We start from the raw sequence: 45,920 nt of genomic DNA, 5'->3' as shown, positions 1-45,920 counted from the left end.
GAGCCTGGAACTAGCACGCATTCCAGGGTAGGAACTTTAACTCTTGCTCGCTCACGGAGCCAGTTAAGGCTATAGCTGGTCAGCTACCTGAAAGGGGGGCACGAAGCCCCCGTGCTTCAGCCGGGGGTGCTGACAGTGACACTTCTTTAGCTGGACTCTGATCTAATTCTAGCAATTTATAAAATAATTGTTACGCCTCAACCAGCCTCAATCCGCCTCCAATCAACCAATATAGGAATTTATCAACACCCGAAACCTCAGACAGGAAAACCACTAACACCCCCAGACCAGTCGTGATTACCGAAATTACCCACAATTAAATCGGTTAGCCCGTGAAAGATATAATTAAGCAAAATACAAAACCACTCAATCCCTCTAGGGGAATTGAGATTTAATTGGGATTCTCCAGAACTATGCTAGATGCCACCATTATCATTTTATTTATCATAGCAGGAGCCGGAACCGGCTTTTACGGGATAGAACTGCTTCCCAGCAGTGTCCTAGAACAGGTAACTAATATTGAGGGATTACGGTCTGTCACCGCCGCTTTTACTGGCCTAATTGGTATGGTAATCGGTTTAGTAGTGCAAACCACTTATCACCGGGTCGAGGAACAAATCCGCCAAATGCCTCTTGAGGTATTACTCACCCGTTCTATTGGTATGGTAATCGGTTTACTGATTGCTAACCTCATGCTCGCTCCCCTCTTTTTGTTACCCATTCCTAAAGAGGTTGGCTTTATCAAACCCCTGGGGGCTGTGTTATGTAGTGTTCTATTTGGCTACACTGGGGTTAACCTGGCTGATACCCATGGACGGGCTTTTCTACAGCTAATCAACCCCAATAGTTTGGAAACTACACTACTGGCTGAGGGAACTCTCAAATCTGCTCATACCAAAGTTCTTGATACCAGTTGCATCATTGATGGTCGCATTGAACCTCTACTAGAAACTGGATTTCTGGAAGGTAAAATTCTCGTGCCTCAGTTTATTCTGCAAGAATTGCAATTGGTAGCTGATGCTGCTAATGATCAAAAACGGGCGCGGGGACGACGGGGACTTGATATCCTTAACCGTATCCGGGAAGAATACCCAGAACGAATTCAAATTCACTCGGCGGACTATGAGGATATTGCCACTGTAGACGCGAAATTAGTGCGGTTTGCTCAAGAAATTAATGGGTTTCTGCTGACTAATGATTACAATTTGTCTAAAGTGGCAACCGTCCAACAGGTTCCAGTGCTGAATATTAATGATCTCACCCAGGCGGTGCGTCCGTCCTATTTACCTGGGGATATTCTGGAATTGAAAATCCGCAAGGAGGGTAAAGAACCTTCCCAAGGAATTGGGTATCTTGAGGATGGCACGATGGTTGTGGTAGAATCGGGTAGCGAATACCTCGGCGACCAACTGCGGGTAGTTGTCACCAGTTCTCTGCAAACTTCGGCCGGCCGCATGATTTTCGCCCGTCCAGAACATTCTGTGATGGCTTAGTCTAACAGTAGGGTACTAAGACTTAGTACCCTATCTGTCAAATAACCCGATAATTTTTAAGCTCAGGCACTGGTTTTATAATTAAAGGCATTAGCTCTAATTTGCTCAATACCTGATTCTGTATTCAGACTATCTCCTGAGTTTTGGGAGTTATCTAATTTTAAATCTAATTTTAAAATAGCTTCCCCTAATGCTTTGGCTAATAAAGGGGGAACGGCATTGCCAATTTGTCGCCACTGTTGGGTAACGGTTCCGTAAAAGATGAAATTGGGGGGGAAAGACTGAATGGCTGCGGCTTCCCTGGGGGTCAGATAACGGTTTTCTGTGGGGTGATAGTAAGTGGTGCGACTGGTGTTGATGGTGGGAGAATAACTATCTCGCGCTAGGCGTTTAAGTTTGGTTTCCCTAAATCGGGATTCTCGCAGCTTTTCCCAATCTATATCATACCATAATTCGGGGGGTAAATAAGCCTGTTGGTCTGGTTGATAACGAACGCCTTTACCTTCGGGAATATGCTGGATTCTTTGACGTTCTAAATGATTGGGAATTTGGGCGGTGCTGAGGTCGTGGTTGTACGTTTTTCCCTGGTATTCTAACCAATTTTCCCAAGCAAATCCTACGGTTTTAGCAGCAGGAAGAAAGTCTAAATCCGGTTCATTATCTTGAAATTGTGGGGATGGATATAAATTGGGTACGCCGAAACGATTACCTAAAAAAATGGTGCGCCTGCGTTTTTCGGGGACTCCGTAATGATGAGCAGATAGGACCCGGACATCAACAGTATATCCGATATTCTGTAGACAAGTTAAAATTGATGTGAGGGTGTTTTCGTTTTTTCGGGATAATAAACCCGTGACGTTTTCAATGATGATATAGTCGGGTTTAAGTTGTTCAACAAACCGTAGAAATTCTAAAAATAAAAAATTGCGTTTATCCAGATTATTGTTACTCCCAATGGTGGAAAAACCTTGACAGGGGGGACCTCCACAAATTAAGTTAATATGGCGATCGCCAATTAATTCCCTAATTTGCTCGGTAGAAATCTCCCGCAGGTCGCCACAAATTGTTTCCGCTTGAGGGTGATTATTTTGAAAGGTTTGGATCGCAGATTTATCGAAATCGACACCTAACAAACATTCAAAACCTGCCATTTCCAAGCCACAGGACATCCCTCCGGCTCCGGAAAATAGGTCGATAAAGGTTGTTTTAGCGGTTGAGGTGGTCATGGGTCTTAGCCAGGTGTTTGGTCAACATCGGTGTTAGATGATTATACCATCAGTGGGGAGAAATGTTTATAACCAATTACCGACTAAAATATAGGGACTCCAATAAAAGGGATGGCGGAACAAGGAAGTGTTTAAGAGTTTTAATTGCGCTTCCCTGAGTGCTTCGGACTTGTTTAATTGCTTTTGGTTTAAAAATCTGTAGAATTGACTCATTAACTCACTGCTGGCTTGGTCATTCACTGACCAGAGAGTGCCAACTGTACTACGCGCTCCGGCTTTAACTGCCATTCCGGCTAGTCCTAAAGTGGCACGATTATCACCAGAGGCGGTTTGACAGGCGCTGAGAATTAGTAATTCTATGGGAGTACGACCTGTGAGGGTTTTTTCAGTCAATAAACTATCCAATTCCAGAATATTAATACGACTATCCCAAGCTAAAATAAATGTCTCATCTAGCTGAGAACTAAATTGACCGTGGGTAGCAAAGTGAACGATGGGGTAGTTAGTGAATTCTAGTTTTTGGCGGATTAATTGATTGGTGAAATCTTCATTAAGTAGGACTGTGCTGGCTGTTTCTGATTGAATAGTGGCGATTTCTTCAGCTACATAATTCAGGGGACTAAATCCATCTCTTTCTTCGGTTAATCCCCCGGCTAGAACTTTTAAATCTAGCTGTTTGATGGATTTATCGGATAGTAGTTGTAAGCCGGGAGTAATGGCAATACTATAGGTCTCTATGAGATATTTTTCGCCATCATAAAGGGTTGCCATGGGGATATTACGGAAGGAACCATCAGGGACAAAAACAAGGGTTTTAATTTGTTCAGGATTAATTTGATCGGCGATGGGTCTAATTACCCAATTATAGAGTTTTTGTCCTGGTTCATAAAAATCGCGGCGGCTGCGAATAACTAATGCTTCAGAGAGTTGTTTAATGGTGGCTTCTACTTCGGTTTGGCTGACATTAATTTGATGATGAACTAGGGGTTGATTGGGTTTACTGACAATCACATGAAGATTATCTTTTAAGATGATGGGATAGATAACGGCGGCGCTGGGGTCTATTTCATCTATTTTTCTACTGACAATATCTACACAATCAGCCCTAAAAAAGTTATCTAATTCGGCAACTTTTAAAGACTCGATGACATTAATGGCTTGGGATAAGTTATTCTGACTGACAACCTGACCCGGCGGTGTGGTTTCTAAGAGTAAGGATACTAATTCCCGATATACGGGTTCAATACTGTTTTGAAAAGAAAACTGAAACTCTCGACCGATAGAGACGATATCTTGACTTAGGGAACCAATGAGGTTGACAGCTTCTAAGTAGGAAGATATGGCTTTTTCTGGTTTTCCTTGTGCCTTTTGAATGCGACCTAATTGCCATAACCATAAGTAGGAAATATCTGGAGCTTGAATTTTTTGACTCAAGATTAAGGCATCCTGGGTGATATTTTGGGCAATTTGCCATTGTTGGGTTTGTTCATAAACACTGGCTATATAACCTAACCCAAAGGCTTGTGCGCGTTGGTCTCCTAGGTCGATCGCCTCTTGAGTGGCTTGGGTATACAGTTCCAGAATATCCTGCCAAGATGATTGGGGATTTTGTGCTTGTTGAAAGGCTGACCAATGCTTTCCTAGGTTCAGACGATAATAGATAGTTGTCTGGTTTGATGGTAACTGATTTAGGTGATATTTGGTGCGGGGTAATAGTTGACTAAAGGCTGGCTATTGTTGATTTTCAGCAAATAAACTTAATTTAGCGAGTTCTATAACCGCCTGCTGTTGAGGAGAAGGAGATATATTTAGGGCTTGTTGATAATAGTCTAAGGCTGTGGTATAATTTTTACGGTTTTTGGCGACATTTCCCAAACCAATGAGGGCGGTAACTTGTTCGGAGTTTAGGTTTAAATTGGTGGCTATAGTTAAACCCTCTTGTAGGATTGATTGGGCTTCATTAAAACGGCTGAGGGTACTAAGTAGGTTGCCGAGTCGAATGAGGACGATCGCTTTTTCGGGGGAGGTTTCTTGCTGCTGGAGATTGTTGTTAATATCGGCTAACAGTAAAGAAGCGCGGCGATATAATCCCAGTTGCTGTAGGGCTGTGGCTTGATTAATTCTGGCTTTAAACACTCCCATTTCCTGCCGATCGCGATGATATAACTCTTCGGCGGTTTCCCAAGCACTAAAGGCGGCTTCTGGGTTTCCTGTCGCCAGATATAATTGACCTTGGGTATTCATGGCTTGGGCGAAAACAGATAAGCCAGAGAGTCCGGCATTCTCTAATAACGCGATACTGCGCGCGATCGCTTCGGTGGCTAGTTGCCATTTTCCCAGGTGTTGATAAGCCAGAGATAGGTTACTAAGAACCCGCGCTTGGGCTATGAAATATCCTTCGTTTCCGTAGGTTTGCGCGACGGACTCCCAAATAGCGATCGCCTCCTGAAAATCCCCCTGTCGATAGCGATCGCGTCCCCGTTGTTCCTCCTGTAACCCCTGGGAGGCTTGGCTAATTATGGGAGTCTGTTTAGTGGGTACAATTTCGGTTAAACCCGGTTTCCAGATCGTATCTGCTAACAGCAGGCTAATCAATAAACCCAAGAAAATCAGCAGGGTAAAAGTCAAACGCCTAGGATATTTCATAGAATTGGCACAACACGATTAGGGAATTACAGTAGGACGACATTGAGGGTTCAGCCAGGGAATAGAAGGCGAGGAAGAATGAGGACTACGCGCAATTAAACTAACTCGACCATCAGAATGCACCACTAACCCTTGAGCCTCAACTAGGCTAGAATTGCCTACTGTGGGAAAATCTTGGTAAATTGTAGCACTACCTTGTAGATTTGATGATTCTAAAGTTATATTACCCAAATCTTCTAGGGGAGTTTCTCCGGTGTGTATGGTGGTGGGGTTGGGTGGTAAACCGCCGCGTCCGGTGACAATAAATTGATTATTATCCGACCCCGGTAAACAACTAAGAATGACTAACCGAGACGCATCAATGGGTCCGGTGGGTAGTTCAAACAGTCCTTGACTGGGGTCAGCGTCGGGATTATTAATTGTCACTACCCCATCAACCCCAAAGGCGGAACTAACGGTAATATCACTCAAGGGAGTTAATTCTGGGCGAAACTCAATGCCAAAAATCCCCCTAGCTGTGATGGTAATATTACCCCCAGTTCCGAAAAAAGCATTGGCGGTTATATCGCTATTTTCCACGGGGATAGCAAATAGATACTTGGTGTTTAGATCGATGTTTCCGCCATCACCTTGACCGCTATTTCTACCTGCGGTGGCTGATATGCTACTTTGGCGACGGAGGGTGATGGTATCGGCGATCGCCAAACTGATATTACCCCCATTATTAGATGCTGTTTCCGTGGTAATAGTCCCGCCATTGTCTAGTCGCACATTCGGCGCGCTGAGGTGAATATTTCCCCCTTCTCCTTCACTGCGACTTTCCGCAAATAAGCCGCTACGGAAAAAGCCATCCGGTGAAGTTCCGGTAAATTCTACCCCTTGGGAAGCGATAATATTCAGGCTTCCTCCTAACCCTTGATTTTGACTAGATGCGGAAATGCGAGCGCCGTCTAAAATTTGTAATTGTCCAGTTCTTACTTGGATATTTCCGGCGGGTGCGGTTCCTTGACCAAACCGGTCTGGGGTTCCCGTAGAAGTCAATAAGCCGCTGGGATTTTCCCTAGTGGGGGAAGTTCCGACTAACTGGATAGACTCAGCCAAAAGGTCAATATTTCCGCCTAGTCCGTCACCGAGAGTAGTGGCAACTATTTGAGCGCCATTATTAACTTGTAGTTGTCGGGTTTGAATGCTAATATTCCCCGCTTGACCGCTACCTTGTGTAGCACTGAAAATAGTCGCCCCATCACCGGAAATAGTTAATTGATTAGTATTGATAGTGATATCACCAGCTTGACCTGTAGAATCCAGTTCGCCGGTCGTAGATGACCGGCAAAGAGTTCGAGCCCCCGCACCGGAAACCACGGGGTTGAAGCCGGTGTTGCTTGGGTTAGAGGCGATCGCGGCTGATGTCGGTAGAGGGAGTGGGGGCGATCGCCTAAAATTTAACTAGCCTATCTCTACATCGGAGAAGTCAAAATGGTACAGACCCCTCAAACATCGGAAACCGATACCCTATTGCTGGCATACCCCAAAACCCTGAAACTTCACGTCACCCAAGAACAATTTGCCGCCCTAGCCGCCAGTAATCGAGAATTACAACTGGAGAGAACCGCCACAGGAGAGTTAATTGTGAATCCACCAACGGGTTGGGAAACCGGAGAACGTAATTTTAGTATCATTGGGCAATTGTATTGTTGGTACGAAAATTATCAACAAGGGAAAGCATTCGACTGTAACACGGGGTTTATTTTACCCAATGGGGCAAATCGTTCTCCCGATGCCTGTTGGGTGAGTCAAGACCGTTGGGATGCACTAAGCCAGGAACAAAAGAAAACTTTTCCAGAGATTTGTCCGGATTTTGTCGTAGAGTTACGTTCTGATTCGGATACTCTAAAATCGCTGCCAGAAAAAATGCAAGAGTATCTAGAAAATGGCGCAAAATTGGGGTGGTTAATCGACCCGCAACGTCGAATAGTAGAAGTTTATCGAGCCGATTCGGACGTAGAAATGCTATCCAATCCAACTGAGTTATCCGGAGAGAACCTGTTACCTGGTTTTGTATTAGATTTGCGTCGAGTTTGGGGTAAGTCGTAGTAGGAGGGAGGGCATTGCCTACCCGTTTGACAATTCCAGTTGTCCTAGAAAAGTGTCAGGATGGGCGATCGCCACTTGGGTATTGTCCAACAAACGACCGGAACCCGCTAGTTTTTGTCCGAGCGCCATTTCCACAAAGCGATTTCGGCTCAAGGCTTCCTGAGCAACCGTGCCGGATATGGGACTCTGGGATTTTCGGCGGGTGGTGACTAATTTGGAATGCTGCGATCAACATCCTCAAGGAAGCCTTGTGTACGCTAGGGCAAGCGCGAAGGGTCGTAGACCCGTTCGTGAAACGTTGCGTAGCAAACGTGCGACTGAGATTCGACCATTACTCTGGCTTTTGCAATCCTGTCAAAGCCAGTTGGGTCTATGAATCAAGAATCCCCTCCCCTTTAGGCAGGGAGGGGAGTGTCAACTAAGTTCTCTACTGATACATTTACGCGACATTTTTTCGGTTCCGGATAATGCAACGATAGCACCATTACCTGTTTTCGTTTCATGATTGATACAGCGTCCTATTTAACAGGTCTTCCAAGGCTGTGACCGGCAAAGGTTTGGAGAAAAAATACCCTTGTCCGTATTCGCAATTTAGGTTTTTCAAAGTCTGGACATTACCTTCGGTTTCTATACCTTCCGCGACGATATCCATATTTAAGTTATGCCCTAACATAATAATAGTTTTGACAATCTCTGTATTTTGCTGGCTGTCATCCATCCGACGCACAAAGGATTGATCAACTTTGAGGGTATCTATGGGAAAGCGATGCAAATAACTGAGGGATGAATAACCAGTGCCGAAATCATCCATACTCAGTTTAATACCTAGGGCTTTTAATCTTTCTAATAGTGCGATCGCCTCATCGACATGACCGAAATTGGACTTACTGGGCAACCAGAAAAGGACAAGCAATTGACACGCCTAACAGGGTAGCCAAATTACTCAATACGCAAAAAGGCAAGTGTAACTGGTGCGGGCAATACTTTACCCCATCAGATTTAGTTGAGGTAGACCACATTATACCTCGAAGCCAAGGCGGAAAGGATGAATACAAGAATCTCCCTAATCGGTGCGTTAAATCCCGCCATTTCCGAACAAACTTATACTGCCTTACCAACAGGAGTTAGCTGGCTGCAATGTTTACTGAAACAACAGGCAATTTATCAAACTGACATCAGTTTAAACTTAGCTCATCACTTAGCCTTTAGTCAGTATATCCGCTATCTCCCCCAGTGGTTTGAGCAGTTTCCCAGAGAACAGATTCTCGTCCTTCCCAGCGAAGACTTATTTCAAAATTCCCCCGCCACTATGCAACAGATTTACAACTTTTTAGGTCTGGAACATCACCCCTTACCGGAATATCGCAATCTTAATCCTCGAAAATACAACGCCATTAGCCGACAGTTACATCAACAGCTTACAAAATATTTTCGACCGTATAACCAACAGCTTGAAGATTATCTCAGACAAAAATTTAACTGGTAGAGTGGGCATTTCCCACCGCATTGCCCACCCTACGGTTTATCTGCTCTAGTTTCTACTATTCGCCGATCAGAACAAAAGGCTCTTTCTGGGGAATTTTGATCGTAATTTCCAGAGTTCCCCCTAATGCACTGACCACCTCGTGAAGTGTATGTAAGTCCAGACATTCCCGACTTTCCAGTTTTGCTTTTCCGAGATCCGATTCAGTAAAATATTGCTCCAACTCGTCTTCAGACAATCCTAACTTCTCTTGCAGATACTTGAAAGTCAATTCTTCAAGATAAATTTGATCCGCTCTAGCTTTAATCCGTTCCTGTCGTTCTGGAGAAAGTTTGGCTAACTCTGATGATAAGGTTGTATAGTCTTTCATTGTTCTTCCTGCTTCAGTTGTTCAAGATAGTGTTCATAACGTCGCTCTGCTATAGGAATATTTTCCTTGTACCATCGCTTGTTACCCGTTTTGTTGCCACCAACCAGTAAAATAGCTTGTCGTTCGGTATCGAACGCAAATCAAATCCGCCAAGGTTCTCCTTTATATTGAATGCGAAGCTCTTTCATATTCTTAATTGAAGAGCCTTTAAGAGTATCAACTCTCGGTCTGCCCAAAGACGGGCCGAATTCCATCAACAGAATTAAAACCGAAAAGACTTCATCTTGAAGTTCTTGTTCCTGTTGATCAAACCAGAGCTTAAAATCGGGATCGAATATAACATTCCATTTCATAAACTATAACAAAGTCGTTGCCTTGAAAGCATCTAACCGATCCAAAATCTCGAACCCCCGCGCCACATCACCCGGCATTGCCAAGGCTTGAAAGCGTGTCTGATCATCAAACTCAGCTAGTGCAAGCGCCGAGAGTTCTTCCATTAATTTATTCACAATGATGCCACGAGATTGAGCCAGTGCTTTCAGGCGAGAATGTTTTTCATCGGGTAAACGAATCGTTAAAGTTGCCATATTGTACTGACTCCCTAATCAATGCTTCAGGGGAAATAATAGAAAGCTGGGGAAAGATGAGTTCGCGCTGCTGAAACTCTTTAACATTCTGGGTGACAATTGCCTCGCCATTGCCGGCGATCGCTAACTCAATCAAATGATAGCATATATGCCATCATTCGAGGGGGTGGTATGGCGATCGCCAATTAATGGATATATTGGGTTGGGATGTGAAGATCACCAATTTGGATACCATATTTGGCAATCAAAACCAGACTCCAAAAGCTAGAGGGGGTGCAGATATTTGCGTTTACCTTCTGCGGCTAACCAAAATGCTGCTAATAACCGCTTCCGCTGGTGGATGAATTTCAATGGAGAAGGTGATTTAACTGCCAATAACCTGATGGGTTACCAGGTGAGTATACCGGAACCTAATAGCGCGATCGGCTTCTTAGTTTTGGGGATCTTGGGTTTTGGTCTGTTCCGCAAGCGTCATTCTTAAATTATGGTTAAGTTCATGATTGATACAGGGTCTTATTTAACAGGTCTTCCAAGGCTGTGACCGGCAAAGGTTTGGAGAAAAAATACCCTTGTCCGTATTCGCAATTTAGGTTTTTCAAAGTCTGGACATTACCTTCGGTTTCTATACCTTCCGCGACGATATCCATATTTAAGTTATGCCCTAACATAATAATAGTTTTGACAATCTCTGTATTTTGCTGGCTGTCATCCATCCGACGCACAAAGGATTGATCAACTTTGAGGGTATCTATGGGAAAGCGATGCAAATAACTGAGGGATGAATAACCAGTGCCGAAATCATCCATACTCAGTTTAATACCTAGGGCTTTTAATCTTTCTAATAGTGCGATCGCCTCATCGACATCATCCATAATTGCACTCTCGGTAATTTCTAATTTAATACAACTGCAGTCAACCCCAGTCTGAGTCAAAATCTGATCGACACATTCAATCAAGTTAACTTGGGAAAATTGACGGGTTGACAGATTTATGCTTAACATAAAAGGGGGATTTTGGCAATATTTTTGATTCCAGATTGCCAACTGACGACAGCCTTCTAATAAAATCCACTCCCCCAAGGGAATAATTAAACCACTCTCTTCAGAAACTGGGATAAATTCCCCAGGAGACACAAACCCCCGCTGGGGAGATATCCAACGCACTAAGGCTTCAAAACCAGCGATCTGATTAGTTTTTAAATTCATAATCGGCTGATAATACAGTTGAAATTCTTGATTTTTAATGGCTTCTCTCAGGTCGGCTTCTAGTTGTAACTGCTGCAAAGCATGAGATTTCATGGTGGAGATATACACCTGATAACGACTGTTTCCCAAAGCCTTGGCGCGATACATGGCTGTATGGGCATCTCTTAATAAATCATTGGCAATTAAATCTTGATTTTGGTTACTATACGCAATGCCAATACTGATGGTGGTATATACCTGTTGACCGTTGAGATAAAAGGGCGCGGCGAGAGCTTTTTGCAGTTTATTTGCCATGGCGATCGCCTGGTCAATATTCTGGATATTCGGCATCATTACCGCAAATTCATCCCCGCCAACTCGCGCCAAAATTGTCTGAGAATATAAACACTTTTTCATGCGTTGGGTAGTGGAAATTAGCAGTTGATCACCGATGGCATGACCAAAACCTTCATTGATGAGACGAAAGCGGTCTAAATCTAAAAACAACAGGGCGATTTGGGTATATTTAGACTGATTACTAAGGCGCTGAATTTTTTGATTGAGTAGGATCCGGGTAGGTAAATCGGTAAGAATATCATAGGATAAACCATAAATAACTTTATAAGCCAAGACAATTGCACCAGTAAATAATAAGCCTAAAGCTGGGGGAATTAGGGGAATCCATCCCTTTTGACAAAATACTATAAAACAGATAGTCCATAGAGCGATCGTGCTGATACTAATTAGTAATCCCAAAGACAAGGGGCGATGAAATTTGACTACCAAAATCCCCCCAAAAAATGACCAAAGCCACAACCATAAAACCTCCCCCCACATGGGCAAGAACCAAAATAAAGATTCTCCTTCTAAAATCACTTTCAGAATTTGGCTAATCATGTAACCATGAATCATTACTCCTGGCATTAAATGATGAGTAGTTTTAGCCGCACTAAAAGGGGTGGGATGCAGGTCTCTTGAACTGGTGGCTGTTGTGCCTATTAACACCACTTTATCCTTGACCAAATTCCCGTCAATTTCTCCCTGTAATAGCTCGGTAATGGTGATAGTTTTAGCTATTTCTTTGGTGTGATAATCCATCAATATTTGTCTACCCCCAACTTCCGATGCGGGTAGTTGATAGCCACCAGAATTAGATCTGATAGCCGGAAAAATAGTTTCGTCTATTTGCAGTAAGCCGGGTTGTGCATCAAGGATAATTGGGTGATTTTTGAGAGATTCTAAGTATTTTTGGCTAACTTTTACGCCAAAAGAATAAAATTCTTCCCCATCATAGCGAACATACATTAAGTTGCGGCGAATAGTATTATCTAAATCAGCAACTAAATCGTTAAAACCTACTTGATTAATTGATATATAAGGCGGTGGCTCAACTCTTCCAATTTGTTGAATCGCAATAATATTATCTGCTTGGAATTGTTCAAAAATTTGTAAATTTCCAGGGGGTTGCGGAACATCTCTATAAATATCAAAACCAATGACTCTAGGTTGGTATTCTTGCAGTTTGGCTAAGGCTTGGGCTAAAATTTCATCGGAAAACGGCCATTTTTGGTTGGCTTGAATATCTGCTTCTGTAATCTCTACAATTAATAGGCGAGGGTCAGGAATATTATCACTATTTAAGCGCATGATTCTATCAAAGGATTCTAATTCTAGGGGTTGTAAAATTCCCCAATACCTAATCCCCGATATTAACCCTATGGTTAATAAACTGGCTAATAGAATAGTAATTAGCTGTTTTAGTGATGGCAAATGCGCTTTTATCGGTCTATACTGATTTAAGCATTTGAAGATACGACGACAAAAGCCATTGAGTTTAGGCTGCCAATGGTGGAAATACATGGTAATCATGATGACTTACTTGTTTTTATTTATCCTCAAAATAGTTGATCATCCTGACGATTGAGTTAACTATGGCGCTTAATATATTTAACTGACCATGGTTAAGGATCAGTAATTTGACTGATGGCTGTCTGTTAATGACCTTGCTATAATCATAATGTTCGGAATCAGGAAATAATCGGGATATAACTATGAAACTTAAACTTTTTGCGGGTCCGATAGGGGTTATCCTCGGTACGGTGTCTCTGTTAGCGGTTTCTATGACACCACCTTTAATAGAATCTGTGCTAGGTGATGATGATCAGCCCCCAGGTCGCTTGGTGGGAGGAGGGACTAGGAGTGGCAACCCTAATTGTAGATTTGATCAAACTCCCTTGATGGCGATCGCTCCCTCTCGATCAATAGGATTAACCGCTCAAGCCTCTCCTAGGTTATATTTTTACTTACCTGCCATGGAAACGGTCCAAACGGCAGAGTTTGTGCTGATTGATAACACCAATGACACAGTGATTTATGAAGAGACCCTGAAAATCGGAGGTAAAGCTGGAATTATGGGTGTGACTATACCATCACACAGCACTCAAAACATTAAAACCAACAATAATTACAAGTGGTACTTTTCCATCGTTTGTAATCCTGATGACCGTTCGGAGGATATCATAGTCGAAGGTGGCATCCGGTGGGCAGAAATAGACCCAGCATTGGCTAGTCAAATTAACCAAACCAGTCCACTGGAGAAGGTGGATCTATATTTGAAGGCTGGGCTGTGGTTTGATGCTATGTCAACTTTGGCTGAGTTGCGGTCTCATGGTAATCCTGATCCGGCAGTCTCAGAGGCTTGGAGTAAACTATTGGAATCGGCGGATCTGGGCGTTTTGGTTCAAGAACCTGTAATTACCGAATAATTTACTCCATATTTTCAGCAGCGATCGCTATTGACTCTGATTCTGATTCTGATTCTGACGCTGGCGGAATATCTCATAAAGTGCCATACCAGTGGCTACTGAGACATTCAGACTAGGGATTGTTCCTTGTAGGGGAATAGAAAGTAGTACATCGCAGTTTTCGGCGATCGCATGACTCAATCCTTCCCCTTCACTACCAACCACCAGAACGATCGCTCCGGTTAAATTGGCATTATACAGGGGTTGAAATTCCCCGGCTACTGTCCCATAAATCCAAAATCCGGCTGATTTGAGTTCAGTTAGACTACGGTTAAGATTGATCACCCGCGCTACCGGGAAAGTCTCTAAGGCTCCGGCCGCTACTTTCATCACTGTAGCATTAATACCAACAGCCCGGCGCTGGGGTAGAATCAAGCCTTGCGCTCCGATCGCTTCAGCGGTGCGAACGATCGCGCCTAAGTTGTGGGGGTCAGTGATACCATCAACCGCGACTAGGACAGGCTGGCTATTGGCAGATTTAGCCTGGGTAATGAGGGTGGTTAAATCCCAATATTTATACGGTGTAACCTGTGCGACAATTCCCTGATGGTTAGCGCCTCTGGTAATTTGGTCTAGGCGCTGATAGCTGGCTCCGTCTACAATAGCACCTTTAGCTTTCGCCTCTTGTAAGAGAGGTTGAAACCGGGTATCCGATCGCAATTGGGAAATTACCCAAACTCGGTTAAGCGATCGGCCGTTTTCTAAGGCTGCTAAGACTGTGTGGCGGCCATAAATTAGATCTTCCTCTGGCGGTTCTGTCTCTGCTGAAGCCACAGGGCGATCGCGACGACGGGGATGGATAGCTGGTTTATCTTCCCGAGGAGAATGCGGTGGCTTAGAAGAAGGCTTAACCTTTCCTCGGTTCGAGCCAGATTTGCGATGGGGAGATGAAGGAGGTCTCATTAAAAAACCCTCGAAGATTAGGCAATTTTTAATCAACAAATAGTAGGACCGACAGAGAAACCCCCTATCGGTCTACTGGAAATAGGTAGACTCCTAGCAGTCACTCAACTTTTTTTTACCGCCGCCACAGCATCCTCAACGGTTTGCTGTAGAGATAGAAACTTTTCTAAACGAACCAGTTTCACGGTTTGGGTGACGCGAGGATTAGAAACAATTTGTAAAGTTCCTCCGTTAGTCTGAGCCTTCTTGACGAGTTGTACCAAAGCGCCCAAACCGGAACTGTCTACGAAGTCTATCTGGGAAAGATCCAACACAATGTGTTTTGGTCCATTATCGATACACTTGGACATAATTTTCCGAAACGTACCTTCTGAGAAGGCATCGAGTAATCCGGTCAGACGAAATATTTGATAGTTATCTTTAACGTCGCGAGTCCCTCTGAGGCTAACGGTCAGGTGTAGTTGCTCAGGAATAGCCCCCTCCTAACTGGATAGCACATATACTGCTTTATTAGTATATTCCATTTTTGCCATAATTGTCTATGGTATCTGATTCGGTTGGATCAAATTTGAGATTAGCAAGAGACAGGGGGACGAGCGATCGGCTTGTCCCCCCAATAACCTGGCTGGCTAGGTAATTACTTGCCTTTTTCCATTTCCTTAACGAACTGCTCAAACAGATAATCAGCGTCGTGGGGACCGGGACTGGCTTCTGGGTGATACTGCACTGAAAATAGCGGTAGGGTTTTGTGCTTGAGACCAGCAACAGTGCGATCGTTCAGGTTCAGATGGGTTATTTCTACATCCTCCGCTAGGCTATCAGGATCGAGAGCAAAGCCGTGATTTTGGCTGGTAATTTCCACCTGACGCTTTTCTAAACCAGCAGGTTGGTTTAATCCCCGATGTCCGAATTTTAGCTTAAAGGTTTTCGCACCTAGGGATAAACCGAGGATTTGATGTCCCATACAGATCCCAAATACTGGTTTGTTACTTTTCAGTAACTCCTGGGTTGTGGAAATACCTTCGGAAACGGCCGCCGGGTCTCCTGGACCGTTAGAAAGAAAAATGCCATCGGGATTATATTTGAGGATCTCGGCGGCGGGAGTGCTGGCGGGAACTACGATCACCCGACAACCATAACTGGCTAGGCGACGTAGAATATTACGCTTTACTCCAAAGTCAATGGCAACTACTGTATAACGGGGTGGGGGTGTTGGGCTGTCTTTTGATTCCAAGCTGGGGCTAAATTCCCAAACTGTATCGGTGGACTCAGACCACTCGTAGCTCTCTGGTGTAGTTACTTCTTTAACTAGGTTCAACCCATCCATATTGGGAGCCTGTTCGACTAAGGATAATAATTCTGCGGGGTCGAGAATTTCCGTGGATATGCCACCATTCATGGCCCCGACAGTTCGCAGTTTGCGGGTTAAGGCACGGGTATCTATGCCATAAATGCCGGGAATATTATGTTCTTTGAGATAGTCGGGTAAGGATTGGGTAGAACGCCAGTTACTGGGACGGGTGCAAATATTACGGGCGATCGCGCCTCGGACTTGGGGTCTTTGGGATTCTTCGTCTTCTGGGTTAACTCCTGTGTTCCCTAATTCAGGATAGGTAAAGGTGACAATCTGACCACAATAACTTGGATCAGTCAAAACTTCCTGATAACCTGTCATTCCGGTGTTAAACACCACTTCACCTAAAACTGTACCTGGAGCGCCAAAGGACCAACCTCGATAGCTGGTACCATCAATCAGAACCAGTAAAGCTGGTTTAGCAGAGATAAGGGACATAAAAGCCAATTTGCATCTAAACTTAATACCTCCCTATTCTGCCAGATATCTGACAAACCGCTGATCGTTGAGTTTTGATTGCATGACAATTCAGCGGTGGAGGGCTATCAATTAACTGGTTTCCCAAAGATGCGGGTAGCGTTGAGAATGGCTAATAATGCTACTCCCACATCGGCGAATACTGCTGACCAGATGCTGGCTAGTCCGAAAATTCCTAAGATGATAAAAAAGCCTTTAATTCCCATGGCTAAACCGATGTTTTGCCAGACAATGCGGCGGGTTTTTCGTCCGATGGCGATCGCACGACTGACATAAGAGGGAGAATCGGTCATAATTACTACATCGGCAGTTTCAATGGCTGCGTCTGAACCCATACCTCCCATGGCTATACCTACGTCAGCCCTAGCAATGGCTGGCGCATCATTGATTCCATCTCCGACAAAGGCAACTTTACGATGATCTGGACTTAGTAGTTTTTCCAGTTGCTTGACTTTATCTTCGGGCATTAATTCGGCATAATATTCATCAATATTTAAGGTTTTGGCTAGGCGATCGGCTACGGTTTGATTATCTCCGGTTAGCATGACTATTTTCTGCACTCCTTGTTTTTTGAGGGCTTCAATAGCAGCCACAGAATCGGGTCTAACTTTATCGGCAATTAGGATATATCCGGCATAGCGATAGTCTACGGCTAGATGAATTACTGTGCCGCCTACATCACAGAGAGGATGGTCGATTTTTTCTAAGTGTAACAGGCGATCGCCTCCCGCAATTACTGTCCGATTTTGCAGTTTGCCTTTCACTCCACAGCCGGGGATTTCTTGATAATCTTCGATTAAGGTTTCGGTAGGTGAATCTCCATAGTATTCACGAATTGCTTGGGCGAGAGGATGGTTAGATAGGGATTCTATTTGGGCGGCAATCTCGATTAATTCTGCTTCGTTAAAGTGATGATGAGGGACGATTTTTGTCACCTCAAATACGCCAGCCGTCAGGGTTCCGGTTTTGTCAAATATCACGGTTTTAACGGCAGCTAAATCGTCTAAAAATGTCGAGCCTTTCACTAAGATTCCCTGCTGGGCTGCTCCTCCGACTCCCCCAAAGTAGCCTAGAGGAATGCTAATTACTAAACCGCAGGGACAGGAAATTACTAGGAGAATTAATGCCCGCGAAAACCATTCTTGAAAACTGCCCAAATTGACTAGGGGAGGAATTAAGGCGATCGCTATGGCTAAACTTACCACAATTGGGGTATAATAACGGGCGAAGGTGGTGATAAATTTTTCGGTTTTGGCTTTCCGACTTTGGGCGCTTTCTACTAATTCTAAAATTTTGCTAATCGAAGATTCGTTAAATGGTTTGGTTACTTTAATGGTTAGTAGTCCGGTTTGATTGATGGTTCCCGCTAGGACTATTTCTCCGGGTTTAACGGCACGAGGTAAGGATTCTCCGGTGAGGGGTGAAGTGTCAATTTGGGAGGTTCCAGATATGATTTCTCCGTCTAAAGGGATTTTTTCTCCGGCTTTGACGACAATACTACTGCCGACATTTACTAACTGCGGAGACATGGTTTTTATTTCGCCATTTATTAGCAGGTTTGCATTGTCTGGACGTACTGCTAATAATGATTTAATTGAACGCCGAGAACGCTGCACAGAAAACTCTTGGAAACCTTCCCCAATTCGATAAAATAGCATGACAGCCACGGCTTCGGGAACTTCATTAATAGCAATGGCGCACAGGGTGGCTAAACTCATTAAAAAGGTTTCATCAAATATCTGACCTCGCCAGATATTCTTTCCGGCGCTGACTAAGATTTCCCAGCCTGTGAGTAAATATACAGGAATTAATACTATATATTCCCCCCAACCCCAAACCGCGAGTTTGAGCCAATTGTTGAAGATTAAGGCTAGGATATAAATGGCGGTGATTATTGCCAGGGGTATCACTTCGGATACCAGATTATCAGAATGGCGATCGTCTCCATTGCATGAACAGCAGGAACTCTGTTGATTATCAGTCATTGTGTGGGAGCCAAATCTTTCTATACTATCATTTTTTGGGGTGATTTTTAGGGACTTATCTTAAATCATTATTAATATTATACCAGCCATGAAAGTCGATGCTCAACTCTAACTAGAGATTAGATTAAGAAAAATTAAATTTTTGAGAGTCGCTTCCGAAAGACGGCTAGGATTAAAGTAATTGTAGCATCATGGCCAGCGGGAGTTGGGATCAATGGTTTATTGGTTGATCAAATCTGAGGAAAAAACTTATAGTATTGACCAAATGCAGTCGGATACAACTTGTATTTGGGATGGTGTTCGTAACTACATGGCTAGGAATTTCTTGCGGAAAATGCAAGTTAATGATTTGTGTTTTTTTTATCATTCTAATACCAAAATTCCGGGGATTGTCGGCTTGGTGCGAGTCATTGAATCTGATATAGTTGATCCTACTCAATTTGATGAAAATAGCCCCTATTATGACCCGAAAGCTACGGCTAACCATCCTCGTTGGTATACGGTCAGAGTAGAGTTTATTGATAAATTTCCCCAGATGATTTCTCTTGGCGACCTCAAACAGCAATTTGATCCTGATGACTTGTTACTGGTGCGGCGGGGTAATCGTTTGTCTGTCATGCCGATTCGAGTGGATATTGGCGATCGCATTCTACAATTGAAAATTAGCCGATCTGTATCTTAGATAGGATATAATTAAGCTGTTTATTTTAGGTAAAATTAACCCATGACCGTCAACACACCCCCCTGATGGCTGCAATCCGAAACATCTAATATTGTAGCTGAAATTGCTCTGATAATTCGTCAGTCACTCCAGCTTGACGAGTTATGAGAATGTGGCTCGGATGAATTGTGCTCAAAATTGAACTCTCATGCTGTTAGATTATTGTCAGGGATGATTAGAAATTAGTGGCCAGCATGAACAAGCGATTTGACTGCGATCGGGTGATGATCCTCAAGTAGAAATTATAGATACCATTGATTTAGGATTTCCTGTGGGTTTGGAACCAGATATTAGTCAATTTGTCCATAAAATTACGGTTAGACTAAATCCCCAAGATGTGCTAATATTATTTACAGATGGGATTACTGAGGGGGAAAATAGCTATGGCCAACATTATGGCATTGACCGCTTGTGTGAAGTGGCACTATGTCATCATGAACAGACATCTGAAGACAGAAAAAATGCCATTGTTTCTGATGTTTTTGAGCATATTGGTCGTCAGCGAATATTTAATAATATTACCTTGATTATTTTAAAGCAAAAATAATCCCCTTAATCACCCCAATATTAACAGCAAACTATGAGTATTTTAGTTTTTGGCAGCATCAATATGGATCTAGTGGTGCAAACTCCTCGACTCCCTCAACCTGGGGAAACTTTAACCGGATATAATTTTTTATCGGTAGCAGGTGGAAAGGGTGCAAATCAAGCCGTAGCAGCATCGCGGTTAGGGGCAAAAACTGAGATGGTAGGAAGAGTTGGCGGGGATGCTTTTGCTCAAGAACTTCTGGAGGGATTAAAAGCTAATCGCGTCGGTTGTGAAGGGGTTTTGCGCGATAATTGTACCCATTCTGGTTTAGCGACTATTGCAGTAGATAATAACGGCGAAAATCAGATTATTGTTATTCCTGGTGCTAATGGTTGTGTTGGTCCAGAAGATGTGCAGAGACTAGAACCTTTATGGGAGGAAGCAACATCTTTATTATTGCAATTAGAAATTCCCCTAAAAGCAGTGGAAGCGGCTATTCATGCGGCTAAAAATGCGGGAGTGAGAGTAATTCTTGATCCTGCCCCAGCCCCTGATGTTTTCCCTCAACAATTATATCCGTTGGTGGATATTATTACCCCCAACGAAACGGAGGCGAGTCAACTGGTGGGCTTTGCGGTCAATAATGTAGAAACTGCCCAAAAAGCTGCGGATACTATGTTGGATTTTGGGGTAAAAACTGCTGTAATTAAGTTGGGGTCTAAGGGAGTATTTTGGGCGACTAAATCTGAATCTTTTTGGGTTCCGGCTTTTGCGGTTAATGCGGTGGATACTGTGGCGGCGGGAGATGCTTTTAATGGGGGAATGGCGGCGGCTTTAGACGAAGGGCGATCGCTAAAGGAGGCGATTCTCTGGGGGGCGGCAACGGGGGCTTTATCGACTACCCAGGTAGGGGCGCAGTCTTCTCTACCCGATCGCCAAGCCTTAGATGATGTATTGATGCCGCCCATGTCAACTTTCACGATTAATTGATTCCCAATTAGAGAGGCGATCGCGAACAATTCCCCGCCATATTTGAATTAAAGGTTCAGCTTCTATGGAGCCTTGATCACGTCTTTCTGGGAAGAGTTGATAGAATTGAGTATCGGCTAAATTAAACAGTTCAGCCGTGCTAAGATTAAGGCGGTTGGCTGTACTAATCCAACTATTTAGATCGGCTTGGGTATAGGTTCCTAAACCTTGTCGAGATTCATAACTGAGGGTTTCTAACTCATTTAAGACTTCATGGGCGATTTGATCCCAACGTTTTCGCCAAACGAAATCAACAGGATCATTAGTTAATAGTCGCCCTTGTTGTTGGGGGTAGCGAAAATAAAACTCTTCATTGACTAAAGTCATAAAAAAGTTATAATTAACACCTAAATGGCGACGGCGATCGCGTAATATTTCTATCCTTTCAAGTTCGGACATTTTACCAAATTCATCTTTGGCTGTTTCCATAACAAAAAAGCGATCGGCCCAAACATTACCCACCCACCAGCCAAAACTACCCATTACCACCATTGACAACAGGACTAAACTCGCCATTTTCAACCTAGGAGAAAACTCGAATTTGGTTATTTGTTGAACAGTAGGAGGACTAAAATTAGCCACAGGGGGCTGGTTTTTTGGGGGCGGTAATATGTCAGGGGTGACTGACTCTGGTGGCGGTTGAGTGGGAATAGGTTGAGGAGATATTGAGATCTGGTTAAGATCCTGTAAAATTTGACGCGCGGAAATATAGCGATCGCTAGGTTGACGTGCTAACATTTTATGAAAAATCCGATATAACTCAGGATTTAAAGTTAGATATGGTTCCCATTTCCAAGTAGAATTATAACTATCAATAAGTTGTTGAGGTTCTTTACCAGTTAGCAACACTAACAAAGTCGCCGCTAAAGAATATAAATCGCTATGGGGATAAACAATACCCATCTGCATTTGTTCATCTGGCGCATAGCCGAACTTTCCTAATCGAGTGGCGGGGCTGGGGTGTAAACTCTGAGAAGACCACTCGGAATTGATGTGCGCTTTCATCAGTTTTACACCTCCAAAATCAATCAAAATTGGCAACCCATCAGAGTCTCTGCAGATGATATTATCGGGGGAAATATCACGGTGAATAACTCCTAATGAGTGGATATAATCCAACACTGGCAGCAATTTTAACAGAATTTCGGTGATTTCAGCTTGGCTAAAAAATTCACCTTTTTGCAGTCGCTCTTTGAGTAATTCTCGGCAAGTGAAACCCTGGACATAATCCTGAACTACAAACATATAAATTTGACCGCATATTTGTTCCTCAAATATTTCTTGAAATCTGGGAATTTGCGGATGTTTAAGTTGGTAGAGAGTTTGCGCCTCCCGTTGAAATAACTCTCGGGATTTTTTTAACTCATAATTACCTTTGAGTTGGGGTGCGAATTCTTTTAACACGCACAACTCATCAAAGCGGTGTTGGTCTTTAGCTAAATAGGTGCGTCCAAAGCCACCATGACCTAATTCACGAATGATCAGATAGTGGTGGCGGAGAATTTGACCTGACAGCAGCGCAGTATTAATCATTTTGGGAAGTTCAAGGGATTAACTCAGCATTCAATTTGACGGTCAGCCTTGACTAATGTTACCAGAAAATTGGGAAATGTTAACAATCATCAGCACCTATTTGACTAGAACAGCCACTTATGGGTAAAATTATCATACTGTCAACGAGTGTAATTAATTATGCGATCGCTTATTGTTAATCCCCACAATTTAAACCATCTACCATCACAAATAACTACTATTACCCCAACTCAACCAGTAGCCCGTTGTTTAAAAGTCCCTTATAAATCTTTAGACAAGCTGGCTATCAAAACTATAAATAATCATGAAATTACCATAGCGCCAGTGTTAACTATGGATCGAACTTGGCGGCGCATTGTGGCTGAGAATATCAACAGTAATGACCCTGATGGTATCGCGAAAATGTTAATACCCTCCCGCCAAAAACTCTTAAAATCTGGAGTAGACTTAAACTTATTAACTCATCATAATTCTCGGAGAATTAGGGATTTAGCCCAAGTGACTAATCGCTATAAACAAAAATTACAAAAGCAGGGCTATATTGACCAGGATCAATTATTTTGGGAAGCCATTAATTATCAAACCCAAGCACCAACTCCAGCACAAACTTTATTAATTTATGGTTATTTTCAACCTCAACTTGATCAGGTAAAATTTATTAACCTAGTAGCAGGGGAAGGTAGCATCTGGGTTTTACCGACAGGAACAGAGGAAATTTTTGCCAAAAATCGAGAGGCGATCGCCTATTTAGAGAGTAAAGGATGGCAGGTCAATTATCAGGAAAATGATGATAACTTTAGCTTAGGAGAAAAACTGCAAAACTGCTTTTTGGGTAAAGGGGAACTTCCCCATAAAGTCCAATGCCATATTTACCCAAATTTAGAGGCAGAAATTAGGGGGGTTCTCTCCCAAGTTAAGCAGTTAATAATAGATGGAGTCTCAGCCAGTAAAATTGTCCTAGTGACCCAGGATGAAAAAACCTATGCGCCTTTATTATTAGATATTGCTTGGGAATATCAGTTACCACTGCGATTATTTTATAAAATTCCCTTGCGGAATATTCGCCTGGGGTATTGGATCGCATTATTGATAGAAGTCATCGAAAATAATTTTCCCTTTGAGTCTACCGCTAAACTTTTGCATCATCCTTTAGCCCGATATTTAACATATAAACAATGGTTAGAAGCGCGACAAAAGCGACCAAATAACCTAGCTGAATGGGAAGAATTAGGGTTAAATTTATCATTATTAAAATTCCCCCAAAGCGATACCCTACCAAATTGGGTAGACCGGATCAAACAAGTTTTAAAATTCTTTGATATCCGCAAAAATAGCAGCCAATGGTCTCGGGAGATAGTCGCCTTTAATCAACTAGAAACAGCTTGGCTGGAATTATCAAAACTTGATGGCGATCGCCTTAATCGACAAGAGTTTTTTCAAGATATTTTAGAGATAATCACCAAGCTAAAAGTCCCCATGCAACCAGGAAAAGGAGGGATAGAAGTTCACACCCCATTATCTCTACAGGGTGCGAGTTATCCCCATGTTTTTTTAATCGGTTTTCAGGAAGGTATCCTACCCGCAGCCATTGAAAATGATCCAGTTTTAGACTTTTACGAATCCCGGCGACTATCTCAATTCAACATTACCCTAGAAACGGCTATAGATATCGCCCAACGGAATGAATTATGTTTTTATGAACTATTAAGAATACCCACAAAATTTTTGACTTTTTCTTGTGCCGAACAGCATCACAAAAAACCGCTGTTACCTAGTCCTTATTCTACCCGTTTAGGAATAGAAACAACTCCCCCACCCCTATTAAATTTAGCCAGTATTGAGGAAGCTAGACGCTATTACTTACAGCAGCCAGACCAGTTATCTAATGATGTTATAGTTAATGATATCATCAAAAATTGGCAAGTTGAACAGCGCCGAGAAAGTGGCGAATCTCCTGATGAATATGATGGGGTTATTGGCATAGGAGTTGATTATCAAAATCGGATTTTTAGTGCATCGCAATTAACGGCATTAGGTCAATGTCCGTTTAAGTGGTTTGCCACCTATTTACTATGCTTAAAAGAACCATCGGAAGCGGAAGCAGAAATCACTGGCAGTCTCCGAGGTCGGTTATATCATCGCTGCTTAGAAATTTTGTTAAAAGACATCAAAACTCAAACGGATTTAAGGCGGTTAGACATACAAGATATTAACCAAGCATTATCTCAGGCAGAAGCCGCGTTACAAGCTGAAGAAAATGTGAATTTTGACAAGTTTATAGGTTGGGAAGCGCGCAGATTAGAAGGTTTAAATATGTTAGAATTAAATTTACAAGCTGAAGATTTTTTGCAGGCTAATGCCGAAATTATTAGTCGTGAAAATTACTTTGATGCTGAATGGTATGGGTTAAAGGTAATTGCTAGGGTCGATCGCATTGATCGCACCCCCACGGGTCTATTAGTGTTAGACTATAAAACTACCAGTAGCTCACCATTGGGAATTAAAGATGATTCTGGAAAAGCCAAAATCAATATTCAAATGCCATTATATCAACAGGCGATCGCCCAAAACTTTAACGAAGTCCCAGAGGTAGATGTCAAGTTGTATTCTCTTAACAAACAGCGTTACTTAAAGGCGAAATTAACCGAACCCGCCATTTTAGAAGCCTTTGCCGAGGAGGTTAAACAACGCCTACAACAGGGTAATTATCCAGTAGCGCCAGACCAGAAACAGCAAGTCTGCCAATATTGTGAATTTGACTCTGTTTGTCGTAAGGGTAACCGTCTAAGTCGCCAAAAATCATCAAAATAATTCCAGATTTTTCGTCAATTTGTAAGGATTAATTAACCATGAGTTTAACCAATGAACAACAAGCCGCTGCTACCAGTCCTCAAAGTATTATCGTCACAGCCGGGGCGGGGACTGGCAAAACTTATATGTTAGTAGAAAGGTATTTATATTATTTAGTAGAAAAGGGACTTTCTCCCTTGGAAATAGTGGCGGTTACATTTACTGAAAAAGCCGCCCAGGAATTGCGATCGCGTATTCGTTCACAGGTAAGGCAACAACTTCCTAACCGTCCCGATATCCTAGCCGAATTAGAAGCCGCCCCCATTAGTACAATTCACGCTTTAGCTAGTCGTATTTGTCGCGAACATCCCCAGGCGGCTAACGTTGCTGCTGACTTCCAAGTTTTAGAAGATTTAGAAGGCAAAATCTGGCTTTATGAAGGGTTAGAAACTGCTTTATCTAAATTGCCTATTCAGGTTTTTGAAACCATACCTTATTCTTTATTATCGCGAATTTTGGCAACCTTATTAGATGACCCCTTGATGGCAGAAAGGTCATTAAATCAACAAATAGACTGGTCAGAGTTAGCCCAACAATTGCGCGATCGCGCCTTAGAAGACCTCGTAAATCATCCCCAATGGCGGGAATTAAAAGACATTTTAACGTCAAATATTGGCAAACCAGAAGACAAACTCGAAGCCATCCGACAAGGGACAGTTAGCGCCATATTATCCCTAGAAAACGGTGATAATATCTCGGAGAATATGCAAGTTTTATATAAAATCGATATCAGATATGGTAGCAAAAAAAACTGGGGGGAAAATATACAAACTGTTAAAGATGCCTTAAAAGCCTTACGAGAAGAATTAGTTAAACCTTCTCTCAACGAAAATTTAATCAATGCAGAAGTTGGGGAAGCCGACCACAAACTAGCCGAAATGTTAGCCGCCTTAAAAGAAGCCTACCGAGAAGTTAAAGACCATTTACAAAAGTTAAAATGGCAAGGGCGAGTTTTGACATTTGCAGATTTAGAAATTGGCGCATTGACCGCATTACAAAATAATCCCACGATTCAACTCTATTATCAACAACGCTGGCGCAGCTTTTTAGTTGATGAATTTCAAGACACCAACCCTATTCAAGGGGAAATTTTAGAACTTTTAACCCAGACAGGAGATTTAACTATAGTGGGGGATAAAAAACAGTCAATTTATGGGTTTAGGCGGGCAGATATTGGGGTTTTTAATAAATTTAGAAAACGCATTATTGATCATCAGGGAGATGAGATAATTCTTAATCAAAGTTTCCGGACTCATCAGAAATTAATCAATCAAATTAATCAGGTATTTTCTCCGTTATTAGGAGATTTAAGACAAGACTTGGAAGCTGTCCGCATTGACCCGCCATCCCCTAGGGAAACATTGCAAGTATTTGTGATACCTAAAACCGCCGAAACTGATATTAATCAAAGACGGATAGCAGAAGGAAACTTGATTGCTAAAACCTTAAAAGAAATGTTAGATAATCAAATCCCAGTATTTGATAAACAAACTCAACAATTAAGACCTATTCAACCAGGCGATATCGCTATTTTAACCCGCACTTGGGAACCCTTAGACAGTTATGGAGAAGCCCTAGCCGCCGCCCAAATACCCTTAGCGCCTTCAGGAGGTGGAAACCTATTAGAAACCCAAGAAGCTAAAGATGCTTGGTCACTGCTAAAATTCTTAGCCGACCCTGGAGATGATATCGCATTAGTAGCCCTGTTAAGAAGTCCCTTTTTTGCCATTAGCGATCGCCTTTTATTCAATGTTAGTAGACAATCTCAATTATCCCACAAATCCACATCAGAAAATATCAGTTGGTGGCAAATTTTAACCACTGCGTCACCCGCCGAATTTGCTAAGGCGATCGATACTTTAAAAACACTGCTCAAACAACGCCAGATTGAGCCACCATCTCGCCTCTTACAAATAGCAGATCAATTAACAGGATATACAGCCATAATCGCCAATTTACCAGCCTCTAATCGTCGCCTAGCCGACTTTAGTGGATTTCGAGAATTAGTGCAAATTTTAGAACAAGGAACCGATGATTTATTCGGAGTAGTTCGCCGTCTCAAGCGCCTAAAAGATAAAGCCGTAACCGTAGAACGTCCCCCCATTAATACCAGCAATGCAGTATCATTAATGACCATTTTTGCCGCCAAAGGATTAGAATGGCCGATGGTAGTTGTAGCCGACCTCAGCCGCCCAAGTCCCAACTCATCAGTACCCGTTTATTTTGACCCAGAATATGGTGTTGCTATCCGCTGTAAAGACGACGACCAAAACATGAAAGATCCAGTTCTTTACAACTGGTTAAAATATCGAAGTCAACAGCGAGAAGAAGCCGAAGCCTTGCGAATACTTTATGTAGCATTAACTCGCAGTCGGGATTATATCTTATTAACCGCCCCCCAGGAAAAAGGTAATTATTTAGATAAATTATACTTAGGGTTACAAGCCGCCAATATTCCCATAACCACCCTAGAAATTAATAGTGATGATATCATCCCGCCAGTCCCCCCAAGTCCCCCACCTCCAGCCATTAACCCTCCCCTACTGACCAACGCGATGACTTCTGGTTTATTTGAACTTCCTGTAACCTCTTTAAGTGAATATAAACGTTGTCCAACCAGGTTTCAATTCATGTATATTCTCGGACATCCAGGCTTATCAGAAGAAGCCAATCAAGGCATGATAATTGGTCAGTTAGTTCACAACGCTTTAGAATATGATATCAGAGACATTGATCAACTCCGCAAATTCGCCAACAATGGCAGTAATGAACAATCACTCAGGGAGGCGATTTACCTCGCCCAAGAGTTTGATAATACTGAAGAATTTAAAAGATTCATAGACCCCAAAAATCAGCGAGAAGTTGAGTTAAAATTAGATATATTAGGGGTTACCTTTAATGGCGTAGCCGATTTAATTGGGGATAATTGGGTGCTAGACTATAAAACCGATAAAGTCATGCGCCCAGAACACCATAATCTACAACTATGGGCTTATGCTAAAGCCTTAAACTGTTCCGAGGCACATATTGCCTATTTACGCCATAAAAAATGCTACTCTTTTTCACCGGAAATATTAGCCAAAACTGCCCACGAGGCAGAAAGCATAGTTCGAGATATAGTAGAGGGATACTATCCCCCCAAACCATCACGAGAAAACTGCCAAACCTGTCGCTATGGTGAAATTTGCGAACATAGGTATGAGTCTATATAAATGATGGATGGTGCGTCAAGGTTGAAAGCGTTTCTATTTATCCTAAATTATCTCAATCTGACGCATCTTACTAGCTTAAAAAACGCCATATTCTTTTCAACTACCCTGCAACAAATTATTACAATCTGTTTCCGTCGATTGTCCTTTAAGCAACTCTTCAAATATTTGATTCAGTGACTTTTCTCTGCTCACCTGATTCAACTTTATCGGGTCATCTGCAAACCTAGTAATCACTTGTTCAGCCAAATTATACTCCTGGGAACTGGGTTGACAAAAACTTCTATCAAATTCCCTAAAACCTAACAAATACGAGAGAGATAAAAACACATTTTGCTTATATTGAATATTCAAACAACTGGGGTTTTGTTGCCGTAAATACTCTAAAATTTTCCCAAAATGATTGCGATAATTTAAGATATGACCCGAATCTTGGAAATTAAAATACCATAGCAAAATTCGACCATAACCCCACATATATCCTTCATTAGTGAATCGCTCCGAATTATCCAATAAATTAAAATATCGTTGTTGTCGGGATTCATTTATAGCAGTTCTCGCCAAATAAAGGAAATATTCATAGTTAATGCTTGTTCTTGTATCCTCTATAATTTGCGATTCTTGGGATTGATTAAAATAAAAATCTGACAAAATACATGGAGAAAATTTATACAGCTTTCCTACCCATATTAAACAAATTTTAAAAATTTTAACACAATTTATTTTTTCCTTAAAATCAGTGGGGTAAATATTAAGAATATTAGTCATTTTGTGCCATCGAGAATCTCCGAGAATTTGTGTTAATTCTGTCAATTCTTCTGGATTAATATATTGAAGAACATCGAGATTATAACTCTTTTTGGGCAAAATACTGGTAATTTGAGATAGTAATTGGGTTAATTCTTCGTATTTTCTGCGTGTCACTGGTCTGTTGTTTTGGAAAATTATGTCCAATTTAGTGATAACTTTTTGTAAATAGTCTTGTAAATTTTGCCAGCGATCGCTATTATATCTAAATAACTCTATTTGCGTTTGCGACTTTTCCGCACGGGTTTGACTCAACTTCAGATAGGGAATATAACCATAGTATCTGACCGTAACAATTCGATTAGTTAACTCCGCTTTGATGTTATACTTATTGTTAATATCTTCAACTTCCAGCAGGGGAGACGACCCCGGTTTGAGGGTGAATTTTATCCTCACCTCTACATCTTCCGTTACTTCATTTTCCACCACAGAAATGCTATAATCTTGGGGAACATCGTTTTTAGAAAAATCTGCGCCATTAACCCGAATTGGCAGAGTCGGATTTAAGTTATCTTGGGGGATTCTAAAAGTATCTTTATTATCAAGTTCCGGGATTTTGCCAATCAACTCGCGAGATTCCCCTTCATAGGAAATAATATCGCCTTCCGTCAGTTGAATCCACCTCTCTTGACCCTCAATAGCAATCTTAAACTCGATTTTATCTAGGTAAATTCCAAACAGAGGAAATCTTGACCCATGATTCTGCTTGTATTGCCAAATGCGGTCAAATTCTCGAAGCTGGCTAGAAACAAAAATCACTCCGGGAAGCAAAGATTGGACTTGAGATTCGATGAATGGATGATATTGAGAAACTAAAACAAATTGATATTGGGGATAAGTTTGGATGAGGTTTTGAATCTGAGTTAAATCGATTCGGTTTAAAATAATTTCTCTGATTGTCTGGCGAGATACCGTCACCTTTTTATAAAAAATGCGATCTTGATGCCAGATTTCACCAACAAAGATGATATTTTGTTGATTGATAATATGTTGCTGAAAAAATGCGACTTTTTGCAAGTAATTCGCCAGATGTTTAATGGTCTGTGATTGATTCGCTAACATCCGAAAATTATTTTGCAAAATTGCTGATGCCAAATCTTTACATATTGACTGATAAGTGTCGAGGGGATTCAAATTAAATTGATGTTTAATCGGAGTTTGATGCTTCAAAATGGGGATATTATTATTCATTTCAATCGTAATCATTTCCCGACTAACCCAGTTATCTAAATTCAAGAACAACAGAGGTCTAGTTATTCGGCTTTTTTGGCAAAGAGAATAATTATTCCAGTAATGATAAGCACTACTATATAAATAGGCTTCTTGGGAGGCTAAAAAATGACTGGTACTAAGAGTTAATAAGTCGATAGTATCGGGAATAATAAACAGTCGTGGAGTCTCCCCAGCGGATAACGGGGTTCCCATCCAAGTCGCTGCTGTTGTTTGAAGGGTCAACCTTGACGGATAATTTTCTGTAAAAATGGGTTGATTCAAATAGTGAGAATTGCCATAATCTTTAATCAAGTTTTTATAGCCTCTCGGTAAATCTCCAGGGGAGGGAGTTAAGCTGTCTATGGATTTGTTAAATTGGTTGGCATATTGACAGCAGTCAACGTAAGATTCCAAATTAAATAATCGCGTTGTCATGATCATTAATTTTCCTGATTGGTTAAAGAATTGAAAATTTGCTTAATCTCTTGTAATTCGGTCGTTTTATACATTAAATCGTGCAAATCAAAGCTACGTCTAGAAAAGTTAAAATTGACACCTCCGATATAGGCAACTTTATCGTGAAGTAGGGTTATTTTAGCATGGCAATAATCGATAATTCTGATGTTAAAATCAGCATCTTGGCTATTCATTTGGCTATCAATAACAACTTGCGTTTGTGATAACTTTAAAAGTTCTCTTAATTCGGGCGTAGGTCGAAAGCTGCGACTGATGATAACGATATTTCCCCGAAACTCGCGGAGTTCGTTGAGTAAATCTTGATAGTATTGGCGGGGATTTAAAAGCTGAGGATTAGAAATAATTTGGGATTGAGAGGGACGGGGAATGGAACGCAAGGTCAACACATTACCAGAAACGATGATATCATCTTGGGTGTGGTTATCCCAAAAGTGACCGAATGTTTGAATCAGTTGGGAATGTAAGGGGGTATTTCTCCAAATCATCCCTGATTCTAAATTTCGCTTTAAACTTCCGGCGGTCAAATTGCAGGAACCCAGATAAGCATATTGTTCAGAAATACAGGTTTTTAAGTGAAATTTTCCGCTTCTAATTTGTAGCTTATGGGTATTGGTTCCCAACAATTTCCGCAGACACCTTACCTTGTTTTGGTCGGACCTTTGGTAACTGATTGGTAATTGTTGTCTGGACTCCACTTGACTGTCAATTCTATCAATTACTTCGTCTCTTAAATCGGTGAGAATCCACACCCCTTGAGAGAGTTGTTCAGATTTTTGACAAATCATTTCAACGACATCTTCCGCCTCAATGATATAGCTAGATATTAGCAAAAATTCTGCGGATTTATTAATAATTTGGGTGATGTAATTATGATATTGTCTTTTAATAACAAACTTTTGGGCGGGTGAAAAACTGGGTTGGGGTTGAAGATGGTTGGGAAAATGACTGATTTTGATTTGTCGATCGCATCTATATTTTTCCACCAAATCGGCGATATCTTCGGGTGGTTTATCTTCCCGTTTTTGCAGGAATTGAATCGCTTGCTGTAGAGAGGAGGAAAGTTCCGCCAATTCAACCGTCAGCGATAATTGAGGCGAAAAAGTGACCCTAGCTGCGCCGGATATGGAGGTCAAAAAATAATCTATTTTGGCGGAATCTTCCAAGTTTTCCCAAGTCTCGATCGCCTCTTTCCAGATCTTCTCAGACAGTTGGGGAGATAAATTTGGATGGCGATCGCTATTTAAAATTAACGTATAAATTCCCTCCTGTTGGGACTCTTGATAAGGAAAAATGGGAATTTGGCGATCGTCCGGTTGTAGCGAAAATTGTGCTTCTTCCCCGTAACTGACAAATTTATACTCGTAAAATTGGGGAGGGGGAAGATTCCTGGAAACCTGGGGATTTAAAAGTTGCAACCCCGACAATTGATATAATTCATTGTCATTAGTCACTTGATGCAACTGTTTTAATAATTCAATTAATACAGAATTAGGCACAAAATCCAAACCAAAAGATTCTCGCAAAAGCCGAGGAGTCCGCCTCTGGGTTTGAGTAGCAACAGCTTCAACCTCCCGCAACAATTCAGCCATAGAGATGCTACTCCCCAACGGCGTGGGAGATTGACGATAAAATATTCCTTTAAATTGACATTCAACTTTCATGATAAAATTACCGTCCTTTCTGTGCTTTTTAATCGAGTAACTGCTAATTTTTGCAACGGCGAATTAGGTCGCCATCGCTCAAAGTCTCCCACCATAATCAAATAATCTTTGGCGCGAGTTAAGGCAATTTTTGTTTGTTCCCACTTCACATTTTGAGGTTCTCCACTACAGCAAAAAACCACAATTTTTCTCTCTTTCCCTCTCCAATTATCAATCGTGTCGATAAAATATTGCGGATATTCCTGAATTAACCGTTCTCGTTCTCCTTCCGACGTGGCAATGATGCCGATATCTTCTCGATTGTCAGGTAAATTTTTTAAGCAGTTTGAGATGTTTTGAATTTCGGTTGTTTGGGGAACATCTTGCCAAACTAAGCGATGATTTAAGGACGGTAAATTATAGTATATAGGTTCCGTGTAAGTTTGAATCCAGTCATTAGAAATTAGCGAATAGACAGGAACCGCAATTTCTGGATGCAAGCGAAACTGTTGAGTTAGTTTATAGGAATAAGCTGGTAGTAAATGGTGAGAGAGAAAGGAAAAGGCATCAACGCGGGTTAAGGTGTTGGCATTGCGTTGACTTATATAAGTATGGGTTTCGTCGCCAAACAAGACTAATTTTTGAGTTAAACCTGCCAATAAAATCAATTCATCCCAGCTTAAATATTGAGATTCTTCCACAATTACCAAGTCAAACTTACTTTCCCATAGGGATTGATTTGCTACATCAAAAAACTCTCTAGCCGTTGCCAAGATGGGAATTTGGGGACTATTTGCCAACTGTTTCGCTAATTGTTCGATTTCCGTTTCTGGGAGACTTCCGAACAGTTGACTGAGGCTGAGTTGTTGTTTGAGTAAGGGAGTCAGCCGTTGCAGTTGAATGGCGACGATATCCCGCCTAGCTGGGGTTAAATCGGGAAATTCCCGTTGGAGAAGCTGGGAAATTTCCGCGTGAGATTTATTTTCAATTCGCGGCAACCAGGTTTCCAGTTTGGCGGGAGTTCGCAGTTTTGCCAATTCCAAATCTGGCAGATAGTAGGCGGGTAAATAGTCCATCTTTGGCTGATATAAGTGATGATTTCGCAGTTGTTCAGCGATGGAGTTTTGATGACTTTCAGATTGATTCAGCCGCAATGGATAGCCGGGTAATTTTTCATAAGCATCGAGAACAGTGGGATAATAACTCAGGATTAAAATTCGCTTTTCGTGGTTTATAGCCGCATCAGCTAAACTGGCAGCAATGCGGGTTTTTCCGGTGGCGGGAGGGCCAGAAATTAAGGCGATCGCACTATTTGAAAGACCCATTTCTAAAGCGATTTCCTGATGACCAGTCAGCGAATATACCGGAGTAATACTGGGAAAATTTAGACCTGATTCTGGTCGCAAATAGACCCCACCAGCACCAACTGTTTCTACAATTAACTTTAGCGGTAATGTCGGTTGATTTCGTAGCTGCGATAACCGTTGCTGTATCGCCTGTATCATTGACCGCGATACCTGTTTAGAATTTAGTAATCTGTCTAAATGCGACCAAAACTGTTGTTCATTCATTATCCGTTAATTGATTAATTAAACCTTTAATAAAGCCAGACATCATATTAACCGTCTGCGTCAAACCGTCCTCCGCGAGAAAATTAGGAGTTTGCATCAGCCAAACTTTTCTGGGGTTCTCAAAATTCCATGAATTGGGTATCTCCGACAAAAATTTATGGGGAGAAATCTGCAAGTAAAAAATCAGTGCGGTTTTAATCTCTGGTTGCTGTTGTTGTTGGCTTTTCAGATAGTTAATACCTTCCAAAATCATCTCATTACTGGGACCATACCAAAACACCCAAATCGGGATTTTAATTGTCCGAGTGGTCAGACTCGCTGACCTCAAATCATGAATTTCTAGGTTTAACAGCCAATCTCCCAAGCTAATATTATCCGGTTTTTCCACCCTAAAATTATAAACTTTGTCTTTTAAGAAAACTTGAATTTTCAGATTTTCTTCATTTTTTTGGCTGAAATAACGTCCTTTTTCGGGAACCGTTTGCCGCCATAATTCGGCGGTGGGATCTACATAAAAATTTGCTAATTTGGTCAATGCCATCAACAAACAGATACCGATAACGTCAGCGAATAACTGATTCCGAAAACCCCAGATTTTTTGCTTTTCCTTTCTTTTGGCAAGATAATCCAGATAGGCGCGATAGAAGCTATTATAAATTGGATGTTGAAGCAAAACATAATTGGGTTTTAGCAGTTGAAATTGTCTCAACTTTCTGAGAATTTCCCGGACGTGGGTTTGATTTTTAAATACCTTAATTGATTTGCTAAAACTGCGGTTATCTGTGGCATATTCTGAACTTAAGCGCGTAGACTCTAAATATAATATTTTACCCACAAAATAAATCAGCAATTTATTTTCCGGTGTGTTATAATCTTGATAGCGTCTAATCGCCATTAACTGTTGACGGGAACCCCCTTTTTCCGCAGCATTTCTGCCAGGACGGCGCGTATAATCTCGCAAGCAATAAGCGTCCATTTCTTGAATGCGTCCGATGGGGGTTAATTCCGCTCTACGTCGCAGTTGTTGCCGCATTTTGGGAGTAATGGTTTGTAGCTTTTGGTTTAATTCATAGCGATTTTGCAACGTGATAATTAAAGGTTTTTGTGCATCTTGAATTTTAGCATCTTGGTTTGGTAAATCTAGGAGGCGAACTCTGGCTTGGTTTCCCAATTTTTCCGACACCAAGTTTTCCCACAAACCCGTCAAAACTGGTAAGCATCTGGAGACGGTATCATCAAAGCGATCGCCTAATTTTTCCTCCCAGATTTTCGATTGGCTTTCGTCCTCACAATTATCGCGATCGCACACCTCATCAGCCACCTTAATTATCACCGAAGTCGGCTCCAAAGTCAACTCGTATAGCAATCTATTATTCTGATGTTCCAGGTCAGAGATTTCCAAATAAGGAAAAGCAATTTCATACAATCCCCCACCGAGAGCGATCGCTTCTTTACCGGTCAAATTTTCGGCTTCATTTGCCAAAATAATGGGGCGATCGCGCACCTGTAAAACCTGATTATTAGCCACAGGATTAGCGCCATTCAGATACGCGAATAAACTCCGATAAATTTGCATTGTTCCCTACTCCTCTGGATAAATCAAACCTTTCCACTCAAATTGACCCGTCGAACTATTCCTAGACTTTTCAAAAGCCTTAGTCAAAGGTTCATCCCCCAATTGCTCAATCAATTGTTTCATCTCCTCCAATTCTTCGTGATAATCATCAATCATCAACCCCCGCAATTTCGGCAATAACTTCTGTCCAAATTGGTCAGCCAAAGCATAGCGAAACTCAGCCGAGTTAACCTCAGAAACTCCCGGATAATTAACCACATATTGAGTGATAGCTTGATAAACACGATGAGCAAAAGGATGTCCAATTTTCTCCATCACATTATTGGCTCTATCCAAATATTCTTTAACTTTGCGAACCACAGGAGAATTAACTTGTGGTCTTCTTCTCCAAGCCTTAAACTTTTCATAATCCAAATAACCTTGAGGTCTATTAACCCCAGGACTGTTGTTACCGTCTTCCCGTAGCTTCAAATTTTCTGGCTTACCAAAAGTTAAAACATTCGCTCTATCTAGCACCTTATCCGATAAAGTTTGGGTCGTTTCATCCTCATTCATCGTCCCCACAAACAAAAACTCTTCTGGAATTTTCAGGCGACGTTCTTCCTCCCTCAGCGGCAAACTTCCCAAATCAATCTCTAAATAAGTGTCCCCCGAACGACGGCTTTCTAACTTAGAAAGAAAATCACTGAAATAATATTCAACTCGCGCTAAATTCATCTCATCTAGCAACACGATAACGATTCGATTTTGCATCTGATTGTCATGATTGTATTGATACAGACCCCGCATCAAATCCGTCGGTTTAAATTTCTTTTCGATATAATTGTAGAACCCTTGCAAATCTTGCGGAGAATCCCAACGGGGTTGCACCGCCAAAGTCAAACACTGTGCGCCAATAAAATCAGCATACCTTTGGGGAAGTTCACTTTTTCCAGTCCCACTAATCCCCGCCAAAACCACTAAAGCCGATATATCCTGCACTTTTAAAGAAGTGTGAAAAGCATTGACTACCCGCCGAGTAAATGTCAATCCTTGTAAGTTCAGGAATGCTGTAAAACTTTGTAAAAATTGCTTTTCTATATCTCCGCTATTGCCGATATTCCATGGTGGTGTCGGCAAATGATTCCACAACTTATCCTTGAGCGCCTTCATCGCCACTTCAGTGCTATTACTGAGATTTTCTAATTCTCCTTTCAAACCATCAATCTCTTCTTGATGTCTCTGTTTTTCCTCTTGTAATTGAGCGTTTTTAACTCGCAAGCCATTCATAGTTATATTAGCCGTATTTATGTTATGCTCTATATCTTGTAAATCCAGCATTTTTCTGCGAATTTCAGCATTCAGATTTCTGATTTGCCTTCTTAAATTTTCAATTTCTTGATAATCTTGTTGGTGTTGCTGAATCACCTGTAAAATTCGTTGCTTTTCACCTTCCAAACGCTGAATTTCTGGACGTAGCTGATCGATTCTGGTTTGCAAGTGTTGCTGTTCAGCAGATAAAGCATCATAACTTGCTCTGATAACTTCCAACTCCCCTTGTCGAGTCTGAAGGGTTTGCAGTGCCTCTGTCCTAGCTTGAATTTGCTCTGTGAGTTCCTGTAATTCAGCCTTTTTAGCGTGATATTGCACTTCAATTTGGGCGAGGGAATTTCGGTGTTGCTGAATCACCTGTAAAATTTGTTGCTTTTCACCTTCCAACCCCTGAATTTCTGGACGTAGCTGCTCGATTCTGGTTTGCAAGTGTTGCTGTTCAGCAGATAAAGCATCATAACTCGCTCTGATAACTTCCAACTCCCCTTGTCGAGTCTGAAGGGTTTGCAGTGACTCTGTCCTAGCTTGAATTTGCTCTGTGAGTTCCTGTAATTCAGCCTTTTTAGCGTGATATTGCACTTCAATTTGGGCGAGGGAATTTCGTTGATTCGCTAACTCTTGTAACTGGGAATTTAGAGCAGCAATTTCACCTTCTAATCCGCTTTTATTTTGGCTCAATTCTCCGATTTGAGCTGCCATTTGTTCTAACGTCTCTAATTGGGGATTGCTGATTCTGAGTCTCTCTAGGCGAACTTTTAAATCCTGTTCTTGCTGTTCAATTTCCTGAACTCTGTTTTGCAGATTATTTAAATCATGCCTTTTATTAGTTAGCTGACCTTGTGCGCGACTCAATTGTTGGGTCAATTTATTGTGTCTATCTTGGATTTCTTGGACTTTTGCTAATAGCTGTTGATGTTCTTGTTTTAAATCCTGGATTTGCTGTTGAGTTTTGATGACTTCTTTGCTAGATTTTTTGATGCTTTCAATAGTAACTGTTGCACCCCCTAATCCCCCCAATGTACTTCCGAAGATGGTACTCCAAGCGTCTCGGGATGGGGAAATAAAGAATACAGCCGCACCTCCCAACAGACAAGAACCACCGACGATCGCCAAATTTTTGATCATCCCAGATACCCTGAACTCTTCTATCTCTACTATCCTATCGGCGCAGCATCGAGAAATTACGCAAATTCAGGCACAAGTTATGTAAATTTTTGTGAACATCCCCAATTACAGTCCAGGGTAGAAGTCCAGAAAATTTAGAATCTCCTCTGGGGAATTTCACCAACCCTTCAACCTGACACCCTCATTATAATAGTGTTCATCAACTCTCCCCCCAACTGCCTCAAGCTATAGAAGCAGTAATCATCAGCCACTGACTTCTATAATTGGCTATCGTCGATTTTGTGATCGTTGATTTACCCCCCAATCTTCAGCTTCTTGGCTAGATTTTTTAGCTTGAGTTGAACTCGTTTGATTAGTGGTTTTTGGGTATCAATATCATGGCGAATAGCCTGGGGTTTATCCATTAACATACTCGACAATAAACCAAAAGATGAGCGGGATGCAAATAGTAACTCATCACAAGCAGCCAGCAAATCTAAATCTACCAGAGCCTCAATGCCATTTTGAATTAAGTCCTCGCATTCTTCGGGATTTTGATGCAGTCGTTTTCCCGAAGCAGAAAACCACTTATTAGTTGAGATAATAACCGGAAATTTATGTTTAAATGAAGACAGCACCTCTTGAGAATCGGTGGCTACAAATATCTTATAGTTAGGGTGTTTTGACTTAACCGACCTGATGATTGATGCCAGAGATGATTCTACCTCTGATAAAGGCACTTTCATATCGGAGTAACGAATATGCACCCCAATCATATAATCGGCAAAATATTCTCGTTTAAATTCCTCAACCTGTAACCGAATGTCCTCTTTTAAGCTGAGGTTAGACTGCAAAACCAACTGGAGAATTTCCAGATTATTCATTGAGGCAAAACGACTAGCTGACCCAGTAAATAAAGGGCGCATAAAACCAATTTTATGGGTATAAGCGGACAACACTATAATAGTTTCGGTATAATCCAAACGAGACACATCAAAGGACAAGTCTTTATAGCAACTAAGACCCGACTCATTGATTACAGAACCCAAAGACCGATTAAGTTTATTTTGCCAATGGGTAGGATAAATCGAATCGGTGGCGGGTAACACTTCTACGGACTGTGCTACGGGACAGTCGAAATACCGGAAAAATAAGTTAGTTCCACTATTAGAATAACTCCCATCTCGCCAATCAACTACTAACTGACGACCACTCAACTGAGCATATAAAATCCCGGTAGCTACTGCAAAAACACGATTACCAATGCCTGATGTTCCCTTGACAACAATATAGTTAGTCATAGTTATAATGATTATTGGTAAAGTTATGATGATTAATTTAGCACGATTTTACTATTTTGGGAGTCGATCGCCACTTCTGACAGGGAAGCCTAGCACGGGGATTTATAGTATCTCAGAGTCAATTATGGGGGAGGTTGATGATCAGACAGAATTGGGTATTGATTAGCCAGTAAAGCCACCTGAGTGCGATCGCGTAAATTCAGACTGCTTAAAATACTAGAAACATGATTTTTCACAGTTCTCTCGCTAATAAATAACTCCTGGGCAATTTCTCGGTTGCTGTAACCCTTACCAATTAACCGCAAAACCTCCAATTCCCTAGGAGTTAAATCTTGTAAATTATCTGGTAAAGGTTCATCCCTAGAAGCCTTAGACCTAGCAGCCATCACCTTCTCAAATAAACCCGGTCCTAACTGTGTATATCCTTTATACACTGCCCGAATAGCTTGCGCTAGTTCATCGGAAGGTGTATCCTTTAATAGGTATCCTTTAGCGCCGGATTCCATAGCTTGGGTGACATATTCATCATCATCAAAAGTCGTTAATACCAAAACCTTAATTTCCGGCTGTTGTTCAGCAAGCGATCGCATCGCCGCCACCCCATCCATAATTGGCATTCGCACATCCATTAACACCACATCCGGCTTTAATTTTAAGGCTAATTCCACCGCCAATTTCCCATTCTCAGCCTCTCCCACTATTTCCAAGTCTGGTTTCGCCTCTAATAAACTCCGTAACCCTTCCCGAATAATCCCCTGATCATCAACCAACAGAACTCGAATCATGATGCTGATTTTTCCAGATTTTTACTTCAATTTTACACCCTTCACCGGGAGAACTGTTTAAGTCGAAATGACCCCCCACAGCCATCACCCTTTCCCCCATACCTTGCAAGCCAAATCCCGTGGTATTTTGGGCAGGATTAAACCCGCAGCCATTATCCTCAATTTTCAGAGCAAATTCTCGGCTATTTTCTAATAAAAATAAATCTACTTTTGTGGCTTGGGCGTGCTTAGATATATTGGTCAAAGCCTCCTGAATGACCCTATATAAAACGATAGAAATATCAAGGGGTAATGTATCCGGGATTTGTAAATTAGATGCTACCGGGACTGATGTAGTCGCCTCAAACTCGGAAATTAGCTGTGATAGTGCCTGCAAAAAAGACTGTTTTAGAGGATGTGATCGCCAAGATTTCACCGATGCCCGCACCTCTTTTAAGGCTTCCTTCCCCAACTCCCTAGCCTGTTGAAGATGTCGGGCAGCCCGTTGTTTATCCTCAGCGATAAATAGAGCCGCATTTTCCAATTGAATACTTTGGGCAGTCAAATGATGACCTACAGAATCATGAATTTCTCGGGCGATGCGATTACGTTCTTGGCTAATTGCCCTATCCTCAATCAACATAGCATATTCCCTTAACTGTTGATTCGCTTCCGCCAATTTCTGGCGACTTTCTTGCTCTGATAATAGCGCTCCTACTAACAATAAAACAAACAGTAATACTAACCCAAATAAAACACTAGAATTAAAAGTCAGAGTCAATACTAGCCCCTGAATTGGATCAGCCCAATTACCAGCCAGGGGTCTCAGGCGCAGAAATACCCACAGCAGAAATAAGCCATAGGCAAAAATAGCGACCGCAATGCGATCGCGCCAGGAAAATAACAGACAGGCGCGAATAACCACGACTAGCAACAGGGCGGATAAAAAACTCACCCCCCGCCCCCCAAATACCACCGCCAACCAACTAAAGGTAAACCCACAGGCGATATATACCCACCGGATCGCAGGTGTGCGCGATCGCTCAGGTAATCTCAACCCCATGAGACCCAAACTCCCAATACTAACCAAAATCCCCAGGGGAAACCGACGACTGCGGTAGTGTCCCCAATTCCGGTTTCTCTGGCGCGCGCCATACCCCGATCGCCTCTGTTGATTATCCGTTATAGTTTCTGGTCTGTGGATGTGACGGTGAATCCTGTGTCCCTGTCCCTGTTGTCCGGGACTGTGGATGACAGGGGGGCTAAAGGCGGTTAACAGGGCGATCGCCAACAGCACCCACTCTAAATACAGCAGCAAAGGTACTGGAAAACTCCGACGACCCAAAATATTTTTCACGAGCAGCCAACCCCCCCGGATATCTCTTTTGGTACTTTAGGACTATCAGAAACCGTTACCTTTGACCTATCATGATTTGGGTATTCTGATCGAGGCGATCGCAGCTTGTATCTACCTACAATGAGATTAAAGCTCAAACCGAGTCGATAATCTCAAAGATATTCCCGGATTATAGATTATGAATATGCAACGCTTATTTTCTCTAATGGCTGCTACCGCCTTAATTGTCCCCATAACTACCACCGCCGCTTTTGCTGGTCCCCGTAAAGGTCAATGCTTTGATAGTCTGAACCTAACCCCCCAACAACAGGAGATGATGCAAGCAATTCGCGATCGCGCCGCCACTTCCTCAGAGCGTCAACGCCAGGAACTCCAAGCCAGTCGGGAACAAATGCGATCGCTACAACAAAGCAACGCCAGTCCAGAACAATTGCGCCAACAGCGTCAAAGAATCCAAGAGTTGAGTCGCGCCTTGAGTGACCAGCGGTTCGAGACCATGTTAGAAATGCGGGAAGTTCTCACCCCAGAACAGCGATCGCAACTCCAAGAAAGAATGGGGGAACGTCAGGGTCGTGGTCGTGGTCCCGGTGGTGGTCCCGGTAATGGTCGTGGTCCCGGTGGTGGTCCCGGTAATGGTCGTGGTCCTGGTCGTGTTGTTCCTGGTAGTGTTCGTTAGAATAGCGATCAAGCCAATTAACTAACTTCTCAACAATAGGAACAGGAAACCGGGCGCGTGAAAGCTGTTTCCTGTTTCCTAAATTAACCCAACTCAAAAGTGATAAACCTGACCGTCAATCAACAACCTAGTGATTCCCTTCGCTTGCAAATGGGGGGCTGTTTTTTGTATTAACCTGCCATCAGGAACCTTAAAAACCCGCTGATTGCGTGCCGAAAACCGACTAGCCACCCGATGATTATCAAAAACAGGTAGAGTTTTTTCCTGAATTTCTTCCGACGGGATACGTCCTAACTCCGCAAAAGCCTTCAAAGGCTTAACAATCAGTTCCGAAGCCCGATCAATCACCAAATAGCAAATTTTAGGTAACTCAGCCTCCGTCAGGGGGAGAATTTGAACTAAGCTGTTAGCATCAGGGGTAAGGGGGCGATCGAACAAATCCTGATCATTGTCCCCATAACCCTCATCCTCATCCTCATCCTCATCCTCATCCTCATCCTCATCCTCATCCTCATCATCCTCAAAATCGCTAAATTCTTCCCCAGAAAACAACTCCGGTGTGATCAACTCCTCGATCTCATCATTTGGAGTTGTCAAATTTGGCTGTTCCAACAGTAGTTCACCGGTAGTTTCCCCAGAATTTGAATCCGGGGTTACTTCCACCGTCTCAGGTTCTAACACCGATGAGCGTTTCCGCAGGCGGACTCCGGTGGTAGCATCAGAATTTAACTGAGAATCTGAGGACTCAAATGCTTGAGACTCCCCATCAGTAAATTCAGATCTGCTATCCTTGAGTTGGGGTTTTTTCTGATTTCGTAACCGTTGCTTCTGATGAGTTAGAACATCATAAACATCCCGTGGGACGGCACTTTGTAGAATACGCCTTACCGTAGAACTACTCACCCCGAACTTTTCCGCTAGGGTGATGGTCGTTTCCTCCGGTACATCTTGATAAAGCCTAACGATTTCCTGTTTTTGGGAGTCAGAAAGTTTTGAGGATGTCATCAGATTTGGTCTAAATTGGACATTGGAGTTAATTTCCACAGGCTTAGAAGGGATCCCTCTAAGTGCGATCGCCTCTTTGGCTAATTTTCTCTACAGATTTTCTTGAACGATTAGGAACATCAAAACTTGAAGTTCTCTGAAAAATCCAGCGACAAAACTAGACATATCAACTTTCATTCTAGCCTCTGCTGGTGCGTCTACGTCGGCTTTGGCGAGAACGAGTTGATATGTCATATTCTAGGACCGCACCGATCACAAACAAAATGCCAGTAAAGACAAAAAACACTTCTAGCAAGTTGCCACTTTCATACTCAATTTCGACCCGAGAATCAGACCATTTAAAGTAAGTATCCGCCACATACAGCGAGAAGATAGCAAAGGCTATCATACGCCAGGACTGAGAAAAGCGCCCTCCCCAAAAAGCCAGAATCAGGGCAGTTGCTAGAATCAGCAACACCACATCACCATAGATGTAAAACAAATTCAGCCAAAATCCCAGAGGTTCAAGTTTAGCATCAACTGCCAGCACCCAATCTGGGGCCGTACTTTCTTCTTCCTCCTCAGCCATGGCTTCATCAACCATAGCCACTCCATTAGGGGTAGTGACTATCTGTTCCTGACCCGGGGGTTCTTCAGTAGTCCCTAACAGCCCAAAAAATGACGGATCAGCTACCCAGGTTGCCAAAGTTATACCAGCGATCGCCACACCAGCCAGAGTTGCCCACTGCCAAACCTCCAGATTTAGGCGTTTAGAAGTCACCGCCGTAACCATTCCCCAGCCAAACAACAAATAGCTGAGGACATAGAACCCATCCCCTAGGGAAACCACCGGGTCAAGGTTCCATACCAGTTCCCATAAACCAAATAGTAAACCTCCCATAAAATAAAACAGTGATCCTAGACCAATTCCCAGCCAGACATTGCGTCCGCTGACCATTTGGGGGCTACGCCAATTTCTATAGCAAACCAGTGCAGCCATCAGAAAAGCACCCAATTCAAAGATATAAGTGCCAACGGAATACCATAAAGGTCGTTCTTCCCCTGGCGCACTTACACTAAACAGCAGGAAGAACAACAGAGCCAGAACCACCCAGGTGATGCCAAATATCAGCAGATTTTGCGGAGATACCAGAGATGATATAACCGATGATTTTTGTTGTGACGTGCTACTCATAGCGATACAATAACAAGAAATCTACAGTTGAAAACCATTACTAAACCAGATCGCAATAGATTTGCCCAAGAATACTCATTCAAAAACTAATCTCAATTCGAGCCTCCCATATTTAGATACCAAAACCAAAAAATCCTAACATTACTTAACTTATCTCCCAGAGATTTCCCAGAGTAGATTCACCCAGCCAACTGATAAATGAATCCCGGTCTTCTTGGGCCAAGTCCTGTAGAACTTCATCTAAGCCTTCTGCAAAGCTAGTATTTCCGAAGTAGCTCTTACCCAGACGGTAAACTTCTTCTAGCAATGTTTTCAGGTTATTTTCATTCCAGGAAGGAATTTGTAAACTTTCCAGGGGGTCTTTGGTCAAAAGAGTTTTGACCGCCTCTGAGTTATCATGGGCGGGAAATTTACCTTTTTGAAGAATCTTGAGCAGATCCTTTTCAAAGGCTACAGCTTGTCTTGACCCCAATAAATCCTCAACATCAAAGTAAACTGCTTGTAAGACCAATAGAGAAGCGCGAATGAGGCCTGATACCTTAGCATCAGTACCTCCACCCCCCTCACTACCGAGTTGTTCAAGGCGAACTTTACCCCAAACACTATAGCGTTCTGGTTCTTCGAGTAGTACGCAGGCTTTACCCTTGTTATCAGTCAAGTCTCGCCAATAAGCTCTGGCTTCGTTTTCTTGCTGAACAGTAAAAACCTTCATCAGACGGAACGTCTGCCCTTGATAATAGAGAATGGGAATCTGTTGATCCCGATTGGGGTGTTGGATCGTGGAGATCTCAACATCCTGTCGTTTCAGAATAAACATAACACTATGTACCTACTCTTGGCAGAGTTGCAGGTCGGCTCGTGTTTGTTATTGTAGTGCTTGTTGAACCCATGGCGCTATAATCTCCAATGTGGCAAACTTAATCATCCCAGATAATTTTTGCCAGTCAACTGTCAATCTCGATCGCTTTTATGTTATCATCTACACGTGTCCATTGATGATCAAGCCTTGGGACTTGAGTTTACTTGATTTAGGTTGATACTAGTTGATACTATAGGTGTCAACTTCAGGTAAAATGCAAGACTTGCCTGGGTGTGTAACTCAGCTGGATAGAGTAGCGGCCTTCTAAGCCGTTTGTCGTAGGTTCGAGTCCTACCACACCCGTTTACTGTAAACCCTTATCCTGACTACTATCGCGTGATATCGCTCAACCCGATAGTGGTATCGTTGCGCACAAAATACACTTCATTAAGTCTTAACACACAGGATAATTAGCGCATATCCCTTAGCAACAAATCTTAATTATTGACGGGTTAATCAATAAGCAGTTATGGTCGAAAGGGAAGTCGCCTTCCCCAACTCCAATTCAAAACCGTGCTTGCGAGTTTCCCAGCACACGGCTCCTGATGTATAGTATTAGTCAAGGTGGTTAGGACGCAGCTTGGAGAACGGAATCCATGGCATCATGGA

36 protein-coding genes, 1 tRNA gene and 2 pseudogenes are annotated in these 45,920 nt (G+C 42.3%); 13 read left to right on the top strand and 26 right to left on the bottom strand.

The features are described 5' to 3' along the window. Positions 1 to 413: 413 nt before the first annotated feature. A complete protein-coding gene (locus P5683_RS04930) occupies positions 414 to 1,493 on the top strand; it encodes a PIN/TRAM domain-containing protein (protein ID WP_006624941.1) in 1,080 nt (359 codons plus the stop codon). Between the two features lie 62 nt (positions 1,494 to 1,555). Here the strand turns inward: P5683_RS04930 and P5683_RS04925 are convergent, their stop codons facing one another. The 4 genes from P5683_RS04925 to P5683_RS04910 all read right to left on the bottom strand — a co-directional run bounded on the left by P5683_RS04925 (position 1,556) and on the right by P5683_RS04910 (position 6,727). Then, the gene (locus tag P5683_RS04925; protein WP_006668258.1) at positions 1,556 to 2,719 is read right to left on the bottom strand and encodes a DNA cytosine methyltransferase; all 1,164 of its coding nucleotides are present in this window, start codon (positions 2,717 to 2,719) and stop codon (positions 1,556 to 1,558) included. 66 nt (positions 2,720 to 2,785) lie between these two features. Further along, positions 2,786 to 4,153, bottom strand: a complete 1,368-nt coding sequence (locus P5683_RS04920) for a CHAT domain-containing protein (RefSeq protein WP_315639311.1) — start codon at positions 4,151 to 4,153, stop codon at positions 2,786 to 2,788. Between the two features lie 297 nt (positions 4,154 to 4,450). Beyond that, positions 4,451 to 5,365 carry a tetratricopeptide repeat protein gene (locus tag P5683_RS04915; RefSeq protein WP_006668256.1) on the bottom strand — a complete coding sequence of 305 codons (915 nt, stop codon included), beginning with the start codon at positions 5,363 to 5,365 and terminating at the stop codon, positions 4,451 to 4,453. 18 nt (positions 5,366 to 5,383) lie between these two features. Then, the gene (locus P5683_RS04910) at positions 5,384 to 6,727 is read right to left on the bottom strand and encodes an S-layer family protein (RefSeq protein ID WP_315639310.1); all 1,344 of its coding nucleotides are present in this window, start codon (positions 6,725 to 6,727) and stop codon (positions 5,384 to 5,386) included. A 114-nt stretch (positions 6,728 to 6,841) separates the two neighbouring features. Here P5683_RS04910 and P5683_RS04905 point away from each other — a divergent pair, with 114 nt between their 5' ends. Then, positions 6,842 to 7,459 carry a Uma2 family endonuclease gene (locus tag P5683_RS04905; RefSeq protein ID WP_006624935.1) on the top strand — a complete coding sequence of 206 codons (618 nt, stop codon included), beginning with the start codon at positions 6,842 to 6,844 and terminating at the stop codon, positions 7,457 to 7,459. 18 nt (positions 7,460 to 7,477) lie between these two features. Here P5683_RS04905 and P5683_RS04900 read toward each other — a convergent pair whose 3' ends face one another. Next, on the bottom strand, positions 7,478 to 7,612 hold the full coding sequence (locus P5683_RS04900) for a hypothetical protein (protein ID WP_006624934.1): 135 nt from the start codon (positions 7,610 to 7,612) through the stop codon (positions 7,478 to 7,480). Between the two features lie 346 nt (positions 7,613 to 7,958). Next, positions 7,959 to 8,372, bottom strand: coding sequence for an EAL domain-containing protein (locus P5683_RS04895; protein ID WP_396442555.1), 414 nt, complete (start codon positions 8,370 to 8,372; stop codon positions 7,959 to 7,961). Here P5683_RS04895 and P5683_RS04890 point away from each other — a divergent pair. Continuing rightward, positions 8,327 to 8,587, top strand: a pseudogene (locus P5683_RS04890) (HNH endonuclease); the annotation flags it as partial. The gene P5683_RS04895 and the pseudogene P5683_RS04890 overlap by 46 nt on opposite strands. Beyond that, entirely contained in the window at positions 8,505 to 8,945 is a 441-nt protein-coding gene (locus tag P5683_RS04885) for a sulfotransferase domain-containing protein (RefSeq protein ID WP_315639307.1), read from the top strand. The pseudogene P5683_RS04890 and the gene P5683_RS04885, both read left to right, overlap by 83 nt. A gap of 55 nt (positions 8,946 to 9,000) precedes the next feature. On the opposite strand, the gene P5683_RS04880 is transcribed toward P5683_RS04885, so the two are convergent. From P5683_RS04880 to P5683_RS04870, 3 genes and pseudogenes are all read right to left on the bottom strand, one after another. Next, on the bottom strand, positions 9,001 to 9,312 hold the full coding sequence (locus P5683_RS04880; protein WP_006624931.1) for an XRE family transcriptional regulator: 312 nt from the start codon (positions 9,310 to 9,312) through the stop codon (positions 9,001 to 9,003). Next, positions 9,309 to 9,665 (bottom strand): annotated as a pseudogene (locus P5683_RS04875) (type II toxin-antitoxin system RelE/ParE family toxin). The gene P5683_RS04880 and the pseudogene P5683_RS04875 overlap by 4 nt, the downstream one beginning before the upstream one ends. Before the next feature lie 3 nt (positions 9,666 to 9,668). Further along, positions 9,669 to 9,899, bottom strand: a complete 231-nt coding sequence (locus P5683_RS04870; RefSeq protein ID WP_006624929.1) for a hypothetical protein — start codon at positions 9,897 to 9,899, stop codon at positions 9,669 to 9,671. Positions 9,900 to 10,182: 283 nt separating this feature from the next. Here P5683_RS04870 and P5683_RS04865 point away from each other — a divergent pair, with 283 nt between their 5' ends. Further along, entirely contained in the window at positions 10,183 to 10,380 is a 198-nt protein-coding gene (locus tag P5683_RS04865) for a PEP-CTERM sorting domain-containing protein (protein ID WP_315639306.1), read from the top strand. A 13-nt stretch (positions 10,381 to 10,393) separates the two neighbouring features. Here the strand turns inward: P5683_RS04865 and P5683_RS04860 are convergent, their stop codons facing one another. Next, a complete protein-coding gene (locus P5683_RS04860) occupies positions 10,394 to 12,952 on the bottom strand; it encodes an EAL domain-containing protein (RefSeq protein ID WP_315639304.1) in 2,559 nt (852 codons plus the stop codon). A gap of 182 nt (positions 12,953 to 13,134) precedes the next feature. Here P5683_RS04860 and P5683_RS04855 point away from each other — a divergent pair, with 182 nt between their 5' ends. Further along, positions 13,135 to 13,848, top strand: coding sequence for a DUF928 domain-containing protein (locus P5683_RS04855; protein ID WP_006624925.1), 714 nt, complete (start codon positions 13,135 to 13,137; stop codon positions 13,846 to 13,848). A 27-nt stretch (positions 13,849 to 13,875) separates the two neighbouring features. Here P5683_RS04855 and rlmB read toward each other — a convergent pair whose 3' ends face one another. The 4 genes from rlmB to P5683_RS04835 all read right to left on the bottom strand — a co-directional run bounded on the left by rlmB (position 13,876) and on the right by P5683_RS04835 (position 18,606). Continuing rightward, positions 13,876 to 14,790, bottom strand: a complete 915-nt coding sequence (gene rlmB / locus P5683_RS04850) for a 23S rRNA (guanosine(2251)-2'-O)-methyltransferase RlmB (RefSeq protein WP_315641791.1) — start codon at positions 14,788 to 14,790, stop codon at positions 13,876 to 13,878. A gap of 104 nt (positions 14,791 to 14,894) precedes the next feature. Next, complete coding sequence (locus P5683_RS04845; protein ID WP_174447161.1) at positions 14,895 to 15,245, bottom strand: STAS domain-containing protein; 351 nt, start codon at positions 15,243 to 15,245, stop codon at positions 14,895 to 14,897. A 182-nt stretch (positions 15,246 to 15,427) separates the two neighbouring features. After that, positions 15,428 to 16,582, bottom strand: a complete 1,155-nt coding sequence (carA, locus tag P5683_RS04840) for a glutamine-hydrolyzing carbamoyl-phosphate synthase small subunit (protein ID WP_006624922.1) — start codon at positions 16,580 to 16,582, stop codon at positions 15,428 to 15,430. Between the two features lie 107 nt (positions 16,583 to 16,689). Beyond that, entirely contained in the window at positions 16,690 to 18,606 is a 1,917-nt protein-coding gene (locus P5683_RS04835; RefSeq protein ID WP_315641790.1) for a heavy metal translocating P-type ATPase, read from the bottom strand. Between the two features lie 214 nt (positions 18,607 to 18,820). Between P5683_RS04835 and P5683_RS04830 the strand changes: the two genes are divergently transcribed. From P5683_RS04830 to rbsK, 3 genes are all read left to right on the top strand, one after another. After that, positions 18,821 to 19,288, top strand: coding sequence for an EVE domain-containing protein (locus tag P5683_RS04830; RefSeq protein WP_006624920.1), 468 nt, complete (start codon positions 18,821 to 18,823; stop codon positions 19,286 to 19,288). Positions 19,289 to 19,538: 250 nt separating this feature from the next. Next, positions 19,539 to 19,874 carry a SpoIIE family protein phosphatase gene (locus tag P5683_RS04825; protein WP_223064703.1) on the top strand — a complete coding sequence of 112 codons (336 nt, stop codon included), beginning with the start codon at positions 19,539 to 19,541 and terminating at the stop codon, positions 19,872 to 19,874. A 33-nt stretch (positions 19,875 to 19,907) separates the two neighbouring features. Then, positions 19,908 to 20,846, top strand: a complete 939-nt coding sequence (gene rbsK, locus P5683_RS04820) for a ribokinase (RefSeq protein WP_006624918.1) — start codon at positions 19,908 to 19,910, stop codon at positions 20,844 to 20,846. Here rbsK and P5683_RS04815 read toward each other — a convergent pair. Continuing rightward, complete coding sequence (locus P5683_RS04815; protein ID WP_006624917.1) at positions 20,826 to 22,418, bottom strand: serine/threonine-protein kinase; 1,593 nt, start codon at positions 22,416 to 22,418, stop codon at positions 20,826 to 20,828. The two genes, rbsK and P5683_RS04815, sit on opposite strands and share 21 nt — an antisense overlap. A gap of 159 nt (positions 22,419 to 22,577) precedes the next feature. Here P5683_RS04815 and P5683_RS04810 point away from each other — a divergent pair, with 159 nt between their 5' ends. Further along, positions 22,578 to 25,229, top strand: coding sequence for a PD-(D/E)XK nuclease family protein (locus P5683_RS04810; RefSeq protein ID WP_315639294.1), 2,652 nt, complete (start codon positions 22,578 to 22,580; stop codon positions 25,227 to 25,229). A gap of 38 nt (positions 25,230 to 25,267) precedes the next feature. Beyond that, entirely contained in the window at positions 25,268 to 28,480 is a 3,213-nt protein-coding gene (locus P5683_RS04805) for a UvrD-helicase domain-containing protein (RefSeq protein WP_315639292.1), read from the top strand. A gap of 96 nt (positions 28,481 to 28,576) precedes the next feature. Here the strand turns inward: P5683_RS04805 and P5683_RS04800 are convergent, their stop codons facing one another. The 8 genes from P5683_RS04800 to P5683_RS04765 all read right to left on the bottom strand — a co-directional run bounded on the left by P5683_RS04800 (position 28,577) and on the right by P5683_RS04765 (position 41,597). Beyond that, a complete protein-coding gene (locus P5683_RS04800) occupies positions 28,577 to 30,931 on the bottom strand; it encodes a hypothetical protein (RefSeq protein WP_315639290.1) in 2,355 nt (784 codons plus the stop codon). 5 nt (positions 30,932 to 30,936) lie between these two features. Continuing rightward, positions 30,937 to 32,634 carry a phospholipase D-like domain-containing protein gene (locus P5683_RS04795; RefSeq protein WP_006624913.1) on the bottom strand — a complete coding sequence of 566 codons (1,698 nt, stop codon included), beginning with the start codon at positions 32,632 to 32,634 and terminating at the stop codon, positions 30,937 to 30,939. After that, positions 32,631 to 34,184, bottom strand: a complete 1,554-nt coding sequence (locus P5683_RS04790) for an AAA domain-containing protein (protein WP_006624912.1) — start codon at positions 34,182 to 34,184, stop codon at positions 32,631 to 32,633. Before P5683_RS04790 ends, P5683_RS04795 begins: the two co-directional genes overlap by 4 nt. Then, on the bottom strand, positions 34,177 to 35,760 hold the full coding sequence (locus tag P5683_RS04785) for a DUF2357 domain-containing protein (RefSeq protein ID WP_006624911.1): 1,584 nt from the start codon (positions 35,758 to 35,760) through the stop codon (positions 34,177 to 34,179). The genes P5683_RS04790 and P5683_RS04785 overlap by 8 nt, the downstream gene beginning before the upstream one ends. A 6-nt stretch (positions 35,761 to 35,766) precedes the next feature. Beyond that, complete coding sequence (locus P5683_RS04780; RefSeq protein ID WP_006668244.1) at positions 35,767 to 38,196, bottom strand: AAA family ATPase; 2,430 nt, start codon at positions 38,194 to 38,196, stop codon at positions 35,767 to 35,769. 293 nt (positions 38,197 to 38,489) lie between these two features. Next, positions 38,490 to 39,476, bottom strand: a complete 987-nt coding sequence (locus tag P5683_RS04775) for a nodulation protein NodZ (protein WP_187758000.1) — start codon at positions 39,474 to 39,476, stop codon at positions 38,490 to 38,492. Positions 39,477 to 39,598: 122 nt separating this feature from the next. Continuing rightward, positions 39,599 to 40,261: a response regulator transcription factor gene (locus P5683_RS04770; protein ID WP_006624908.1), complete on the bottom strand. Its 663-nt coding sequence runs from the start codon at positions 40,259 to 40,261 to the stop codon at positions 39,599 to 39,601. Further along, positions 40,239 to 41,597, bottom strand: a complete 1,359-nt coding sequence (locus P5683_RS04765; RefSeq protein ID WP_006668242.1) for a sensor histidine kinase — start codon at positions 41,595 to 41,597, stop codon at positions 40,239 to 40,241. Before P5683_RS04765 ends, P5683_RS04770 begins: the two co-directional genes overlap by 23 nt. 178 nt (positions 41,598 to 41,775) lie before the next feature. Between P5683_RS04765 and P5683_RS04760 the strand changes: the two genes are divergently transcribed. Next, positions 41,776 to 42,273, top strand: a complete 498-nt coding sequence (locus P5683_RS04760) for a Spy/CpxP family protein refolding chaperone (protein ID WP_315639284.1) — start codon at positions 41,776 to 41,778, stop codon at positions 42,271 to 42,273. Positions 42,274 to 42,366: 93 nt separating this feature from the next. On the opposite strand, the gene P5683_RS04755 is transcribed toward P5683_RS04760, so the two are convergent. The 3 genes from P5683_RS04755 to P5683_RS04745 form a co-directional block, all read right to left on the bottom strand. Beyond that, positions 42,367 to 43,278, bottom strand: coding sequence for a transcriptional regulator (locus tag P5683_RS04755; protein WP_315639283.1), 912 nt, complete (start codon positions 43,276 to 43,278; stop codon positions 42,367 to 42,369). A 178-nt stretch (positions 43,279 to 43,456) separates the two neighbouring features. Next, positions 43,457 to 44,452: a hypothetical protein gene (locus P5683_RS04750; protein WP_006624903.1), complete on the bottom strand. Its 996-nt coding sequence runs from the start codon at positions 44,450 to 44,452 to the stop codon at positions 43,457 to 43,459. A 145-nt stretch (positions 44,453 to 44,597) separates the two neighbouring features. Beyond that, entirely contained in the window at positions 44,598 to 45,269 is a 672-nt protein-coding gene (locus tag P5683_RS04745; RefSeq protein WP_006624902.1) for an Npun_F0813 family protein, read from the bottom strand. Between the two features lie 271 nt (positions 45,270 to 45,540). Between P5683_RS04745 and P5683_RS04740 the strand changes: the two genes are divergently transcribed. Continuing rightward, positions 45,541 to 45,614, top strand: a tRNA-Arg gene (locus P5683_RS04740). Positions 45,615 to 45,920 lie beyond the last annotated feature (306 nt).

Source organism: Limnospira sp. PMC 1279.21 (genome assembly GCF_032349615.1).
Taxonomy (GTDB): domain Bacteria; phylum Cyanobacteriota; class Cyanobacteriia; order Cyanobacteriales; family Microcoleaceae; genus Limnospira; species Limnospira fusiformis.
The sequence above is the reverse complement of the archived record's forward strand: the minus strand, read 5'-3'. Positions and strand labels throughout refer to the sequence as shown.

Coding starts and splice junctions, on each gene's coding strand:
- P5683_RS04855 (WP_006624925.1), top strand. CDS start 13,135: ATGAAACTTAAACTTTTTGCGGGTCCGATAGGGGTTATCCTCGGTACG.
- P5683_RS04745 (WP_006624902.1), bottom strand. CDS start 45,269: ATGTTTATTCTGAAACGACAGGATGTTGAGATCTCCACGATCCAACAC.
- P5683_RS04760 (WP_315639284.1), top strand. CDS start 41,776: ATGAATATGCAACGCTTATTTTCTCTAATGGCTGCTACCGCCTTAATT.
- P5683_RS04805 (WP_315639292.1), top strand. CDS start 25,268: ATGAGTTTAACCAATGAACAACAAGCCGCTGCTACCAGTCCTCAAAGT.
- P5683_RS04880 (WP_006624931.1), bottom strand. CDS start 9,312: ATGAAAGACTATACAACCTTATCATCAGAGTTAGCCAAACTTTCTCCA.
- P5683_RS04775 (WP_187758000.1), bottom strand. CDS start 39,476: ATGACTAACTATATTGTTGTCAAGGGAACATCAGGCATTGGTAATCGT.
- P5683_RS04755 (WP_315639283.1), bottom strand. CDS start 43,278: ATGACATCCTCAAAACTTTCTGACTCCCAAAAACAGGAAATCGTTAGG.
- carA (WP_006624922.1), bottom strand. CDS start 16,582: ATGTCCCTTATCTCTGCTAAACCAGCTTTACTGGTTCTGATTGATGGT.
- rlmB (WP_315641791.1), bottom strand. CDS start 14,790: ATGAGACCTCCTTCATCTCCCCATCGCAAATCTGGCTCGAACCGAGGA.
- P5683_RS04915 (WP_006668256.1), bottom strand. CDS start 5,365: ATGAAATATCCTAGGCGTTTGACTTTTACCCTGCTGATTTTCTTGGGT.
- P5683_RS04860 (WP_315639304.1), bottom strand. CDS start 12,952: ATGATTACCATGTATTTCCACCATTGGCAGCCTAAACTCAATGGCTTT.
- P5683_RS04770 (WP_006624908.1), bottom strand. CDS start 40,261: ATGATTCGAGTTCTGTTGGTTGATGATCAGGGGATTATTCGGGAAGGG.
- P5683_RS04800 (WP_315639290.1), bottom strand. CDS start 30,931: ATGACAACGCGATTATTTAATTTGGAATCTTACGTTGACTGCTGTCAA.
- P5683_RS04905 (WP_006624935.1), top strand. CDS start 6,842: ATGGTACAGACCCCTCAAACATCGGAAACCGATACCCTATTGCTGGCA.
- P5683_RS04790 (WP_006624912.1), bottom strand. CDS start 34,184: ATGAATGAACAACAGTTTTGGTCGCATTTAGACAGATTACTAAATTCT.
- P5683_RS04870 (WP_006624929.1), bottom strand. CDS start 9,899: ATGGCAACTTTAACGATTCGTTTACCCGATGAAAAACATTCTCGCCTG.
- P5683_RS04780 (WP_006668244.1), bottom strand. CDS start 38,196: ATGATCAAAAATTTGGCGATCGTCGGTGGTTCTTGTCTGTTGGGAGGT.
- P5683_RS04810 (WP_315639294.1), top strand. CDS start 22,578: ATGCGATCGCTTATTGTTAATCCCCACAATTTAAACCATCTACCATCA.
- P5683_RS04815 (WP_006624917.1), bottom strand. CDS start 22,418: ATGATTAATACTGCGCTGCTGTCAGGTCAAATTCTCCGCCACCACTAT.
- P5683_RS04795 (WP_006624913.1), bottom strand. CDS start 32,634: ATGAAAGTTGAATGTCAATTTAAAGGAATATTTTATCGTCAATCTCCC.
- P5683_RS04835 (WP_315641790.1), bottom strand. CDS start 18,606: ATGACTGATAATCAACAGAGTTCCTGCTGTTCATGCAATGGAGACGAT.
- P5683_RS04885 (WP_315639307.1), top strand. CDS start 8,505: ATGAATACAAGAATCTCCCTAATCGGTGCGTTAAATCCCGCCATTTCC.
- P5683_RS04830 (WP_006624920.1), top strand. CDS start 18,821: ATGGTTTATTGGTTGATCAAATCTGAGGAAAAAACTTATAGTATTGAC.
- P5683_RS04925 (WP_006668258.1), bottom strand. CDS start 2,719: ATGACCACCTCAACCGCTAAAACAACCTTTATCGACCTATTTTCCGGA.
- P5683_RS04750 (WP_006624903.1), bottom strand. CDS start 44,452: ATGAGTAGCACGTCACAACAAAAATCATCGGTTATATCATCTCTGGTA.
- P5683_RS04785 (WP_006624911.1), bottom strand. CDS start 35,760: ATGCAAATTTATCGGAGTTTATTCGCGTATCTGAATGGCGCTAATCCT.
- rbsK (WP_006624918.1), top strand. CDS start 19,908: ATGAGTATTTTAGTTTTTGGCAGCATCAATATGGATCTAGTGGTGCAA.
- P5683_RS04930 (WP_006624941.1), top strand. CDS start 414: ATGCTAGATGCCACCATTATCATTTTATTTATCATAGCAGGAGCCGGA.